Raw genomic sequence first — 57671 nt, 5'->3', positions numbered from 1 at the left:
CGTATTCTATTCCCCTCATCCTGATGATGAAGTCCTTAGCTTGGGACCAGCTATCATTCATGCACTATCTTCAAGTAAAGAAGTCCATATAGTATTATTGTCTGAAGGCAAAGCAAGCAAAGGGATTAATACCGTAAATGAACGGTTGGAAGCAGAAGGCCACCCTTCCATCTCAACGGAAGAGTTTGGGGAAGCAAGAGTGGAAGAGTTTAAAAGGGCAGTTGAAGCTCTAGGAGTTGCAGCATCTAATGTGACGATCCTTGACCTACCAGACGGAAAATTAAACAAAGAAGCGGTAAGGGAAATCATTGTCCAAAAAGATACAATGTATGATAAAGTCATATATCATGTTATGAGTGACAAAGACCCTCACTCAGATCATTCCGTGACAGGCCAGGCACTTCAAAACTTGATTGATGAAAAAATAGTACAAAACGGGAAATACTATTTTCCTGTGCAAGAGCATGAAAACTTTCCATTTGATAATAAAGTACAGTTGTTAAACCAGCATCAACAGGTACGCATGATTGAAGCATTGGAATCCTATGAAAAATGGGACCCTTCTTCTGGCAACTATTCCATCGGTAAAATATCTGTACCCGAATACTTTATTACCGCCAGAAACAACATGGAAAGCCGCTACCATTACAAATGATCAGGTGAATGAAATCAACAGTACTATATACTTTCATATCTATAAAAAAACAGGATGGAAACAAATTGTTTCCATCCTGTTTTTTATTAATGATAACGTTTAGCCCCTAAGTATCTCGGGTAAAAGTAACTATTAGACATTTCATCAATTGTCACACCGATATTAGATCCAGCTGATTTAGCATGAATAAATTTATTATCCCCAATATAAATGCCTGCATGAGAAGCACCATTGTAGCTTGGATCTGTTTTGAAGAACACAATGTCCCCAACCTCTAGTTTACTTACAGATTTCCCACCAGCATATAAGTCACGCGTGGTTCGCGGCGTACTAATACCGTGTTTTTCAAACACAAACTTTATAAAGCCGCTGCAATCAAATCCAGATGGAGTAGTGCCACCATATTGATAAGGCGTGCCTATATATTGTTTTGCAGTATTCACAAGAGCCTCTGTATTAAATCCAAGTGTATTCTCAACATTTGTTGATACAGCACTGGTTCCGCCAATAATAGAGGCAGCTGATGAGCTTACAGAGTTTAAAACTGTTTGAACAGGTGAAGGAACAGCGTCCTTCTGAACCAGTACCAGGGATGAATTTTTCTTTGCAGCTAAGACAGAACCTGTCAGCGCATCCGCATAACTTTGACCTGTTGCCACATATACATTTTCCCCAAACTTAACGTTTAGACCACTGACTACCTTAGACACAGTATCATAACGATCTTTTCCGGAATATCTTTTTGCGTTTGGAACATCCTTCATTATTTTATCAGAGATGACGCCAGTCCCACCAACAACGATTGTGTTTTTATATTTAGAAAGTACCTGTTTGGTTTCAGCAGGCAAAGAATCTGTCTTCGTTAACAAAATAGGATAGCCGTTTCTGGCCGCATGCGCAGCAATCGCCAAACTGTCGGGGAAGTTTTTCCCATAAACTAGTACTGCAGTATCCGTCTGTCCAGCAAGTCTCTCTGCAATTTTAACAGAGGTCGTATATCTGTCAGATCCGCTGATTCTTTCTATTTTTGTAATACCGGCATTTTTTAACTGAGCTTCCACATTAGCAGTCACTACACTTGTTCCGCCAAGAATAATGGCATGCTTCGCTTTTAATCTAGTTATTTCATTTTTCGTTTCACTAGGCAGAGAACTATTTTGCGTTAATAAGATCGGTGCATTAAGCGAAAAGGCAAGCGGTGTACCAGTCAGTGCATCAGGAAATTGATTCCCGGCTGCAATGATAACTGTATTAGAGCTTGTCCACCCTTTCTTTGAAACCGCTACAGCAGTTTCATATCTATTTTCCCCATTAATTCTATCGACATTAAAACTGTTTGCATAATTGACAGAAGGCAAAGTAACAAGAACGACCATACCAAGAACAAGAGCAACTATGTATCGTTTCCACGCTGAAGTCTTCATTTTTTCCCCCTAAATCTACATATTATTACATAATTTACTCATTCATTATAACACTAGTAAAATAGTCCGAATATTAAAATTAAGTAACAAAAAAACGCTATAATGTAATATTATAGACGTTTTTTCATTAAGACTATTTAACTAGATTGATAACTGTATCCGTACGCACAGCGGATGTACCACCTAGTACGGAAATTTGAGAAAAGTCTCTTGCACGAGCCAATTTCAAAGTTTCCTCCGGTAAGTACGTTGGATTTACTAGTAGTAATGGCGCATTGCGTTTTGCAGCCAAAACAGATCCTGTCAGTGCATCAGGGAAATCTGTTCCACTTACAGCCAATCCTTCACTTGATGAAAAGCTAAACTGTGTGCCAATTTTATAGGCTGTTTCGTACCTTGTTGCACCTGAGATTCTGGACGCTTTCGGCATTGCACCTAATAGATTTTGATTTACAACTGCCGTTCCGCCTACAACAATGGTCTTACTAGCTGAGTTAAGAATGGTTTTTGTTGGACCTGGAATATAGTTCTTTTCCGTCAACAAAATAGGAATGCCGTTTCTTGCTGCATATGGGGCAATAGCAAGGGCATCAGGGAAGCCGTACCCATTTACCACCACAGCAGTGGAAAAGCTTGTCCCCATTTCGTTTGCAATCAACTTAGCCGTTTCAAAACGGTTCGCTCCTGCAATACGTTTTACCTCTATCCCCATATTGCGGACACTTGTGGAAACTGTATCTGTAATAGCCCCTGTTCCACCAAGAATGACAACATTTTTTGCACCAAGACGCACCAATTCATCTTTTGTTTCTTCTGTTAGTTCATTTTTCTTTGTAAGTAGGATAGGTGCATTCAGCTTATAGGCAAGCGGAGTTCCCGCTAATGCATCAGGAAAATTATCCCCGCGCGCAAGCACTACTGTGTTCGCCTTATCCCATCCTGTTTTAGAAATACTAACAGCTGTCGCATAACGGTTAGGTCCTGAAATCCGAACGTTATCCAGGTAAGTAGACGCGATATAATACGTTTCCTTTGAACTCATATCTTTCACAGGGTACCAAACAAAATGATTATTGCTGTTGTTTCCAGCTTGATACGGTCCGACAATCTGCAGTGTTTCACCTGCCGTAGTCAATCTTATCTCTGCACCCTCTGGCGACTTTCTTAACCTTACGCCGCTCTCAGTTGCTTTAACAAGGTCGTTGTTTGCAAAAAAGTGCTTAGAAGTGGTGAAAGGTCCACTTACATAATAGTGATCTTTTCTGAAAAGAAGAGATCCTGCTTCGTTGTAGTAAATATCATTTCTTAGTTGTGATTCAGGAAACTTTGTGACAGTCAGTTGTGCCATACGCTCGATATGACGATAAATGACATCCTGATAAGTATTACTTGGATAAAATTGCGGATCATTTCTCCGAGAAATCCCATTATAAGCCATAACCGCAAAATACCAATCCTCTATAACATTCATGTCATTTCCGTTTATTTTAGGAATACGTCCCCAACTGCTGTAGTTCCACTTTTCCTTTAGAATTCTCAAACCTTCTTGAATGTTATAACGAATATCTTCTTTTAACCTAAGTTCACGATCCGCAGTCATGTTGGATTCGGTAATCTGCATGATACCGATACCACCGTCAAAAGAAACCACCGCATCTCCTTTTTTCCAAAGGCCACTTGGATCATCTGATGTACGGAATTGTCTCCAAGAACTTTCTTGCCATGCGATTGCTTTTACAAGCTCAGGAGGAACACCCGCTATAATTGCTTCCTGCGTTAACATGATATTTAATTCCGCATTCGTAGGATTTTCTCCTCCAATACGATTATCTCCCGTAGATTGGAATGAAAAGCTTTCCGTAACCGTTTCATTAGCAACTGTCTGCTTTTCACCCTTCTTCGCTAAGGTTAGTGAACCATTATCAGCCTGCGTATATGTATCTTTTAGTAGAGTAACATTATCTACAAGACTTTCATTCGCATCTACATAAGTTACTATGAATCTGTCAGAATCAACACTAACAGCACCCATCTTATAATCTTCTGATATGTACACTTGTTTCAGAACACCATCGGCCAATTGTAATACAGTGAATTGCATAAAGCCGCCAGTACCCTGCTTTTTATTCTCCAGCAATACATACTCTTTATTGTTAACATTCCAAGTGAATATTGTGGTAAATTCAGCAAGACCTATTTCTAACTCTTTCAGAAGTTCCCCTTCATAATAAACACTTGCAGTAGAAGTCTCTCCATTGGAAACCGATACTTCATAATCCCCTAAAGACACTGTAGCATTCCCACTTGAATGAACAGAATGCTCCTCCGCATTCCATCCTGCATGAGCTTTGTCTACAGCCAGTACCAGCAAAAATAGCAAACACAACTTTACGGCAATAATACTTTTTTGCACGAAAGATTTTCCTCCTTGTTATAAAACTACAATTATTTCACTACATTATTAATTTTATCAAATAGATTACAAAAGAATGAATAGGTAATTTGTCTATTATTTGCCGATATTGTCGTGTTTCCACTAAAAATGTAAATGATTGTGTATATTTGTGAACTAAAAGTTGTGGAATGAATGTTAGGAATCTAGTAAAAGGGGAATAAAGTAAAGTAGGAATATTAATAGAGAATGATACATATGATGAGATTAGAAGATTACAGGGGAGGATTCTAATGGAATTCACGAAACGGTTTCTGCCTGCATTAAAGCTAAAACGACCTAAATTCAATATTGCCTTTGAAAGAGAAAACTTCTCGCTTTTCTTTGAAACATATTGGATACAAATGATCATCGTATCCTGCCTATCCAGTGTTGCACTGGGACTGCCTGCACTTGTTATCAAATTTGCCTACACAGAAGGCATCTTTACCTTCTATTTGCTTGCTCTATTACTCTCCATTCCATGGTTTTTAGTTCCGATACTTTTTGTTCTGTATTATGTAAAAGACATGGCTCAAGCCAAAAAGGCTGCCATTATTACTGGTGGAGTATTGCTTTTAACATTCATTATTTGGGTCGTTGCAATTTTTCAATTTTAAATTGGATTTAAGTACACTTAAAAACACCTCTGTTTGAAGAGGTGTTTTATCTATTTCTCATTTATTTTAAAACCATTTGAAGTTTCTCTTTCATTTCGTTTACCAGCTCGATCATAGAGATGTTTTCACGCTCTATCCCTTGTTTGTAGCCATATTTAAGCACTTCTATGATTTCTTCAGTACTATTGTTAACTTTTAAAGCATCTTTCATTAACCTTTTTCACCACCTAATAAATAACAAAACACTTTATAATTTTACTATACTTTGAAATATTTTCAATAAAAACTTGAAGACTCCCAAACACTCCATAATAGAAAAAACCACCCTAACAGGATGGTTTTTAAAAAAAGAAATATTTTATTTACCTATAAACATTTGGGTCCAATGTTTTAATTCTTTTTCATACCCTACCCCAATGTGTGTCATATTAGGATCTAGAATATTTGCTTTGTGCCCTGCTGAGTTCATCCAAGCTGAAACTACTTGTTCAGGACTTTGGTGGCCTCTTGCAATATTCTCTGAAGCACTCGTGTACTCAATATTAAAGAAATCCATCATCTCAAAAGGAGTGCCATAAACAGGACTTGTATGATTAAAGTAGTCGTTAGCCTTCATATCTAACGATTTCTCTCTTGCTACTAGACTTAATTGAACATGGGTGGAAAGTAAATTAACACCATGTTTTTCCCGTTCCACATTTACTAACTCAATTACCTTTCTCTCATATTCGCTTAGATCAGAAGTATGGTAGATACCTTTGCTAGCTTTGAAGAGTAGGTTTAAAGCCTGATCATTAACTGCACTTCTACCGCCCAGCACTTGGAAATTATGAAGATTCTTACTACTTACAAGTTCAGATACAACAGTTCTTTCTTTATCGTCGACAAGTAGTATAGATGTTCCTTTTTTGGCAGCCAGAACAGAACCTGTTAGAGCATCAGCAAAAGAACGACCTGTTGCTGTGTAAATATTTTCAGTAGGAAGATTGAGCTCTTTAATAATCTCTACAGAAGTCGCATATCTGTCTTTTCCTGATATCCGGTCAGCCCCAGGTAAAGCCTTCAGAACAGCATCCGTCACTGCAGAGGTACCACCAGCAACAATTGTACTTTTAATCTCTTTATCTCTTAATAATTTTGCTGTAGGCTCATTAATAGTATCTGCCTTCTCTTTAATTAACAGAATAGGATAGCCATTTTTAGCAGCATAGGGGGCAATGGCAAGTGCATCTGGGAAATTGGAACCATTGGCAATAACTGCTTTTTCTGGCGAACCACCTAGGTGCTCAGCAATTTTAGCAGCTGTTTCATACCTCGTTGCTCCATTAATACGCTCTACTTTAACACCTTGAATTGCCTCAATGGACTTCTGAACATTCTCACTGACAGCACCTGTACCACCTAACAAAATGACTTTTTTAGCCCCTAGCTTTTTAATCATCTGCATTGTCTGATCTGGAAGGCTATCTTTTTTTGTTAAAAGAATGGGAGCATCAAGTTTGAAGGCAAGCGGTGCACCAGCTAAGGCATCCGGGAAGTTTTGCCCACTAGCAACAACTATCGTTTCCGCTTTATCCCAACCTTCTAAAGCAATTTCGTTTGCTGTGGAATATCTCTCAGCACCGGAAATTCTTTTCCCGAAAGAAGTCAAATAAGAAGACGCGACAAAACCAGTCTTCTTTAAACCAGCTAGTTCACTGGAAACAGGATACCACACAAAATGATTATAGTTTCTTCTATCGCTTATTGATGTGTCATAACCAAAAGTATCTTCAATCATGACTACCTCTTGATCTAGTTTCCCCAGACTTGTCCCATCCTTTCTTGGCACATTTCTAAGATTGACTTCTTCTGTAGCAACAACTAAATCCTTAGGATGGAACTTATGCTTGGTATTATGTAAAACTCCCTCTTGTGAGTAGTCCAGCTTTTCAAAAGATAAAGCCCCATTGTCCCCATAGTTCAAATGGGATAGCTCTATTTCTTCTAATGCTGTATTTAAATTCAAATTGGAACTCTCATTAATACGCTTGAAAACACGGTCTTGATAGGAATTATAATTCCTTTCTCCATCTGCTCGATAAAGCGGACTATTTACTTGCTTAATGCCATTGTAGGCCATTACGGCAAAATACCAATTCTCAATAACATCCCGACTACCATCATTTAACATCGTAATGGTAACACCACTATAACCGAATTTTTCGTTTAGGATACTAACACCAGCTTGAATGTTATATTCAATATCGTACTTCAATCGTTCTTCATCATATCTTGCATCAGTCACCTGCATAATTCCGATACCATTATCAGGTGAAACATTTGGTTGCCCATCCTTACACTGCAGCCATCCGTCTGATTCTACAAAAGCAATTGCTTTTACGACCTCTGGCGGGATGTTTTGTGCTAGAGCTTCGGTTGTTAGTAATATATCAACCTCAATAAATGAAGGCTGTGTGCAGATTTTGCTCTCCTCTGCTTTGATAGATTGAGGTAGTACTAACATAATTGTTAAGAGTGAAATTAACAATTTTGCTTTTTTCATAAAAATTGTCCCCCTTTTAGTTACTAATATCATTCTATCAAGTATCAACCTATATCACACTATATTTTTCCAAAAAAGGAGGAGAGAATGCAAAAAAGCAAACACCTATTAGTGGAGTTTGCTTTAGCTATTAAGTATTAAGTAAGTATTAAATTTACTTATTTAATATATATAGAAAATCTTCAACTGAGTTTTTAAAATCTTCCTTTAACCAATGCCATGTTCTACTTGTTTTAAATATATTCAGGCATATTATTAGGTCTTCTTTAAGACCGGGAGAAAGTTGCATCCTACAATTGTCGGACGATATATTCTTAGTGAAGTATCTAATAGATTCATTTTGAAAGAAACTTAAATCGCTGTATGTTACTTCATGTGCTACCTTTAAGGATTCTTTAAGTGCGTATACATCTCTGACTTTTAATTCAAGCTGTATCATTAAATACTACACCCCTCTATCTATATTTACTCTTATTATATAGATACCCCATTAAGAATATTATCAAAACAAGTCGGGGAAATAAGGATATTTTCTCTAATGAAACAACAAATTTCTACAAATATCTACCATTGAAGTGTAATGATAGTTATTTAGCAATAAAGTAGTTAATAAAATAGTTCGCCCAAATTTCCTGCCCTTTGGCGTTAGGAAAGGATCCTTTAATAACCTCTTTAATATCCTCAGAAGATGTGTCCGGCCAATCCGGCCAATGGTTAAGATACTCTATTTCATTTTTTAATGCATACTCTTCTAATGCTTCTACTTGTTCCAAGTAAGCAACTGGCTCAAATATAGGATTCGGAGGTTGTAACATTACATGTGTCTCAGGATTCACCTGTAGTACAGAGTCGATAATCGTTTTTAGATTCTGTAATGTATGCTCTATTTTAACAAATCCATCATCATTTAAAAGCAATGGCTCAATGATTAATACGTCTGCTTGTTTAGCAGCAATCTGCTCATGACCCTTTATTTCAATTAAATGATTGGTAGTGATATTTTCAAAATTCAAAACATCTATCTCAAAAACATCATTTCCGTAGTTATCTTCCAATGCATTTTTGACAAGTAACGGCCATGGCAAGTTGTTAGCATCACCATTCATAATTGCCCCAGATCCAACAATAAGAACTTTTATTGGAACTTCTGACTCCATCATTGATTTCACTTTAGCTTGTAAATCACCACTCATATTTTCAGTTAATGCTATTAGACTACCATCTGTAGAGTCACTAGTTTGATCTTGTTGCACAGCTTTACCAGCCTGAGCAATTTTATTATCATACTGCATCTTTCCTAAAAAAATCAAAGACATTGCCAGTATACTAAAAAGTATAATTAAAATCTTTTTCATATAGTTACACTCCCAAAAAGAATCTATATCCATTATATACATAAACTTTTTAAACTAATAGATTTACAAGTTAATTTTTACAAATTATGATAAAATTAGAGCTATATAAGACTTTGTTTAAATTAATTAGGAGGAGAAAATGTTGAAACTTCGAGTTCCTTTAATATACTCACTTACCTTTTCCATTACCTTATTAGGTTCGGGCACCATTTCATTTGCCGAATTGGAGAACAAGGACACTATTAAAGAAGTGGAACAGTACTTTCCATATAATACTAGTCCAATAATCAACCCTATACCAGAACCTGAACCAGAGCCAATACCCGAACCTGAGCCAGAACCAGTACCCGAACCTGAACCAGAACCTAAACCAGAGCCTAAGCCAGAACCTAAGCCAGAGCCTAAACCAGAACCTAAGCCAGAACCTAAGCCAGAGCCTAAACCAGAACCTAAACCAGAGCCTAAGCCAGAGCCTAAACCAGAACCTAAACCAGAACCAGTCCCCCAGCCTGTTCCACCTTCAGATCCTGAACCTGAAGAAAATTTAGAAGATGACGAGACAGAAGAGATTGAGGATGAGGTTGCAGCAGTACCTGTATCGAAGGAGGCTTTACTTGCAATCTTTGAAGAAAATCAAACGGCCTACTCAACGCTAGATACATACATTTTCACAAATATTATTACGATCCTTATAGAAAACAAGTATACTTCCGAATCATCAAGTTCCTATTCAAAACAACCTATAAATGATTTGGGAAGTAAGTTATCTTTGAAGCAGATTGAGGAGTTGGAAGAGTTTTTTTTATTGGAAGATGTTGGTGCATTGAATATCCAATTTATTATTGATAGATTAGCAGAGGTACAAAGAGTAAAGAATGAAATAATATAATTTTGCATTAAGCAAAATAAGATTAAATAAAAATAGAAAGCCGAGTTAACTTCGTTGACCCGGCTTTCTACTAGTTTATTATAATTTTTCAGAGTTATTTACACCCCTTTAATATTTAGGAGCACTATAGTATTCTTCTTAGCGTCTAAAATAAGATTGAAGTCAATTATCTCGAAATAAAATAAATTTTTATCTTTTGATTGAAAGGTTGCATATTTGATTAAATTATTTAATGCTTCATCTGTCATATTAACATTGAAAATTTTTACAGAATCTACAAAGTTATTTTGATTAAATTCATAAGAAAAGTTTTCGAATTCATAGTACAGCTCTGTTCTTCCTTGATTATTTATTTCCTCGTTAGCACCTGTAAGCAGTCTATTTACTTCTTGATATTCACTACCTATGAAAGATAAGTAATATTCATACGCCTCTTTAAATTGGGTTGGGAATAATACATGAAAATCATTAACAGATAACTCTCTGTTATTCTGGATTTCCTCAATTAAAGTAACATTATCACTTTCAATATAACCAGATAATTCACCATACTTTATTTTGTAAATATCTCCGAACTTCTCTTCAATAAATATTAAGGTCGCAAAATTCAAATTATCTAGTTTATACTCTAAATTTTCATCATAGTATATTGTCGCTTGTTCTAAAGATATCTTAGCTTGCTTATTTATTGTTTCAAACGAAGGTGAACTTCCTACACTATTCAGGATACTAGTGTTATTAGAATCATCGATTTCCTCTTCTTTAAACATATTTAGATTTTTAAATTGGGTTAATAACAACGCAGAGGGAGATTCAATAAACAATAAAAACCCACTTATTAGTATTGATAGGAGAAGAATACATGTTTGTAAAAACAGTTTCCACTTCTTCAAATTCGGTCCAACTTGAGGTTCATACCCATCACTGTATGATCTCTCATTAATTTGATTGCCTAGATTATCATTTTTATAGTTTCTTTTTTCTTCGTCGTTTAAGCTATTAAACCATTTTATAAACTCTGAATATTTCCCCAGAACTGTATTTGTATCTCCAAATTCCTTTATTTTTCCAAAATGTAACCACATTACTCTGTCTGAGATTGTTCTTATTTGACTTATTGAATGACTAATGAAGAATATAGTCTTTCCTTGAGACTTGAACTCATTAATTTTATTAATACACTTCTGGTAAAATGTTTCATCCCCAACTGATAAAGCTTCATCTATTATCAGAACGTCAGGTTCGGTAAAAACAGAGATTGCAAATCCTAGTCTAGATTTCATCCCACTAGAATAATTTTTAACTGGTTGGTTAATAAAATGCCCTATATCCGCAAATTCAATTATCCGAGGAGTTAATTTCTCAATACTTTCCTTGTTTAACCCATGCATAAGACATTTTAATTCAATATTTTCTAAACCAGAAAGTTGATTATTTAAACCTACAGAGATAGCTATTAATGAAGTATCCCCATTAATATCAATTGAACCAGAAGATTGGGGCACAACTCCTGCTAACAGATTAGAAAGCGTCGATTTTCCTGAACCATTTACGCCTACGACACCTATCGTCTCTCCTTCAAACACTTCAAAAGAAACTTGGTTTAGTGCATAAAAATTCTTTTCTTTAGATTTCTTCATTTTTATAAGTTCTATAAGTTTGTCTGATTGTTTACTGTATAAACTAAAGCTTTTTGATACTCTATTAAAACTGACTTTTCTTTTCAACATAAATATATAGTCTCCATTTTAAAGATAATCGACAAACTTTCTTCTTAATTTCATGTGTAAAAAAGCACCTAAAAACAATATGAATATTGTTATAGACCAAAAATAGATGGTATATGTTAAATCATAAAAAAACCATTGATTCCCTATAAATGTATTTCTAAAACCTAAAATTAGATATGTGAAAGGATTTAGTTTAAAAAGAGCTTGCAACAAATGAGACATATCTGCTAAGTCCCATAATATTGGAGATAAGAAAAATAGCATTCTCATAACTGATTGTAAAGCCACTTGAAAATCTCTTATCACTGTCGAGATTGTAGAAAACAACAAGGTAACTGAAAATAAAAATGCATACATAGAAAATAGGTAATAGGGTAATTGAATTAGAAAAATGCCTGGATTAAGCTTATTCATTAATAAAATCAGTATTAAAACAAATAACATGATAAAAAAACTAAATGAGTTTTTAAAAATAGTTATTGTTGGCAACACACTAACAGGAAATTTCATTTTAGATACCATATTTACTTTGGCATAGACACTATTAGAACCTTGAACAATTGTTGGAGCAATAAAAAACCAAGGTATTAATCCTATAACAAGCCATATAAAGAATGGAACATCACCTATCGGATCTCCCCCCCTAATACCGATACCAAAAACAAGCCAATATACAAAGACTTGGGAAATAGGATTTAAAAACTGCCACAGTAAACCCAAGTAATGCATTTGATAATTGCTTTTAATATCGTAGCTTGCAAGCCTAAGTATTAGGTGTCTATTAGAAAATTGTTCTTTAATAACTTGTAAAGCAAAATTCATACCAAAATTGCATCTTTCTTGTTAATGTATGATGATAAATTACCAAAGTTAACATAATTAAACTCATTAGGCGAGTTAATAACAATATTTTTAGTATCAAATATCTGTTTAGTATTCATAGAATTCAATTTTTCAAAGTCCAGTTCTTTAAACTCAGAATGGTCAGTCAAGATAAGAATTAAATCAGAATTATCAACTGATTTTTCCAAGTTATTTATTACAAATGAATTAGTTACATGTGGATCATATGCACGGACTATATATTTATTTTGCTCAATTAGACTTTCATAAATTTCCATAGCAGGACTTTCACGAATATCATCTACATTACCTTTATAGGTTAATCCAAATACAGTAATGACTTTACCTTTACACTTTTGCATAATGTTATCTACGTTTTCTAAAACATAATTAGGCATAGAAGTATTAATTTCTCTAGCCATATTTATTAATCTAGCAGTTTCAGGCGCTTTTGCAACAATGAAATAAGGATCAACAGCTAAACAATGGCCTCCTACTCCAGGTCCTGGTGTATGCAAATTAACTCTTGGGTGTTTATTGGCCATATTTATTACTTCTAAAGCATTGATATCTAACTCGTTACATACTTTAGTCATTTCGTTGGCTAATGCAATATTTACATCTCTAAAGGTATTTTCCATTAATTTAGACATTTCTGCAGTTTTCGCATCTGTTTTAATGATTTCACCTTTAACGAAAGTACTGTAAATTTCCGCTCCTGCTGCAGTGCATTGAGGAGTAATTCCTCCTACAATCCTGTTATTATATATTAACTCATGGAGTATTTGTCCCGGAAGAACCCTTTCTGGGCAGTGAACTAAATATATATCCTTACCAACAACAAAACCAACTTCCTCAACTAGAGGTTTAACAAAATCATCCATACTTCTCGGTGCAATTGTTGATTCTACAATTATAACATTACCTTTTTCTACATATGGTAATATAGAATTTACTGCACTTAAAACATAACTTAAATCACATGATTTATAATCATCATCATTATTAGGTGTTGGTACTGCTATAATATATGCATTTGCTTTATCAGGTTTCGTAGATGCTTTAAATCTACCTAAACCTGTTACTTCCGTTAATGCATCTTGTAGACCCGGTTCTTCTAAATGAATTTTACCATTATTTAAACTCTCTACTACTTCTTCTCTGATATCAACTCCAACAACATTAACACCATGCTTAGCAAACATTATTGAAGTAGGTAATCCAATGTATCCTAAACCAACTGTACAAATATTCATTTTATACACTCCATTTTCAGTCATTTAAATATTAAATTACTAATTACTTTTATTCATTTCGTGTTCTTTTGCTTTTCCTTTTTATATTTCCAGTATTTAATAGTTAGTTTTCCAAATTTCGAGTTTGATAATGCCTTGTATCGTTTTTCTAAATTCAAATTCTTCTTCATTAAATGGTTTAGATCGATTTTCAAATTTGCATTTTCAGAGCTTAATTTAGCAATTTTCAGGTTAAGTTCTTTTGTTTGTAAGTTAGAATTGTTATCTCTATCTGTAATCATATATGATGCTCTATTTTTTATCGGTTGGCTTTTGTGAGAAACAAAGTACCTATTTACAAATTTAAGGTTTTCTTCTAAATTTTTTTCAAAGTTAGTATTATTTTTATAAAAATATATTAAACGCAAACAACCTAAAGTTTCTATATTATTTATTATTCCAACCTTTGATAACTTTAGAAGTTCTTTTATATCAATAGTTTCATTTTCAATTTTTTCGATTACATAAATATTCTTGCTATACAATTTAGACTTAGAAGTGAGATCCTGGAAATTTTTATTTATAATACGATTTATTAAAGTGCTTTTTGAATTAGCGAAAATTTTAAGTCCATCTTTTCGTTCTTGTTCTATAAGAAGCCTAGTTTTTTCTTTCCATAATAAAGGTTGAAGTCCTTTTATTGCCTGCGAAAATACGAATTGTTTACTTACTTCATACATTCTGTCTGCTGCAAAATTATAAACTTCTTTATCTAGTAATGCTAATTTTATTTTTTCACGAAAGTCTTTTTCAGTCACTGCATATAAAGGGTAATCCTCCCCAAATATTTCTTTATGCATATCAGTAGGATTCATAATAACTGCTTTTTTCAGAATACCGTATTCTAATAACTTGGTCGACAATTCCAAGCTTATATCCATTTCCGTACTTCTCCAGGTAATTCCGATATCACTATCGATAATTAATTCTTGAGCCTTTTCTCTAGGTACTGCGCCGTACCAAGATACACCCTCAGTTTCTTTCATTAAATAAATTGATTCCTCTTGAAAGAATGGATTATTTGGATCTTTATTAAATTTATCTCCAGCTATATCTAAAGTAAGTGAGTTAATCTCTCTTTTCAATTCTTTAAAAGCAGTTATTATTTCTATTGTCTTCCACTTCGGGTCAAACTTACCAGTATATACTAATTTATTTTTATTACTAGTTTTTATTTCATTGATAACATTTTCTTCTACAATATCTGGAATCATAGGTGTTAGCACTTCAACTTTATTGCTTTTATCATCTAAAGAAAGTAAATTTATAACAAATTGTTTCATTTCATTGGTTTGGCATAAAAAATATGCGCTCTGATTATAAATGCTTTTAATAACTTCTAACTCTTTATTTGAAAGACTTTGATTCATATGTGTTAAACCAGTAGCATATACAAGTGTTTTGTTAATGATCTCTTTGTGATTTAATAGTTTTATTACTGTTTCCATACTTCTAACAATTAACCAGTCGTAATCATTTTTTTTCCAATAGTGACTAATGAGCATTTCAACGATCTCATAATTTAAGAATCCTTTATCTTTCCAAGGATTATCACAATTAATAAATTCCTCATCCTGAAAAGGATTAATTACATTTACATTTTCAATTTGCTCTAGAGGTTTAACAAGAAAATCCCTAATAATAGGCCTTGCTAATAATAGATCAACTTGAATATTTTTATCTTTAGCAAGTGTATTTGATAAAGAAGTTAGGAATACGGCTGAACCATCCATTGCATTCATATCAATGAAACCAAATAGGAGGACCTTAACTTTATTGTCAGTGTTATTTGCTTTTAGTGGTAGCATTACTTTCACATCCTGATTTTCTAGTTCACTTTTTAATAGTATTTTTCAACTTAGCTTTAAGTTGAATATATTTAAGTGCTAATTTACCTACGAAGGTAATTTTCACCCTATGTTCAAATAACTTTAGTTTTCTATTTTCATTTAGTAGAGTATCATGTTTTTTTTGAAGTTCGCTATACTTCTCTTCCCATCCATGAGTTTGATATTTTTCTACCATTTCTAAAGACATGTGCATCATTTCCTTCATTTGAACCTCTAATTCTTCGTACATACATTTCCAATATTCACCGTCTCTCATCGTTCTTCCTCCTTTACTTAAGCTTTAATTAATTCCAACTCACTATTAATCACAACATCTTTTGAACATTTTTCACGTATAGAAATAGCAGCAGTCTTTGACACCCTTGTAAATACATCGGGGTTAAAGTACAACCGTTCTATAGCGTCTGCAATATCAACAGGCGATTCTGGTTTAGTAAGTAAACCAGAATAATCATGCTCTACAAATTCAGGAATAGCAGTAATATTTGTAGAAATAGGAACTAAGCCGCTTGACATAGCTTCACACATAGAAACACCTTGTGAGTCTAGCCTAGTAGGACATAAGAAAATACCATTTTTTTTGTGCACATCAGCAATTTGATTTTGAGACAAGAACCCTTTATGTATTTTGACATTCGGAAATTGTTTTATCTTATTAGTAATTTCATCAAAAAGTGGCCCTTCACCATAGAATTCAAAGTTTAATCTTTTGAAAAAAGGTCTTTTCGATAATTCCAAAACTGCTTCTGCAGACAAATCATTAGCATATTTCCGGGAAGCGTAGGGTCTTATTGAAAGAATATTCATTCTTTGTTCTACCGGTTTTTCAACATAATTGAACAATTCTTCATCGATAACATTGGGTATAATTGCAGCTCTTTTAGAAACTGCTCTTGCGTCACATTCCGCAATATGCTCTTTAAACCACTTTGAAATATGAACAAATGTTGTATTCAGTTCATCTGTTTGATAGAACCAATTCATAAAGCTTAATTGTTCTATATAGTAGTTATCAGCCATATCAAGGATTCTTCTTAAACTTGTTGGATTATCTAAAAAATTGAACCATCTTCGGTGCCACGCTTCAGTTTCGTAGCCATGTATCCAAGTAATTACTGGCATTTCTTTGCGAACTTCTAATATCGCATTAACCATCTTCGGTGTAGCAAAATGTATCAGCGCTTTACAATGAGCCTTGAATTCTAAAAAACTTCTTAAATGCTCTTCAGTCCCTCTAAAAACTTGTACACCCTCGAACAAGTACATTTCACTTTTAGTATAAGCAGGATGTAACACAAAAATATCAACTTTGAGATTCCTTTCCATATACGCCTTTACTCTTCTATGGATAAAACCATTTTTATAAAGTTGCCTCGGATGTGGATAAGCAGTAGTTATCACTAAATACCTATCTTTCCCATCAAATTCAAGTTCATTAATATTTATAAATTTTTGCATTTTAACTCAACCCTTTTACTTTTTTTCAACTACCGAGAGAAGCATAAACTTCCAAGAAATTTATTTTTTCGTTTTCCCAATTATATTTACTGCTTGCGTATCTAGTATTATCAGCGAATTTTTGTCTGAGCTTATCGTTTGACAGTAGTACATTTACTCCTTCTGCAATAGATTCATAATTATGCGAATCTACACATATCCCTACTTGGTTTTCTTCTACTACTTTTTTTATTTCAGGAAAACCACATGCAACTACTGGTACTCCTGCCATCAAATATTCAAATAGCTTATTTGATGAGGCTGAGTAATGGTTAAAACAAACATTATTTAGAACTTGAAAACCTAAGTATGCATTTTTTGTATAGGCTGGTAATTCTCCCAAAGGTACCTTCGGAAGAAACTTTACTCTATTATCCAATTGTTTTTCTTTAACAATATATTCCAAATGTTTCTTTATTTTTCCATCACCAATAAATACTAATATACCTTCCCTAAAAAGAGGAACAGCATCTATTAGCTTTTCTAATCCCCTACCTACTTGAATTCCTCCTTGATATAATAAAATTTTTTCATTTGGAGAAAGATTTAAGATTTTATGGAGATTTTTGCTCTCAGTTATGTTATGAACTTGTTTAAAAGGGTAATTATATACGACTGATGGGTAAAATCCATATAACTCCTGATTATATTTAGCCCTTGTATGATTCTCTACAATCATTCTATCTATTTTTTTAATGTAGAATTTTTCCAAAATAGCATATAAACTACTATCATATCCCGTTCTACTAGTTTGTACTTCGTGAGAATCATATACTAATTGTCTACTTCTAAGCCTAATTTTTGAGCATATATATGCTTGCGTTAAAGTATTAAGATCATTGGCATGATATATTTTATAATTTTTTTTCAATCCTTTAAGAACCATCCTCAAAATTATACTCCCTCTAATTACTACTGTTTTAAGTCTAGTTTTTAATAGAAGTAGAAATAAAATTGTTAAAACAACACTCATTAAAGGAAAAAAATACGTAAAAAATAACCATACTAACACGGAGAACATTGTAGCTAGTTTATTTATAAAGCAAACTCGATAAACTTTTTGTAACATTAACAAAGAACTTGGATATCGTTTCACTCTAAATACCTTGAAATTGGAATTTATTTCTTCATATAAAGGCAAGTTTTTATCATTAGGATCCTCAATGCATATTAAATCTACACTGTACTGGTTTTCAGATAATGCCGTGCATTCTCTCATAACCCTTGCATCATTAGTAAAATGATTCCAAACAAACATGCATACTTTTTTTCTCATAGTGATTCAACCTTGTCTTGTTTTATGTTTTTATTATTAAAGTTATGTGTATAATTTAATTCTTCTTCTAAGACTTTTATAAGGGTCTTTATATTTTTCTCCCACATAAAATTTGCTTTCACAGCTTCTATACCATTTAAAGACATTCTTGTACGTAATTCACTATTATTATATAGTATTTCAATTTTCTTTATCATTTTGTCCACGTTTTTCTCGCTGATGACAAAACCTGATTTTGTATCCTCTATTATTTTTTTTGAATACCCTGATACTGAAGCTACTATTGGTAATCCTATAGTCATATAGTCAATAATCTTCCCTGGTAATACTGTTTCAAATACTTGTTTGTCATTTAATGTTACAATTCCCACCTGATATTTCGCTATAATATTTAAACATTCATTTCGAGTACTTGGACTGACAAAGAATACATTACTCAACTTATTTTCAATAACAAATTGATTAAGCTCATAAGCTTTCATTCCATAGCCAATAATATGCAAATCAATATTTCTATTGTTTAATTCTTTAGCTAGCTTCATTATCATATTAGTGTCTTGGGCCAATCCTATGTTACCTGCATAGATAACATTAAATCCTTTTTTAGCTTCACTTGTAATTAACTCTTCTTTTATTGCACCGTTAGGGATATACTCAACTAAACTAGAATCAATGCCTGCAATATTTATAATATGATTAACGAACCCTTTACTATTGACTATTATCCTATTTGCGTTCTTATAAAGTATTTTTTCTATCCTACTAAATAGATTTATGACAGTATTATTATCGAGTACTCCCACACCCTTAAGCGATTCGGGCCATAGGTCCCTAATATCTAACAATAATTTGCTTTTGAACCGATACTTAGCTATTACACCTACAATTCCAATAAATATAGCAGGTGAAGTTACATAGACTACATCATATTTTTTTTTACTTCTAAAAATATAAATTAACATTTTAAGTGATATCTCTAAATAGTAAAATAGCCTATTTAGAATAGTTCTAGAATACTTCCTCGTTTTTACAGACGTTCGCTTTATTCTACTTTTTTCGTCCTCATTAATACTATCGTCATCCCAGAATTTTTCATCTTTATAAATTTTTTTATTAGGATATGCAGGTTCTGTAGTGATAACTTCAACATCAAATCCATTTTCTTTTAGAAGTTTATATATATTTTTCATCCTATTAGCGGCACTACCAATTTCAGGGTAAAAATTTTGTGAAATCATTAAAACTCTTTTATTCATAATATAGCCCCTTGTTAACCTTTGAGGAATTATAAGTATTAGAAAACACTATTAGTTAATTAGTATTGGTACTCGTAATCTTCTCTAGAGCCTTCTTCCTTTTTTTACTGCTAACAAAATTAAGTTCTCTAGTTGCTCCAATTGCTCTAAGGAGGAATCTTGCTTTATCTTAATGCTTGCTTTAGAAATTGACTTTGGATAGTGATCTAGTGTTTTCATTATTACTCCACCTAAAACTAAAAATAATTTCGACTTCCTTTTTAATAGTAATCTATATAAATTTTGATGTAAACGGCTCTATTAACCTTCCGTAATTCCAAATTTTACATAGCATACTTTTTAACAAAATAAATCCTCACCACATCAGTAATGAGGATTTATAATGGATTTATTTAAAGGTTTAGATAAACTCTGAAGGTTTCGTTTTAGTTCTATTAAAATGATATAGTATCGCCTGTACAATTCTTTTAGAAGCTTTCCCATCTCCGTAAGGGTTTGAAGCTTTCGACATCCTATCGAATACAGCTTTATCTGTTAATAATTCCTTAGCAAGAGAATATATACTCTCTTCAGCTGTTCCTGCCAACTTTAGAGTACCGGCTTCAATCCCTTCTGGTCGTTCTGTTGTATCACGTAAAACTAATACTGGAGTTCCCAAAGAAGGAGCCTCTTCCTGAACCCCACCAGAATCGGTCAAGATAATATGAGCACGAGAGGCGAAGTTATGAAAATCTAGGACACCTAATGGTTCTATTAAATGAATTCTGGAATCGTTCCCCAATACTTCGTCTGCTAATTCACGAACTACCGGATTAAGATGAACAGGATATACAACTTGTACATCATTATGTTCTTCTACTAATCGCTTAATAGCCCTGAACATGTTGCGCATGGGTTCACCAAGGTTTTCTCTTCTATGGGCAGTTAATAGAATCATACGGTCCTCACCAATTCTGTCCAATACTTCGTGGTGATAATTTTCTGTAACTGTTGTTTTAAGAGCATCAATAGCAGTATTTCCTGTAATATATACATCATCTGATTTTTTGTTTTCATTGAGTAAACTTGCAGATGCTTGACTAGTTGGTGCAAAGTGTAAATCAGCAAGCACACCAGTTAACTGTCTATTCATTTCTTCAGGGAAAGGAGAGTATTTATTCCATGTTCTCAATCCTGCTTCAACATGCCCTACTGCAATTTGATTGTAGAATGCTGCCAGCCCAGCAACGAAAGTTGTCGTCGTATCTCCGTGTACTAGTACAATATCAGGTTTTACCTCTTTTAAAACTTCGTCTAAACCATGAAGTACATTTGACGTTACATCAATCAACGTCTGTCTTGCCTTCATGATATTCAAATCATAGTCTGGAGTAACATTGAAAATCTCTAAAACTTGATCTAACATTTCTCTATGCTGACCAGTAACGGTTACAATTGATTCAATATGTTCAGAGTTCTTTTGTAACTCCAAAACTAAAGGCGCCATTTTTATAGCTTCTGGTCTAGTCCCGAAGACAGTCATTACTTTAATTTTTTTCATTGTGTGTACCTCCAGAGTTGTTCTTTTAGAAAATTCTATAATAATTGTTTTAGTATACCAATAGATTAATCCCCTATATATCCTATAGGATTGGAATTGTAATGTAAATGTAATAAAGGAAAAATTTTAAAAAAGATTCTCTAGGCCCAAACTAAAAAAGAAAATAGACAGAATATGTAAATTAAATCTATTGAATGTACTAATATTGTTATTTTTCAAAAAATAACACCCCTACACTTCACATTGTTCTTACTAATCTTCAAATTATCATATAGTTGTCTGATTAATTACCTTGTCACGACCGATTTTGTTATTAATTAGTTATTCCTTGTGGATCATCTTCTTTCCAAGATTAGAATTCTCTGCTAAATGAAGATGCTTGGCCATGAAGCTTCTGATTCGGTTGAATTTCACTAAATCTACAAAAAATTACAATTTCAAAAAGTAATTAACTTTTCCTATATTGTATAAATGACCGAATACCCATATAATCAAAACAGAATATGAAAAAGGAAGAGTGCTGAATGTTCAAGAAAAAATGGTTCATTATCTTAGTTAGTTTTTTAGGTATTGCTACGATAGGAGTTGGAGTTTTTGCTTTTAGTGTATATAAATCACTCGAAAGTGCTGCAACTTCCATGCATACACCACTAGACAGACCTAATTCTGAAAAAAGATCTACCGAAGTAGACTTCAGCCAAAAGGACCCATTAGCTTTCCTTATACTAGGTGTAGACGAAAGACCTGGGGATAAAGGGCGTTCAGATTCGATGATTGTCCTGACGGTGAATCCAAATGATAAGTCTATGCAGATGGTTAGCATTCCGCGTGATACAAGAACGGAAATTGTCGGTAAAGGGTTCGACGATAAAATTAATCATGCTTATGCGTTCGGTGGACCGGAGATGTCCATAGCTACAGTGGAGAACTTCTTAGACATACCTATTGATTATTTTGTGCAGGTTAATATGGAAAGTTTTAAGGATATCGTAGATGCTGTTGGCGGAGTTACAGTAAACAATAAACTGGAATTCAGTCAAAGCGGACATCACTTCCCTTTAGGGGAAATTGAGCTGAATGGGGAGGAAGCGTTAAGCTTTTCCCGCATGCGTAAGCTTGACAGCGACTTTGGCCGACAACAAAGACAGCGTGATATTATTCAGGGTGTAATCAATAAAGGAGCATCCATTTCTTCTGTTACTAAGTTTGATGATATCTTAGATGTATTGGGTAACAATGTACGTACTAATCTAACTTTTGATGAAATGATTGACATCCAAGCCAATTACAAAGAGGCCCGCCATAATCTTTCCCAGCATCAAATAACAGGCTCTGGGACTAGAATTGAAAACATCTATTATCTTATTGTGGCAGAGGAAGATCGCATTAATTTATCTAATCAATTGAAAGAACATCTCGAACTTGATTCGGAAGTTGCGAGCAACAACTAATAAAGAAGAGGGCTACCGCTAATGGGTAGCCCTCTCTTCATTTTATAATTATCCTAGTAGACCGAATAACTTCTTCTTTTTGATTCTTTCAGGGATTTCCTTCATCATCATAGAACCTTCCACTAGTAACTCTGCATTTTCCATTAGAAGGTATTTCGCTTCTGTACCACATTCTCTTTCAATAACTTTATAAGCTTCAGCCATTTGAAAGCTTCTAGTCTTAAGGTTATGGGCGTCTGATGCGACAAGATGGGTAAGGTTGGCATCAATCAGGTCTAAGGAAAACTTTTTGATTTTCTTTCCAAACTTCCCAGCTACACTAGATGCCGTTACTTGCGTACATGCACCTTTTTTGACTAGTTGGTAAAGTTTTTCCGGGTTTTCAATCAATTCTGCATTCCGCTCAGGATGTACAATAACAGGAGTCAAACCTTTCAGCTGAATATCATAGATGATCTTCTCCGTATATAGGGGAACTTGGCTAGAAGGGAGTTCGATGAATACATATCTATCTGTATTGTTTATAGTAAGTAGTTCATTTCTCTCGTACTGTTCCAATAGTTCTCCTGAAATACGGCACTCTTGCCCAGGCAGGATGGTTATGTCTATGCCTTCCTTTTCCAAGCGGTCATTAAGTTCCTTGACCTTCTCTAATATTTCATCTTTGGAATTCATGTATTGCCCATTATTATGATGGGGTGTTGCAACTATTTTAGTGATCCCCTCTTTTGCAGCAACCCTGGCCATCTCCAAGCTCTCCGTCATATGTCTTGCTCCATCATCCGCACCCGGAAGTATATGGCAATGAACATCAATCATTATTTCCCCTCCAAATATAGTACTTTGGCACTACCTATCGTTCTTTATATCGATTAGTCCTATATTATCATAGAAGAGAATCATTGAGAACGGGCGTATTTTGTCGAATAAGGTAAAACCAACACTTCTTTCAAAAAAATTAACTAATTATAGAAATAGATAGTTATTCTGATATATTAATAAATTGCTAATTAATTCTATTTAACCCTGATTTTTTACAGAAAAAGTTTTTCTAAAAATAACTACTTTATATCTATAAACTTTTTTAAGTTTTTGTCGATAAAGAGAAAATAAAAAAACACCTCGAAAGGTGTCCTCATCTTGAGTCAACAGGTTTAGCATAAAGTATATACCTCTCAGGAGCCGCTCCTGTCAGTGTAAAAGGATAGCATGTAGTTAAGAGAAGATCCTCTTTTTCCTTTTGCAAGGTAATTACTGATCTATCATCTTCATCCACTATTTTAGAATCATAGATTTCGTACATATAATCCCCGTAAGGCATGCTGACATAGAACCTGTCCCCAACTTCCAGTTCTCCTAATCTTAGAAAAACCGTATCTCTATGGCCAGAAAAAACAATCTGTCCTTCTTCACCAGGGAAAGATGCACCTTTAAAATGCCCCACTCCCTTCTCTAACTCTGCAGGATCGGTTCCTTCGACAATAGGCAATTTAGCATCAAGCCTCGGAATTTCCAATAAACCGACTACTTCTCCTATTTCAGGTGCAAAGTCATCTGGCTTAGGAGGGCGCTCTTTCTTATTTGGTTCCTGCTTATCGGATACTCCAGCTTTTCCTGTTTGTTCGGTAATGGAAACGGCATCTCTTAAGGCAGCCTCCGTTTTTTTATCCATGCTCCATTTTTCAAATAGGCCATAGCCTATAACAGAAACACCGGCAATCATGAACAGGAAGGCTACAATCATTCCCTTTTTCAATTTATGTTGTCACCTCTTATATTAAATATTTAGACGTATCTAGCATTTATTCTACCTCATACAAGAAATTCATCAACCACATAACCTTCGACAAATTACAAAATTCGATCGAACACACTTGACATGTTTTTCATGAACATAGGTAAAAACGCTGCAACGAAATGGAGTCCTATCAAAGTAAAGTGATAGAACTTGTATTTTGCCATACGAAACACAAGCGGGATGATCACAAGAAAAATTCCAGTTACACTCAGCAAGGAATAAATCATTGAACCTTGAGCTTCTCCGAATGTGATAAGCAAATAGAAGAACCCGACTATACTAATATTGTAGATTAATAATAGAAGTGAGAGTGTAAAGCAAATAAAATTAATAAAACGCTTTATCTTTGGCCACCAATCAATCTTTGACATAAAAAATTCCCCCTATAAAACCCCAATCTTTATCTGTATCTTTATTTCGATAAATAAGTACAATTTCCCTGTTTTTTTCTTAATTTTGGAGAAAAAATAGTCGAAACCCGCTTATTGAATAATAAAGGTCGAGTAACCTTGGGAACTTAATGCCCTTGCTAACCGGTCCGCGTTATCTTTTTCAGAAAAAGCTCCTACTTGTACTTTGTATAGATTTTCTTCTTTGAATACATATACGGTAAAGCCTTTTCGGGTTAATTTCTTTGCCAGATGATCTGCATTTTGCTTGCTGCGGAATGCCCCGACCTGTACTTTGTATAAAACAGAGGACAAGGTAGATGTTGTTTTTAGCATTAAGTTGAAATATTCCACCACTCCTTTTGTAATGGCATGTGCACACAATCTGCGATAGCTATCGGATTTCAATAGACGTGCTTCCTCTAAACTAGTCATAAATCCACATTCACATAATATTGATGCCATATTTGTTTCGCGAAGAACATGGAAATCCGCTGATTTTATCCCCCTATCTTTTCTTCCAGTTGCGTGTATTAGTCTGCTGTGTATCGTATTGGCTAGACGATTAGAATTAGGGGAATAAGCAACTGGGCAATATGTTTCAATCCCTTGTGCTGTATTCCATCCTCCATTTCCAAAAGCATTGGCATGAATAGACACAAAAGCCCTGGCCCCCCAGGCATTGGCATTTGCTGTACGTTCTTTTAAAGGAACATCTCTTTCATCCGAATGGGTGAATCGGACCTCCACATCATGATAGCCAGTCAATTCTTGTTTTGCATATTCGGCAACTTCCCTATTAAATTCATATTCTCGCATCCCATCAGGTGTTCTTTTACCTGGTGTCCCGTAACCATGACCAGCATCTAACACAACGATCATACATTCCACCTCTTCCTCCCTATTTATTATCTATGTTCTACTATTAGAGAAGGAACGAATCATCCCTTCGTAACCTTTTATATATTTTTCCGTCTAACTATACAAAGAGGGGTATAGTTCATATATAGTGAAGAAAAGAAAGGGAATGACTTATTCCGCTAGCCCAAATTACAAGAACGGAGGATGAACCATGAATAAAATAATGACATTACTACTAATGTTCTTAATATTGACTGCTTGTGGAACGTCTGGAGACTCGTCCCAGAGGAGTTCTGACATAACAGAAGAGAATACACCAGTAAGTGAAGAGAATGAAGTAGATAATTCTCCTGCAGATGATTCAAAAGAATCAAGTGATCCTATCAAATCAAAAGAAGAGGCAAGAAAGAAGCTAGAAACAAACGAGTTAAACAAAGAAGAACTTGAAGTCCAAGTTGACCGACAAGACGAGAATTTTCTATTTAAAGTTACTAACAACAAGGAGGAGGATGCTGAAATCTACTTCTCTTCCGGCCAGGAATACGATTATGTCGTATACGACGATTCCGGCAGTGCAGTTAAAAAGCTGTCTGAAGGCATGATGTACACCCAAGCTATAAAAGAAATGATTTTAGCACCAGGAGATGCATTAGAATACCCTATTTCCTACAGGGACTTAGCTGCAGACCTTCCACCAGGAGAATACACCATCCAATTCATCTTTACGGATGCAAACCATCACGCCACAGCAAAAGAAACCTTCACTGTCGAATAAGATGTACATTTGTCACGAGGTTGTAACTCCCCTCCAAAAAACCTATAATAGAATAAGAAGTTTTTCCCGGCAAAGGTCTACGCGATGAAGTAGACCTTTTCGTTTTTTGCTATAGATACGCTCCCGAACCGCCCGCGAACGTTTGAAACGCAGGGTTGCAGGGAGTTATTGAAACACACTTCTTCACAACCAATTCCCCCTGCTACCTGCAGTGCAAGGTGTGAGACTCCTGCGGGGGATAACGGTAGCTTGAGACCCCACAGGCGAAGCCGAGGAGGCTCAAGCACCGTCCCGCGGAAAGCGAACACCTGGAACGAAAGGTAACAGGGTGTTATAGAAGTTACACTTTTTCACAACCAGTCCGCCCTGCTACCTGCAGTGCAAGGTGTGAGACTCCTGCGGGGGATAACGGTAGCTTGAGACCCAGCAGGCAAAGCCGAGGAGGCTCAAGCACCGTCCCGCGGAAAGCGAACACCTGGAACGGAAGGTTGCAGGGAGTTATTGAAACACACTTTCTCACACCAGCTCCCCCTGCTGCCTGCAGTGCAAGGTGTGAGACTCCTGTGGGGGATAACGGTAGCTTGAGACCCCACAGGCGAAGCCGAGGAGGCTCAAGCACCGTCCCGCGGAAAGCGAACACCTGGAACGAAAGGTAACAGGGAGTTATAGAAGTTACACTTTTTCACAACCAGTCCGCCCTGCTACCTGCAGTGCAAGGTGTGAGACTCCTGCGGGGGATAACGGTAGCTTGAGACCCCGCAGGCAAAGCCGAGGAGGCTCAAGCACCGTCCCGCGGAAAGCGAACACCTGGAACGGAAGGTTGCAGGGAGTTATTGAAACACACTTTCTCACACCAGCTCCCCCTGCTGCCTGCAGTGCAAGGTGTGAGACTCCTGTGGGGGATAACGGTAGCTTGAGACCCCACAGGCGAAGCCGAGGAGGCTCAAGCACCGTCCCGCGGAAAGCGAACACCTAGAACGAAAGGCAGCAGGGTGTTAATGAGACACACTTTCTCAAACCAGTTCCCCCTGCTGCCTGCAGTGCAAGGTGTGAGACTCCTGAGGGAGATAGTGGTAGCTTGAGACCCCGCAGCGAAGCGAGGAGGCTCAAGCACCGTCCCGCGGAAAGCGAACACCTGGAACGGAAGGTTGCAGGGAGTTATTGAAACTCACTTTCTCACACCAGCTCCCCCTGCTACCTGCAGTGCAAGGTGTGAGACTCCTGAGGGAGATAGTGGTAGCTTGAGACCCCGCAGCGAAGCGAGGAGGCTCAAGCACCGCCCCTAGGAAAGCGAACACCTGGAACGGAAGGCAGCAGGGAGTCATAGAAGACATACTTTTTCAAACAATAATGGATGGTGACAAAAATGGAACAGTTCGCAGCATGGCTGATCAATACATACCCACTCACAAACGACAACAACAGAAACATCCTAAAAGAAGGCCTAAAACTGTTCCGCCAAGGCAACGTCATACACGCCTACCATGAAGGCTCCACCATGACCGGAAAAGTCCAAGACAACGGCCAAAAACACGTCCTGCTAGACGAAGAAATCGGTGACCTCAGCAGATGCTCATGCGGCGCAACCACCCTCTGCCCCCATCAGCTAGCCACCTTTCTTTCCGTATGGTCACAATCCAAAACAATTGCCTCTCTTATCGACGGTTGGAAGGAACAGAGCACGGAAAACATCCTTCCTACCCTCGCATCGGCAACTATTAAAAAGGAAGCAACAAGCTACGAGGACAATTCTCTTTCTAGCTGGCTTGAATTTGTGGACTATCAGCATCAGCAATATAAAAGCTCCATTCCTAGTAAACGAACCTATCTTACCGGCCTGACACACGCGTTCTTTCCTAAGCTGCGAACCCAGGCACCGAAGAAGGCGGAAATACGTCCCTTGTTTTTATTACACGCTTCTCTTTATTGTATGGAACAGGTCATCAACAGCTATGATAGCTCACAGCCATATCAATACATCGCCGATATCCTACATCGTTTTGTAGATATGGTGGAAGAGGAATCAAAAGGCTTGTTTCATAGCGCCATCGCCTTCCAACTCGACTCCTTGCTGAAAGAAAGCAGGCAACTGATACGAGAAACGCTGTTGCAACAAGAGGAGCCTTTTATAAGGGAAATGTTTTATGTGTATCAATTCACCTGGAATGATGTTTTCCAACGTCGCAACTGGATGGCCTCAGAGCTGAAAGAGCTAGAGGGTGACACTTCCCTTCAGGCGGAGTTGGCGAAAACACATTTATTATTTTTACAGAAAAAAGATGAAGAGGCATTGAAGCTGGTCAAAAAAAACAGCAGTCAGTACGCGCCATACCTTTTCCATTGGTTACAATCCTTAGTCTTCAACAAAGCTAAGGACAGATTGGAGAACTGGCTAGCTGTCTCGCTGCCAATTGTGACGTCCTATATTCATTCAGAACCAACCTATGACCGGAAAAGGCAGCTGACTAAGCACCTGCTCAAGTTATTGACGGAGTACGCAATGGAAACAAGGCAAGATAAACTATATAAAGAAGCAATGCGCAAACTGATGCCATATAGTTACGGAGAATATGAATGGTATCTGTTTGAAACGAAGAACTACCGCCAATGGGTGGAGTTACAGCTTTGGATGGGCTTTGAGCTAAGTGGTTTGGAAGCTTATAAGCTGAAAGAAATCAAAAAAACGGATGCCTATGCGCTTTTCCCACTCTATCATGTGGCGATAAACAAGGCATTGGAGCAGCGCAATAAAACCGCTTATAAAGAAGCGACATCGCTGTTGAAAACATTACATAGTCTCTATAAAAAAGAGAAACTCGAAGACATCTGGCTTCAGTATTTACTGCAGCTAAAAGAAGGAACGAAGCGACTCCGCTCCTTCCAAGAAGAATTAAAAAAGGGAAGATTCAGTTATGATTAATGAGGCGTTATTTGCCAAATCAATTTATATGGAGGAACGGAATCAATTTTTTCTATATGTAAAAATCCGCTCCTCCGTTCTGCCACCGTCACGATTTATCCCCCTTCTCTTTACATGGCATGAGGGATCGTATTTCGGCTCCATCCTAGAGGAATCCACCAATGATGGCGTTTCCGGGATTTTTTTAAATCCCAGTGACGCGCTTGAACTATTTGCCAACAATACCGAGAACTCTTTTATTGAGTTGGAGTGGTGTGATCAATCGGAACAATATCGCCTAATCGCTCCAACAGTTGCAGACCTGTTGAACGAAAGAGCCTTTCAACCGAGTTTTGCAGCATGGCAAGAAGGCAGACTTTCCTTTTCTTTAACAAAGGAAGGACAGGAGATGATCGCACAAAATCCTCTCCTCCCTTCTTATGCCGGCAAAATGGAAGAATGGTTGGACGCCATCATGAAGGATTGGATGGAACGCAATGAAGATGGGTATCTCCAGACATACTGGATGGATTACACAAAAGATCCGCGGCAATTAGCAACGGAAGGTTCACTAGTGGAGTATGTGGATGAAGAAGACTGGCTTCGAGACATTGGATGGACGAAAGATACCACTCCATTCAAGCTTGGCCTCCGTCTTTTGGAACCGGAAAAAGGGGAACAAGACTGGAAGCTGGAAACCCTGTTGAAAGACAAGAAAACAGAAGAATTATATGTGTGGGAACAAGATAGCCTCCCTCCTTCCTATAAAAAATACAAAAAAGAAGTGAATCGCGGATTTAAGAAATGGCAGCAGCTGACTCCCTCTCTTTTTTCAAATGGACAGATTCGAAGTTATCTGACGGAAGAAGACGCTTGGCGGTTTCTTGTAGATGGCAGCGAGAGGCTGTTGGCAATTGGGAGCTTCATTTTTCTGCCGCCATGGTGGCAAGCCATCAAGGATTCTCGAATTAAAGTGAAAGCAAGAGTGAACGGCTCGAAGAAAGGCAGCGGCCATTCCCAATCTTTTGTAGGGTTACAGTCCTTAGTTAATTTTGAATGGCGCTTTTCCACGCGAAATACCGAGCTTTCGGAAGAGGAGTTCCTAGCACTTGTAGAAGAAAACCGCCGCCTTGTACAGATTAAAGGCGAATGGGTCGTGTTGGATCCAGGGTTTATTGAAGAGATAAAACGGATGATGAAGCATGCAGAAGAGAACGGTATCCGCATGGAGGATCTCTTGAAAAGCAATGCAGCTGGCATGGCCGGTGAGTTTCCGGATGACGTTGATTCGGGGGGAAGCTATTCCATCCAGGATATTTCCTATGAACTAACCGGATCTGCCGAGCGCTTGATTGAACAACTCTATCAAGGTAAGGACATCCCGCCTTTTGAGGTTCCTGAAACATTCAAAGGCGAGCTAAGACCTTATCAGGAGCAAGGTGCAGCATGGCTGACCTTTTTAAGAGAACACGGCTTCGGGGCTTGTCTTGCAGATGATATGGGACTAGGAAAAACCATTCAGCTCATTGCGTATTTCTTGTCATGCAAGGAAAAGGAACCGGAAGGACCGCCTGTACTCATTATTTGTCCTACTTCTGTCCTTGGAAACTGGCAAAAAGAACTGGAAAAGTTCGCTCCAAGTTTGGAGGTTATGTTGCATTACGGACCTAATCGTGGCAAAGGGTCTATTTTCCGAGAAGCAGTTTTGAATTCCGATGTCGTGTTGACCTCTTATGCTATTTCTCATCTTGATGAAGAGGAATTGGCAAGTGTCGGCTGGCGCACCATCTGCTTGGATGAAGCACAAAACATCAAGAACGCTGACACGAAGCAATCCCAAGCTGTTCGAAATTTAAGCGGTGGCCATCATATCGCCTTGACTGGTACACCTATGGAAAACCGTCTGTCAGAACTCTGGGCAATTTTTGATTTTATCAATCCAGGATACTTGGGGTCGCTAGGCTCCTTCCATAAGCAATTTGTTCTTTCAATCGAGAAAGATCAGGACAAAAAGAAGATTCAGCAATTGCAGATGCTTATTCAACCATTCTTACTTCGCCGCACGAAGCAGGATGAACAGGTGGCCCTGAACCTCCCTGCCAAGCAGGAGCAAAAGGAATACTGTCCACTGACCATCGAGCAGGCTTCTATTTATGAACAGCTTGTGAAAGAGACCTTAGACAAGGTGGAGGAGTTAGGCGGTATCCAACGCCGCGGCCTCGTGTTAAAAATGCTCGGGCAGTTGAAGCAAGTCTGCGATCACCCTGCCCTTTATCTAAAAGAGGAAACTCCAGAGAATCTCTTAATGCGCTCCAGTAAGATGGAAAAGCTAGTGGAACTGGTCGAGCAGATTCGTTTGCGGGGAGAAAGCTGCCTTATTTTCACCCAGTACATTTCTATGGGGAATATGATTATTGAAGCATTGGAAACTACACTCGGGGAAAAAGGAAGATTTCTAAATGGAAGTGTCGTCAAAAAAGAACGTGACCAACTGATTCAAGATTTCCAGGACGGGGAATTTAATGTTCTGGTCCTTTCATTGAAGGCTGGCGGAACCGGACTGAACCTGACAGCTGCCAATCATGTTATCCACTATGACCGCTGGTGGAATCCAGCCGTGGAGAATCAAGCAACCGACAGAGCATATCGAATCGGCCAGAGCCGTTTTGTTCACGTTCATAAGTTTATTGCAACCGGTACGCTGGAGGAGAAAATTGATGCAATGATCGAATCCAAGCAAGCGCTGAACAATCAGATCATCACGAGTGAAGGCTGGATAACCGAGCTGGATAATGAGGAATTGAGGGATTTGTTGACGTTGAAGTAAGGTAATCTAGAATGTAACGATGCATGATGAGGATGAAGACAATCTCACTGGATTTTTGGGCCTAGAATTGTCTTCATAGGCGGGATGAAGACAATTTTAACGAGATTTTAGGAGTGGAATTGTCTTCATGTGCCTTGTGAAGACAATTTCAACCGAATTCTGACGCTGGAATTGTCTTCATTTACATTTTCTTACTTACCCATCAAGGCTCAGGCGACACATTTCACTAATAAGTTCAACTCCTTACCACTCATATAAAAAAGCGCAGCCCCCATCTACATAGAGGAGTCTGCGCTTTTTTGCTTTCCTTCTTTCTTACCCTTCTTAATATAAGTGGACAAAAATCCGGTAATAATCCCCTTCAATCCGCCCATCGCATCCAACCCCACATCCGCCCAATGCCCGCTGCGGTCTGGGTGGTGGAATTGCAAGAACTCGTCCAGCATCGCAATAACAAGCAGAATAGAAAAACTGAACAGAAACACTCTCCAATACTTTCTCCCTAAGGCACTGGCAAAGTACCGGACGAGCAAATAACCAAGAACACTATAAAAAAACAGGTGAGCTCCTTTTCGAAAAAGGAATTCCACAAACTGATAGGCTCCCATACTGTCCACACTCATTTGGTTATTCACATAAGGAATCTCCACTCCCGAAAACACAGCAGCAATATGTTCCTCTGCCACAAGCATTCGCAAATATGGCCTGATATCCTGTTCTGCATAGGACATGGAAGACAAATAGAACAATATGACAGTCCAGCCAAAGGCCAGAAACAGATAATATAGAATCCTCTTATTTCTCATATGAGCCACCACCGTAATTGAGTTAGAAGCTAAAAAAATTCCACTTAATTACGGTGTGTCCTATCTAGGCACGCCTTATACCCTTCAACTAAAATTCTTACTGGTCACTCCACGTTTTGATTGCTTTAAACTTAGATAGGCGGTTTTCCCTTTGTATTTGACAAAAATCCTTTGTAATAATCCTTCTACTAAATCCTGACAGACTTGTTCCGGGCATTCTAACTTAAGGAAGGCTTTACGCTGTCTGTACCAGGCGTAAGAAGAGATATCAAGTTGGTAGCTTGGAAGGTTGATGGTTACGGAAATAATTCTTTTATCCGCATAAGAACGAAAATGCAGTTCAACAGACTGATTGGAACTCGTTGAAATGCAGCGCCAATTACCGTTCTTAATCGATTCCTCCTTAGAGATTTCCAATGCATCAAAGAAAGAGGATCTGGGTGCTGATGAATAGTCATCCTTTGGTTCTTTTATATAAATAAAATAATCTTGTCCATCTTGATTCCGACCTTCCGTACTTGGAAGGAAACTTACCGTAGTTAACTTAAAATCAGCCACATCCATCACTCCCTCTTTCATCATTCACTCCTCCTAATTATAGATAATTTTACTTTTTATAGAAAATATAGGAAATAAGGTGATTCTTTGCATTTATCTGGGTATTCTTTCCTATTCTCATTCATCCTCTTTATTTTGCAATATTCGACATTGTTCCGTTTAAGAACATTTAGTAACTATGTTCCACACGAGAACAACTACTCCCTCTCGTTTCCATTACGTTAAAGGAAATGCGGAAAAGAGGCAGGAGATATGATGAACACGTCCTTTTTAGCGAGAAACATTAAATACCTTCGTAATCAGAAGAACTGGTCGCAACAAGATCTTGCCGATCGCCTGAACAGGGTGCATGGTACCATCAGCAAATGGGAGACTGAAAAGGAAGTCCCACCCATCGAAACTCTCATTGAACTAAGTAAGCTTTTCGAGGTTTCGATTGATTACCTGGTAGGAAACCACTACGAACAAGAACATTATGTAAAAGAATTCAACCAACTCTATCAAATTAACCAAGCTGATGAAAAACTGATGCAAATTGTGGACTATTTGAAGCAACACCCCAATTTCAAGGACATCCTACATAAGTACACCAACATGAGCATCACTGATAGGAAAGTGATGGAAGACATGATGGGTATCATCTATGTCAATAAGTAAGTTTGGTTGAAAAAAGCCAACCCTAAAGAGGCTGGCACCAAGAAATGGAGAACAAAGAGGCAATTCTTCTCTCTAGAGGAACCATGAGGGCTTATCCTCTACTACATGCTGATAAGCAAAAAAAGAAAGGCAGCTTGTTTCCGCAAGTTGCCTTTTTTAGAAAGGCTAAAGCAAATATGGGAGGGGAGCCCTTTGCTTTATAGGTAAAAATAAGATTACTTAATACAATTGATTATTGGGATGACCTTGCATTACTTTTAGCTACACTCCTACCTTTTCAGGGGTCGTCGGTTGTGTCGGGAAGTCTGGGAATTCTGATGTTCTTTGTGTCGAGTGATGAGTAGGCGGACGGCTTTGAACATTTTCCATTTGCCGGTTTTCCTGTGAAGGCGGAGATTGCTCCCAACTTTGAACATCACTCCTATTGTGCTCCCTTGTCGTATCCTGCTTTTCTGGATACGGTGGAATTGGCGGTGAAGAAGGTTTTTCCTCCTTCTTTTTTTCAAGAAACCGCACATTGTCCACCACCACATCAGTAACAAAGACTGTCGTCCCATCCTTCGATTCATATCGACTGGTCTGTATCCTACCTGTGACTGCCACAAGTGCACCTTTTCGACAATAATTTGCCGTCGTTTCCGCAGTACCTCTCCACGCCGTGCAAGAGACAAAATCCGCCTCATAGACACCTTCCTGGTTTTTGAAGTTGCGATTAACAGCAAGTCTGAAGCTTGCAACAGGAGTTCCATCACCTGTATAACGCAAATCCGGATCCTTCACCATTCGACCAATCAACACCACTTCATTAATCAAGATTCTCCCTCCTTATTTCTACAAATTTCGTGTTGCTCCGTTATCATAACTGCTTGCTTACTGTAGGTAAAATGGAGGTTTTCAGGTTTTGTCTCGGTTATTCGGTGTAAAATTGGAATTTGCACTAAGGGGAAAATCCTGTTTTATTATGCCGGGGAGTTGTCGAAAGATAATATTAGGTGTATTCAAGATTTTTTTCGTGCCTGCTATTTGGTAATGGGTATCTTTCATTGCGCTTATGTTATAATAAGACAAAATATTGGTACATGTTATCACGGTCTTAGCATCGAAAATATACCCGTTGGAGGAAAATCATGAAAACGTTCAAACTTGTTGCAATATCCCTTGTACATGGCGAAGAAGTTGAACAGCTGGATTTACAAGACGGATTGATTATCAATAGAGAGTACGGAAAAGAAAATTGGCTGATTGAAGCATTACTGCCAAAAAGCGAGCCGGAAAAATATGAAGGATTCCGCGATAATGAAGAAATGCTTCATGTTCAAGCGACAATCTCTAAACCGACAAATGATCCAGCTTCCTTTGAGGCTGTCGTCCGCCAAGTGGCAGTGATGGAAGACAAAATGAGCATTCTGTTCGAAGGCGAGCTCTTCCGAAAAAACACCAACTACCACGAAAAGCTACTCGAACGCCTTGTGGGAGAAGGATACACCGGCGACGACCTTGTAAATGCCTTCAAAAACAAAGTAAAAGAAAAACCAGTGCTTGAGAAGAGCAAATAATGATGGCTGCGTGATTGGTTTAGTTTGATAAAGCGATAAAGAGGGGTCTGACCCGCTGTGCGTTAATGCACTAAAGAGGGGTCTGACCCTTTTCGCGTTTAGTCTGTGATTTAGGTGTCGTTTTAGGCGTTTTGAGCCAATTGTCCGAAGTTTTACTGATTTTGACCGAAGTTTTTCGAAAGTTGGCCGAAGTTTTTGCAAAGTTGTCCAAAGTTTTCTAATAGTTGTCCGAACGAATTTTTCAAATGGCCGAACCCCACCTAGAATTTGACCGAACAAGCTAAATAATTGTCCGAACCAGGTGGAAAAAGAGTATTAAATTGTCCAAAGTCCTCCTAGAATTGTCCGAACACTTTTGGAAGTACGGAAAGTCATCCAAAAGTCACTCATTTTAGCTTAATTTCACACAAAAAAACTTTGCCTCTGCCTCTCATCTCATATACTTGGCGCTTTCTCTTCCACTTCCGCCTCATTCTACCCTCCCAATAAACTCCGCCTCCACCACATACCGCTGAGGGGCTCTCCCAATAAACGTAAAAGGATAACACGTTGTTATCGTCAATACCTCCCGAGGCCGCGGGACCACTACCGAAGTATCTTCTTTATCTACCACCCTAATCCTGCCAATCTTATATGTGTACCAACCACCATCAAACCCAAACATAACCTTATCTCCAACCTCAAGCTCCTTGAGCCGACGAAATACGGTATCCCTGTGCCCAGAAAGCACAATATTTCCCCCGTCCCCTGGTAAAAGGGTACCTGGAACATGCCCCACACCCTTTACGAGCTCCTCCTCGGACACACCATGAAATACTGGAATACTTACGTCTAGAACAGGAAAAGATATTTCTCCTATTTCTTCCCCTGCCTTTATAGTTACAGCCACATGCTCAGCTACATCAAACTCCCCAACTGATTCCAAAACCTCTTCCTTCTTCATCAACCCCCTTGCCTCCACCCTTTCCTCCACTGCCGAAACTCCCTGCCAATACAAAAGGCCGCTTCCAACAAACAAAGCAGCCCCCGTCACCATAACAATCCAAAGAACAACTATCCAAAAACGCTCCCGCATGCCCTACGCCCTGCGGACCCTTCTCACACCAAGCATTAAACCAGCTAACCCTACTAAGCACAAACCTACCAGCATCCCAAGTCCATAAACAGAAGCAGTATCAGGCATTCTATTGGTATAAAGCTCATCGCTCATTTTCACGCCAACCTGACCTAAATGAATGAGCTCCTTTCCTGTAACCTGCACATAAGACGGTGATACAATTTGCTCATCCATCACTGCTGAAGCGAGAAGCGAACCCTCTCCATCAAAAATGTCTAAATGGACTTCCTTCCCTTCCAACCATCCAGGCTGCATAAGCGCCTCCTGGGACACCTTAACCCGGCTACCGTCCTCTACATGAAGGTCAGCCTCCACTTGAAATACTTCCATAAACTCCGTCCAAAGGGAAAACACTTTTTCAACGGAATTGGGTTCTTCATTCAACATTCCTTGCAATCTTTCAAGCTCCTTCGCCAACACATCCTTAGGAAGACTCAAAATATGCTGGAAAATTTGCCGTGCTTCTTCTGCTTCGAATCCCATGGACACTAGAAAGTCCTCCGCGCGAGCCACTTCTTCTTCGTGGGTCATATAGAAATCAACTGCAATTTCCAAGTCCTCAATGAACGTATAATCCTGCACCTTTTCCCCAAAACGAGATAAAAGGACCTCTAACTCTTCTTTCGTCAAATCATAGGTTTCAAGCATAACAAGAAGGTTCTCCTCATTGATCGGAGTCCCAAGCTCATCACGCAGTTGTTCCATGTCCTTGAAGTCATCCAGACTGACCTCATAAAACGCCAAATACTTATCCAGGTCCTTCCTTGTCCAACCTATTTCCTTTAAGTACGAATCCACCTCTTCCTCTTTTGGTGCCGCCGTTGCATCAAGTGGGGAAAAGAATAGTGTCGAGCCTATTAAAATCTTACAAACAACCAACATAAACCGCTGCATCTTTCATGCCTCCTATTTATCGTTACACTTTTTTAGTAGCATGCGCATACGCGGAAAATTTATGCAAGAAAACGGTCATTTTATCAAATGAAAAAAGCACCCAATCTCCCCGGAATAAGTCGAGAAAATCAGATGCTTTTTCCATTAAGAAGCGCCCTGCAATGCCGCCTCGATATCATCTTCAAAAGTTTGGATAACAGGCTGTAATACCTCATCCAGTTTACGGAACGTCGACGAAACACTTCCCGCTGATATACCAAACTCTTCCGCTAACGCTTTCTGTGTTTCCTGCTGTTCTTTCATAAAATGTGTATCTAAAAAGTAAATCAATGCCGCAGCGTAATTCTGCTCATTGCGGATCATTGGACTCTCTTTCATGCAATAGATCGACCAGAGCATGGAAGCAAACTCCAAAAATCTTTGCGGATATCCGCGCTTTTCAGCTCCATCTGCAAACAATCCCAACACACGCTCCTGTGCCTCATCTTGGACAGGTAACTGCTGCACATCCTCTTCACTTAATTCAAACTCTACCATTTTACCGGCAAGATCCGGGAATTCCGATCTTATATAGATTGAATCAATGTCTACCTCTGAAAATTCCTCCATAAACTTCTCTTCTAGACGGATTGCCTCTAGTACCCCGCGTTCAAAAGTGGACATGAACACAACTTTTGCCTGCTTGAAAGGAACAAACATGCCAATAACCAACTCATTTTTACTTAAGCTGTCCTCTCTGCCAATGTAAGTGACTTTTTCTTTCTCCTTTGTGAAAAAGTCCTCCATGGTATAAGTCTCCCCTCGCACATTTGCCACCTTGTAGACAGACGGATATGCCTTTTGCCAGCTTTCTGCCCATTCTTTTACTTGTGGGCGGGAGAACTTGCCTTCTTGTGCGGATGCAAACTCTTCCACAATCGTCAAACCATTATCTCGCTTTACTGTGAACATATACCAGAGGTGAAGCAGTTCGTTAAATGCTTCACTCTTCATCTCATCCATTGAAAATTTATGTAGATACTTGGAGCTAACCTCTTCAAGTTCAATTGAGAACTTCTCATATGCAAAGCGCATCATATCAATTTGTAAAGCCATCACTTCCGTTTCTAACACTTTATCCAAGCCATTTTGCTTTTTTTCACAACACTTTTTATATTTCTTTCCACTGCCACAAGGACACGGTTCGTTTCTTCCAATCATTCTATCACCTTAAACCTTTTGTTTTTTCTTAGCTGATCTCATTTGAGTTTTACAGACAACGAGTTTAATTCTAACATATTTCTCCCTCACGTGTAGGCGACCAAAGTCTGGATAACTTATCCAATTATCCCCTTTCAAAACAAAAACACCTCCAAAAGAAGGTGTTAACTAGTAATCTATCTATTTATTTTATAAGCAACTGCAGCTTTTCTTTCATTTCATCAATAAGTTCCATCATGGATATATTCTCTCTCTCTGTGCCTTGTTGATAGGCATATTGAAGCACTTTGATAATCTCGTCTTTGCTTTCAATACTTTTATAGTCGTTCATCAACCGATTTTCACCGCCTAATTAATTACAAAATATACTACAATTCTACTATTTTTCTGTAAAATTACAAGAATAATTTGAAATTTTTACTAATAATTAATATTTATCGTCGTAATATGTCTTTATTGTTTAGCCGTTTTCTTTTGTACTTAAACTTTTTTTCAAATTTGCTTTCTACTCTTTCCCTTTATATAGTTATAAGAAAGGTAGGTGTGTCCTTAATGAAATTTTTCAAAGGAATATTAACTACAGCCCTTATCCTAGGAATCCTAGGATATGCAGGCTATTATTTTATCAATAAATACTTGGAAGATCAGGCAGTTGAATATGTGGAAAAAGACCTGGTGGAAAATAACGATGTGGCTATGGCTCGGGAGTATGTAGACAGGTCTCCTGCTTTGAAGAGCTATCTTGCAGAGGGAGCTGAAGCCAATCTTGATGAGCTGCCAGTCCAAACACGTGAAGAAGCAACAAGAATGGTCATGCAAAAGCTCAGTCTTCAAGAAATGCAGCAGATACAGTCAAAGGCATCCAACGGCATGACAGAACAGGAAGTGCTGGAGTTGGTGGAAACATTCGAGAAGAAATTGACAGAGGAAGAGCTGCTGGCATTGAAGGCGATTGTGTATAGGGAGTTGTATGAATAATTTACAAACGAAAAAATCCGTGAGATATAATATAACCATAACTCACGGATTCTTTTTATGGATGAGAAATAATTATTTCAACCTTACCTATGACAGTGAACTCTTCCACGCCTGAAGGAATGATAAAGTGGTCTCCTTTTTTCAGCGGGTAAACACATTCATTTATCTTAAGCTCTCCGGAACCAACAATGACGCTACCAATTAGGAAATGTTTTTCGTATTTTGCAGAATATGTTCCATCCACTTCCCATTTGTAGACAGTGAAATACTCAGCTTCCACAAATCTTGTAACGGTAGCACCATCTGTTTTAGAAACTTTATGCACCACATCCATAGATTTATGAGGAATAGTGGAGACATCAATGGACTTCTCAAGATGCAATTCCCGAGTATTCCCTTTCTTGTCTTTTCGGTCATAATCATATACACGATAAGTAGTATCAGAATTTTGTTGCGTCTCAAGAATTAAGACACCTGAACAAAGAGCATGGATGGTTCCACTTGGTACGTAAAAAAAATCACCCGGTTTTACCTTCACCCGTGTTAAAAGTCCTTCCCACTCTCCATTCTTAACCTTTTCGACAAATTCCTTTTTTGTTTCAGCTGTATGACCGAAAATAATTTCGGCATCCTTCTCACAATCTATCACATACCAGCACTCTGTTTTTCCATACTCTCCGTTTTCGTTCTCACTAGCATATTTGTCATTCGGATGGACTTGCACGGATAGGTTTTGGTTTGCATCCAGAATTTTTGTCAGCAACGGAAATCTGTCACTCTCATGGTTACCGAATATCTCTTTTTCTTCCGTGTATAGTTCACCTAACAGTTTACCTGCAAAAGAACCGTTTTTTATCATACTTTGTCCGTTCGGATGTCCGGATACCGCCCAGCATTCTCCCGTCAATTCAGACGCAATCTCATATCCAAATTGATCAGCAAGCTTGGTCCCACCCCATATGCGTTCTTGGAAGACTGGCTCTAGAAACAGAACGTCTTTCTTGTTTCCCATTATGTTCACCTCATCATTTTATGAAAGTTCACCATAATTAACATTAGTAGACACTCTTTTCGCTTATATTGCACCTATCTCCGGCCAGCTTATTTCGATTCCCTCTTTTACCAACATCTCTTGGAACTCACGTAACATTTCTTCGTTCTCCCTCACTTCACGGGGAAGAATCCCTTTTTCTAATGAAAATGCTGCAAGATAGCCTGCGGATTCACCAATGTTCCATTCCACTGGATGAACACGGAAACATCCATTGGTAATATGAGTGGCTCCAATATTCTTACAAGCTGGCAGCAGGTTTTTCACCCTGATTGGCAATAAAGCACCCAGTGGGATTTCAAATGGGTAGCTTTCCGTATAAAAGAAGGTGTTGGTTTCTGTTGTCGGGTGTAGGTCAATTCGATAACAACCAATACCCACTGAATCTTCAAATCTTTCAATTCCTTTATTTCCTCTGGTTTCTGCATTGATATGTTCTTCGACGACGGTGAATATTGCCTTTATCCTCCGTGATTCACGGATATAAGGATACTTGGCTAAACCATCCTCCGTTCCTAAAACATCGGGGCGGAGTCGGACTCCCGGGTATCCTTTGCTGCCGTCAGGACGAGGGGCTTCTGTTTGCAACCAATATAAGAGAGACAAACTTAATTGTTTAGCCTCCTCTAGGTATCGCAGACGGTCATCAGGGTTGACATCAATGATGGACCCGAGCCAGTAATCATTTTGCGGCCAATTGATTAAAGTGATATCTCCTTGAAATGTTCCCTCTTTAAAAAGGGCGGGGTCGATGATCCTTCGGTAGTCCCAAAGCCCCCAGAGATCGCCATGATGAAACATGGTAAATTCCTTCGATTCTCCTGTATGTGCATCAGGGGCAAACCAGCTCAGTTGCTTGTGCTGTAAAAACGGTGCCTGATAGTCTTTCCATTTTTCATATTGAGAAGGCTTTTCGATAGTGAAGTCTTCTCCTTCTAAGTAATCTACTGCAAAGACATGTGTGATGGGCTGCATATCTTGAGGACGTGCTTCTTCAGGTGCATGCAGTTCACCCGTTTCCGCTTTTGATTCAGCTCCTGTTACATATTCCACTCCAGCAAGTGGCAGCAAATCTCCGCATTCCGTCGCATCTAAGAAGATATCACCTGTTAGGGTAAGTGTATTCCCAGTCCTAGTATGCTTCACCAAGACCGATTGGACCGTGTCCTGATCAACATCAGCACATTCAACCTGATAGTTTAGTAAAATCGTAATTCTGCCGCTCCCTACAAATGGAGCAAGCATTTCCTCTAAAACTGCCAATGCGACTTTCGGTTCATGGCATAGTCTACTGACCCAACCGTTACCAGGGTTCAATTTTTCATTTGCTATGGCTTCTTCTTTTAGAGGATAGTTCCTCTTGTAATAGTCTCTTACTCGGTCACGAAAATTACGATAACTGGCCGTGCAACCGAACTGTTCGATCCATTTATGCTCATCCGGTGGCACAGCCTGGCTTGTAAGTTGACCTCCAATCCAATCCGTTTCCTCTGTCAAAATTACACGTTGCCCTCGTTTTGCTGCAGCTAGTGCTGCGGTACATCCACCAAGACCACCGCCAACCACAATAATATCCGCTTTCATCCGATCTCACTCCTCTATGTACGAAACTGGTGACAGGTCTACCCGTCACCAGTTATCCTTATTGCTGCTTGAATTCTGCAAAGTCCATAAGCTGTTCCATCTGATCAAGATCTTTTAGTAGGTGTTCAGAAACTGCTGGTCGGATATGTTTTTCACGATCCTTTATAAAGTCCTGGGCCTCTAAGATTTTTCCATTTACCTCAGAGATTTCCCCTTTACCTACAGCTCTCTCCAAGTTTCTAAACTTCTGCTCCAACGCTCTAATTGCAGGGTGGTCTACCCCATCCCTAGGTATATAAATATCAGCAATTTTACGTTTTATGTCTTTCACTAACAATTTAGCTGCATGCATTGGGTCAGCATGAGGTAAGAACGCTTTTTTACGCTGCGGACCTGCCTTTAAGGCTTCAAAATGCTCTGCTCTTAAGGAATGCAAGGCAAATTGAACCTGTCCAGCTGCATCCGTTTCCGTCATTGCTTTTACCTGATCTACCAAAAGTTCATCGGAAAAGCCTACAAATGGAGCCAAACCAATATAAGATAAAACAGGTTGTTGGAAGCGATCTAAAAATGAATTGGTTGTACGTTGCACATAGTTTGTATCCACTGCGTAAATCATCGGAGTAATGAAATCCATGTAGCCTGCACTAACCCATTCCACCCAGTTTTGAAATTTTTGATCGATGGCGTCCGACACTTCCGGGAACACAGCAGTTGAAAGTTCTAACGATTCGTCAACTTCCTTCACTTCGCCGTGAATTCTTTCTACAAAGCTGGATATTTGATTTTGTCTCCACACATTCCAAGCTTCCCAAAGCTCAGTGTCTGCAGGTGTGATGTCCAACGGATCGACACCCGAAACCTTCTTGAATTCATTACGGCTATACTCATCATAGCTGTAGCCATTTTCAATCGGCAGACTGACAGGGTAACGGATATAATCCAGGTGAAGTCCATCCACATCATGTGTTGATATCATCTCGTTAAAAATACTGGATAGATGATCGCGAACTGCTGGCAATGCAGGGTTAAGATAGTAATAGCCTACTTCTTTCACAGAAGGAATTCGACCTTCACGATCGACCGCGGCCCACTCAGGATGTTCTGTCAAAATAGGACCAGGAGGATTTAGGGACTCATGGCCAACAAAGAAGGTGTGAACCCAAGCATGAACTTCGATCCCACGTTTCTTTCCTTCCTCAATAAAGACTTCCAGAGGATTCCAGCCTACAAAGTTTGGATTTTGTTCGGCAATTTCACTTGGATAGATGGTGTAACCATGGAAAAATGTCTCTAAGAATAGAATGTTAAAGTTAGAGTCCGCAAGCTTATCCAACGTTTCAATGATGTCCTCTCGGTTACTTTCAGTCGGACGATGCCAAACTCCTCGTGCATCCACAACTTTTGATTCCACCGTTTGGAATCCTGCTTTGTTAGCCTGTTGTGCGGCAAGTTCCGAATAATCAATAGTACGTTGCCAATCCTCTTTACCGAATGCCTCTTCTGCCATTCTCAATGATTCTGCTGCCTCATTAAGTGAGGATTTCGCTTCCTCGATTGGTACGTCTAGAAAATTAGTTTCCGCTGCTTCAATTTGAGCTGACGCTTTTTCAATGACAAGTTCTGCCGCGCGTATGTATGCGCTTGCATCAATACGAGAAGTAATCTTCATAGTATTTGGGTCAAATGTTACTTCCGCTCCAACCTGTGTGTTTTCAAGGATCCATCTTTGTGCCGCTCCATGACCCGACACCACGAATCCGTCTTCAGGGATAAGACTGTTGCTACCGGACATTTCCACCACAATTCCATTGCGAACAATAAATTCTGCACCGTATTGGTTAGTACCAGTTCGTTCTTTTCCATATGAAGATGTATAGACAACTAGTTCATCCGCTCCGCGCCCGCCCGGAAACTCGTAGGGTGCTTGCGGATCTATTTTATTAATAGAAAAAGTGGATGTTCTCACTGGATCTGTGATGACATCTTCTAAAATTTCGACCGTATCGCCTTCCTTCAGATTCGCCATCACCCATGTTCTTGCTGTACCATGAGCAGAGACAACGAACCCATTTTCAGGGATTGGCGCGTTGGAAAGATCTACGACAGTTCCATCACGAACCTCTGTTATCATTCCATCCTCTACGACTACCTCTACTCCCCAGCGATTATTCTTTGTACTTGCACCAAACTCTGGTGTATAAACGATTATCTGATCGGCCCCTCTTAATCTGTTGTAATCAAAAATGACATGCGTTTCCCCATTTGCTGCTTTTACAAGATCTTGCGCCAATGCTGCACTAGTTTGTTGTTGAATAGGAAAGCCAGTTATGATCAGCGCCAAAACCAATGCACTGATTATGAACAGATTTACCTTCTTACTACTTTTTTTCATCCTCAATCTTCTCCCCTTTGCATTCTAAGTCTGACCGTGACCAATGATAAATGCTGTTTCGAAAAAACTTCTCCCACTTGAATGTATTGAGAATGAATCACCTCCTTAAATGAAGTGTGATCGTATCGTTCATCAATGGATTAAAAACGCCGAACCAATTACTCCGGCTTTTGGACCAAGAGATGCCGGAACGATATTAATTGTTTCCTTCAGTCTCGGATATACGTAGTTTTTTACTTTTTCTTTTATAGGTTCAAGCAACTGGCGTTCGGATTTCATTACACCTCCACCAAGGACAAAGATGGATGGGTTTACAGAATGCACAAGGTTAGCTATCCCAATAGCCAAGTAGTTTATTGCATTATCCAAGATGGTTTGTGCCGTTGGATTTCCTAATGACGCCAAGTGAATCACTTCTTCCGCTCCCCCGGACATTCCACCTTTTTGTCCGCTCAGACCAATTGCCGTCCCGCTTGCCAAGCTTTCCAGTGCTCCAGCATTTAAACTATTATGTGTTGGCCCTCCAGGAAGAATAATCATATTTCCGATTTCACCTGCGTAACCTGCTGCACCCTGAAACACCTTTCCATCCAATACAAAGCCGCCGCCAACTCCTGTACTAACCGTTATATAATAGACACTTTCGGCACCAACACCTGCTCCGAATTTGGCTTCTGCAAGAGCTGCTGCGTTGGCATCATTATCGATTTTCACATGTTCATATAATGACTTTTCCAAAATGTTTGCTAGAGGGATGTTGTTCCAACCGGGAAGATTGGGCGGGTTATAGATGACTCCTGTTTTTGGATCAAGTGGTCCTGGGCAACCTACACCAACGCCTTTTATCACTTCATCCCCCTTCATTTCACGTATCATATCAATCATCTTATCTATGATGTATTGTGGACCTTTTGCCACTTCTGTTTTCCGCTCCATGTCCCTGACTATTTTACCGTCCTCTTTAACTAAAGCCACACGTAGATTGGTCCCTCCTAAATCGACCCCTATTCTTAACCCCATACTAGTTGGCTCCTTTTTCTTCTAAACAGATACCTATTTCAAAGGTTCGATTCCAAGGCAAATAAATATCATTTATTTCATAAGTTAAGGAGTACTTTTCTAAAAAGACTTTTGCCTCTTCATGGAATCTGGCTGTAACTTCTTGAAGAAGGGTTTCATCTGAGATGGTGTCAGTTTTGACTGCTTTACGCACTTGTTGCCTCACAATTGTTTGGTAGAGATAGTCATCCAGGAGCCTTAATACCATTTGTTGCTCCATTCTTGCTTGAACATCCTCAAACGGAACGGAAGGCTTCGCTTTTTGCAAATAGACCATGGCGGATTGAGCAACCACCGTCCCTAAGGTATTCCCCGCGGTATTCCAAGCACCAAACCCGCATAAAGTAGAGAGATTCACCTTATCTAAAAGACTAGGGAGCATGGAGGGATCTGCTCCATTGGCATAAGCTACATCTGCAATACCAACCAACTTCTTTCTTTTAACGTAGTGAAGAATCCTGGAAATCCATTCACCTATGTTTCGATGGGATGTATCTACTTCACCCAAGAATTTCTGTAGAGCGAGGTCGCCTTGTCGCTTACCTGGTACGTTAACAGCAAAGACGATATCAGCATCACTGGCATTGTCTACTGTATAGCTTCCAAATGCGTAAATTTGTCCTTTTACCGATTCACATATGGGTCTGTCCTCATACATTGCATGTACATGGGAACCTGTTTCGCCACTATAAAAAGGGAAGAAAGAAGGTGGCTCCACATTTTCTAGTGTGTAAATAAGCCTTGAGATGAGGGTATTAGCCACTTCATCTGCGCCTGGGTAAATAAAAACCTTGGAGGATAACTGCCGTTTACGTACATAATCAGTGAGCCTCTCCTGCTCTTCAATATTTAAACCATATTCGGATGTATCGTCCTGTGGAAATACAAGCACATCCAACGTTCCATTTTCCACTTGATCTAATAGAGAAAGGTTCACTTGAAAGTTTCTCTCTCGTGTTTGTAGATAATCTTGTAAAATATTAGTTGGAATAACAGCAGATAACCGCTCAACTGTAGTTTTGGAGTCTTCACATTCTGTACGTACAAAGCGGTGAGTATGATAAGAGTACTGCCAAATTTCCTCCCCGTAATCTTTCCAATACTCTTTCTCTTCTTCATTAACATAATTATTAGATATTCGCATGGTTGCGCTAAAAGCCATGATTGGTTTTTCAGGATATGTCTTTTTCAAATGTAGGATAAGTTCCAATCTCTTTAGGATTACTTGTAACTCCTCTGTGTTAATCCTCGATGGAACAAGACCTCCATATGCGAGCATATCGGTAGAAAGGACGAACCCGTCTACTTGCGGTGCTACCTTTAAAAGCCATTCGCTTAAACTTTTGATGTTGCCAGGTCTTTTCAAAAAACCAAGCATTTCTTTTTCTGGTAATAGAACCTCCCACCCGCCAATTTTGGCAATCTGTTTTGGAAGTTCTCTTGTAACAGGTCTTGCATCAATGGGAATCAATGCTATTTTTCTATTCATCATCACAAGCTCCCTTTATGAAAACTGTAGTCTGTAGTTGGCAATACCTTTTGGTGACAGCCTATCACTTTGGTCGTTTAACAGAATAAGTTCACTTTTATCCATATTTACTTTCGTAATAGTGTTTATTTCTTGTCCAGTCGAAAATTGGAAAGCTTGTTCCTTCTTGGTTGGATTCCATAGTCGGAGATACATCTCTCCATCCGAACAGTAAAGGGCACTCCATTGCACTTCCTTGTTATCGATTTCTACTAATCTAACTAAGTTCTTTCCACGTGCGTCCCCTGGATATATTCTTGGAGGGATTCTATAAAAGTGGGCAGATTTAGCAATGTTTCCATTTGTGCATCCAGAAGCAGGTTCAAAAGCAATATCAAAAGTGTAGGTGCCTAGGCATTGCCCTTCAGGAGTCTCCATCCCAGGCCCAGCCCCACCTCCGCGAGTACGTAAGTCATCACGGGAAAGCCAACCAACTGAACGTAATACTGTCACCTCAAGAATATCTTCCTTCCCACTAGGAACTACTTGGTATTCCTGTAGCCCTCTATGGAAAAAGTGAATCCCTACTCCATTTTGTTCTGCACGTATGAAAGATAGGGAAGGCTCCACAACTACAGGCACTTCTTTTTGCTTTGGAGCATCAAACTCCTCTATTTTTTTTGCAGGCCGCTTTACCACATCAAAAGCGGTGTCACTGTATGTCTGTTCAATGGTAGCTCCTAGAGGAAATTGCACACGAAGCCGTTGGTCCTGTGCTCGGTTTAATACTTTCACTTTACTTTCTATTCTTGGAGAGTGACTTGTGAGCATAACAGTCACTTGTATCTCTGTTGTCACTTTTTCCTCTACAGGTCCCGTGCGATCCTCTCTACAACCTGCCGGGACTTCCAATTCAACTGTGTAGTGTAGGAGAGAAACATCCCCCGAGTAATCTACTTTTGGATTTCCTTTTAATCTTCCAAACGTTCTTATATCGTCCTTCGGTGGAGAGTATGTGTATTCATCTCCCACATCCAATGAACTGTAAAAAGATTGTAACCCTTTGTAGGTACGACCGGTTGTCTTTTCCTCCAAAGTCAATGAGCCGTCTGTTTCGACATTTATGCGGTAAAAGGCTGTATCTACTACACCAGCTTCCATTTCAACTAATGTCTTATATTCACCTTCCACTACTCGAAAAGTAGTAAGAGAAGTTGCTGGCAGCTCTTCAACAGAAAATATCACCTCATAAAATGTCCCTTCCGTAAATTCAGGAAAAGCATCAAGCGGGGAGGCGAAGTGACGGTCTTTTCTCTTTGAAAGAATAGTAGGTTGATAGTATTGACCGTGTTCATCCACCAAGGAGAAATCTATGTCCTCTTTTAACCAAATCGTCCCTCTGATAGGACCAGAATAGCTGTGAACATGAGGATTAAATACTGTAAAAACCGTATTATCCTCAAATGGTTTTCTTGTAGCATGACCGCTCTCTGCAGCATCCTGTATACCTGCTGCTGCCAAGGCTCCCATTTGAAGAGACTCTAAGCGCTGTCCCAGCTTCATGGTTCGTGTTTCCATCTCACGGTGCACCTCATCAAGGCTGCAACCACAAATACTATCATGTGGATGATTTTTCATAAGTAGTTTCCAAGATTCCTCTAGATACCTGGCAGGATAATTGTTTGATGCAGTTAATGTTAATAGTGGCTCTGTATAACCTGTTAATTCGTCCTCCATCATCTGATTCTGCTGCTTCAAGTAGGTTCTTGTTGATAAGACATTGGGAAGGACATAAGCATGTTTATTGCTTCTCAGTTCTCCATAATATACAGGCAGATCTTCAGGAAGTTCGGCTTTTAAAGAAGTTAAGTAATGTTCATATGTACTAGATACAAATGTAACTTCCTCTGAAGAGATTTCGTTTATCTTCCCAAGCATATCCCCATGCTTTGGCATCAAGTGATCTCCCCCATTTGTTAAAAGAAGGGCTGATGTTTGAGCGAATCCCTTCACCTTTTCCACATAGTTTGCCATAGAGGTTTGATATGATTCCTCATTTAGGACAGGTTGGTAATACCCTTCTGGTAGAAAGACGGTCAACACCTGTGAGCCGTCTGGTGCCTTCCAGATAAGTTCGGATTTGTCTGAATCAATGCCTCGCCAAGCTATGGCATTGTCTATCCCGAAGCCTTTAAGAAGTTGAGGCATTTGGCTGACATGACCAAACGTATCAGGTAAATAGCCCACCATTTGTGATTCACCATATTTATTGGCAAGCTTCATTCCAATTTCCAAGTTTCGAATGAGTGATTCACCGGAAACGAGAAACTCATCTGCAAGTACATACCAAGGGCCAATGATAATTTTCTTTTCTTTTATAAGAGAGAGGATGCGCTCCTCCATATATGGTTCGCATACCTCTAAGTAATCCTCTAGTGCAGCCATCTGGCCATCCAGAACAAACTGTTCCAGCTCATTATTCTCGAGACCTTCTACTATTCGATCAATTACTTGAGTCAAGCGGTGACGGTAAACCTCGAAAGGCAAGTACCATTCTCGGTCCCAGTGCGTTTGAAAAACGACGTAGCAAGTGTATGTTTTCACTGTCATCCTTTTACCGCTCCTTTCATCGCTCCGGCAATGAAGTGGCGCTGCAGAATGGCGAAAATAATGATGATCGGCAGAATGGAGATGATAGAACCAGCTGCTATATAACGCCAGTTAGCTGAAAAGGAGCCAGCTAACGTGTTTACTCCAAGCGGTAGGGTGTACATGCTTGTATCATTCAGAATAATTAGTGGCCAGAGGAAGTCTCCCCATGCCATCATAAACGTAAAAATGGATAACGTGACAATAGATGGTTTTACAAGTGGCATGAGGATTCTCCACCAAATCTGGAAGGAATTCGCCCCGTCCATCCTTGCTGATTCATCCAATTCGTAAGGAATGGTTAAGAATGCTTGTCGCATCAGGAATATTCCAAATGCAGTCGTTGCGTGAGGTAAAATTAATCCTGCATATGTGTTTTGCAATCCCATTTCTAATGCAAGCAAATAAATCGGTATCATTAGAAGCTGAAAGGGGATCATCATCGTACTGATAATTAAGACAAATACCAGTGTTTTTCCACGGAATTGCATGCGTGCCAACGGGTAGGCAGCTAGAGAACAGAAAATGATATTTAGGAGCACCGTAATAACAGAAACAACAATACTGTTCCATAAATAACGCCAGAAGGGGAAGAAGTTCATAACTTCCACGTAGTTCTGGAAGGTGATTTTTTCCGGTATGAATTGTGGCGGATAGGAGAAAATGTTTTCCCCACCGGATTTCAAAGAGGTTGCCAACAACCATAGAAATGGACCTACCATGATAAGCGTGACAAATAAGAGTGTCGCATAAGTTAGAGAAGTCTTTAACACTTTTTTGAATGTCAGTGGCTTTTTAGGTTTGGGATTTATTACATTCACTTGTTTTGTATTTATTGAAGGAGAATTCATGTTCATCACCCCTTTATGACCGTTTCTTTTTTGTTCATGAATTTGATGTTGATAATGGAGAAAATTAAGGTAATTAAGAATAAGACAACCCCTGCGGCACTCGCATACCCCATCTGCAGTTTCTCAAAAGCTTCTTGGTAAATATAGAATACAAGTGTTTTGGAGCTGTTAAGTGGTCCGCCACCTGTCATGACATAGATTTCTTCAAAAACTTTCATTGCTGAAATAGAAGACATAATTGTTACAATCATAATGGAAGGCATCAAGAGTGGAACTGTAATGTGCCAAATTTGTTTCCACTTGGTTGCCCCGTCAATATCAGCAGCTTCATAAAGGTCATCGGGGATAGACTGTAAACCTGCAAGATAAATGACCATATAGTAACCAAGTCCCTTCCAAATGGTCACAATCATTACAGCAAAAATGGAAGTAGATGTGGAAGTCAGCCAGTTTACAGGAGCTGAAATCACACCAAGAGAATCAAGAATGTAATTAAGTACACCCTGGTCGGCATAAACCCATTTCCAAGCAATTCCGACGACCACCATGGACGTAACTACTGGTATGTAGTAAGCAGAACGGAAAAATCCAATTCCTTTTATTTGTTTATTTACTAGGATGGCAAGGAAGATAGGTAACACTACAAGTGCAGGAACGACAAGGATGAGGTAAAGTAGCGTTTGCCCTAAAACTTTCCAAAACAATGGATCTTCAAAAAGAGCCTGATAGTTTTCTAGGCCTATAAATTCGGCATCATTGACAATATTGTAGTTAGTGAAGCTGAGCCAAATGGCATGGAGCATAGGGTAAAAGATGAATGCACCCAAGATAATTAATCCTGGAACTAAAAATAAAAATGGTGTTAAAGGATTTCTTTTCAAACGGACTCCCCTCTTTTCTCTATATGTTGTAATGCCATTGCTGCCGCCCCGAACATTCCGGCTTTGTTTCCAAGTAAAGCAGGTATGACTGCAGTGTTTACATCCATATTTTTTAGTTTCTTTTCAAGTTCATTCCACCAGTGTGCTTGGGATTCGATAAGACCACCGCCAATAAGAATGGCCTGTGGATCAATTGCAACCGTGATGTTGTAGATGACAATCGTCAAATAATCTATATATCGGTCAACCACCTTTTTGACCTGTTTATTTCCATTTGAATATGCTTCGAAAATCTCAGCACCATGTGTAAAAGCGAGTTCCGTTTCGGTGCGAACGGCTTGTGTCAAAGCTGTACCTGATAGATATTGTTCAATACAGCCATCTTTTCCACAATTACACGGTTTTCCATGAGGGACGAGAATGACATGTCCCCATTCTCCACTCTGAAATTTGCTTCCGTTAAGTATTTTTCCGTTTATTGCAGTGGCTCCGCCAACTCCTGTGCCGAGTGTCAGCATGACTGCAGTTTCTAATTGCTTGTTATAGGTAGCGCCTGCCCACATTTCTCCGAGTAAGGCGGTATTTGCATCATTCTCAATATAAGATTCTACTTCGTACTTCTTTTCCAAAAAGGCTTTCAGTTTCGTACCTTCCCAGTTTGGCAGGTTGGCAGTGGCGAAGACTACCTCTCCTTTTTCAGGATTTATTCTACCTGCTGACCCCACTCCTATTCCAGAAACAGGAATATTATTCCGGAATAAGGAATCGATTACAGTCACAACAGAGCGCAAGATGCCTTCTCTACCCTCTGCTATATTGGTAGAGACCTTCACCTCTTGCAAAATTTCTGCTTTTCTATTAATGATTGCGCCCTTTACTCCAGTACCGCCAATGTCTACACCTATTACATTCATCTTGTCACCAACTAACTGCTTAATAAATTTTTTCTATAACCGCTCTTGCCGTTTTTTCTTTCATTGATAAAGAATACTCTTTCTGTTTTACAGCAAGCCCTGTGCATAAAAGGTCAATCACAAATAATTGCGCAATCTTTGCTGCGAGTGAACCTCCTTCAAGCGGGGATTCCTTGCCTCCACTTAACATTACCAAGTCAGCAAGCTTTGTGATTGGAGACCTAGCATAATACGTGATAGCAATGATTTTCGCCCCATTTTCCTTCGCAATTTTCAACGAGTCGATCGTATCCTTCGTACTCCCAGAGACACTTAAACCAATTACAACATCTTCTTGCCCTAGTGTGGCAGCTGTCATAGATTGTAAATGCGGATCAATCACAGCATCTGATCGGAATCCGAAACGTAAAAATCGATTTTTCGCATCCAAAGCGGTCAATCCTGATGTACCAACCCCAAAGAATTGGATAGATTTAGCTTTTAAGAGAAGCTCAATAATCCCATCTAGTGTTTCCTGATTTAACTTATTCATCGTTTCATCAATAGCATTCTTTGTATTGTTCGCAATAGAGGCCACCAGGCTTGCTGGTTTGTTTTCTTCCGATTTATTATGTTCTTTTTCATGGTTGATGGAGGATAGGTCCTTGGCAATGGCAAGTTTAAATTCTTGATAACCCTTCAAACCAATTTTTCGACAAAATCTTAATACTGTCGTTTCCCCTACTTCTGCTACATCTGCGAGATCCGTTACAGAGTAGTAAAGTACTTTTTCCATCTGTTCCAAAACAACAGATGCAACTTTCTGCTCTGATTTTGTCAATGAAGGGTAATAACTATTAATTAATCCGCCTAACCTGCTCTTTGACGCCGTTTGTACTTCCATCATATCCAGCCACTTCCTTTTCAAAAACTTTCGCAAAACTTTTTGTGATTTCCTGAGGTCGAGTAATGGCAGAGCCAACTACCACTGCAAACGCTCCTAAATCCAAGGCCTTTTTTGCCTCTTCAGGTGTAGATATTCTACCTTCCGCAAACACAGGAATGGATAATTCTTTCACTAACTTTTTCAACAAATAAAAGTCAGGTTCCTGCTTTTGTGGAGAATATGCTGTATACCCAGACATTGTGGTGGAAACACAATCAACCCCGATATCCGCAGCCCTCTTTCCCTCCTCAAAAGTGGAGATGTCAGCCATCACCAGAATATCATTGGCTTTTATGTATGCTACCAAGGACTCTAGAGTTTCGGAATTTGGTCGAATTCTGCTTGTCGCATCAAGTGCGATGATATCAACGCCTGCTACTATCAGCTCATCCACTTCTTTTTTTGTTGCTGTAATATATACTTCGCTGTCCGGATAATCTCTTTTAACAAGACCAATGATAGGTAGAGCTACCGCTTGTTTTATTGCCTTTATATCTTTTACACCGTTCGCTCTAATGCCAGAAGCGCCGCCAATCCATGCCGCCTTGGCCATTTTAGCCATAACATCTGAGCCATGTAGAGGTTCATTTTCCAATGCCTGACAGGAGACAATCAATTTCCCTTTGATTTGTTGAAATATTTGTTTTTTGGTCATGTCTTCACCACCGTACTCTTTATCTAGTAAACAAAGAAAGGGAGTTTGCCTATAAAAACTCCCTTTCTTTTGTGTTCGTTATTGTGCCAGGATTTCATTCCATTTCGCTTCAGCTTGTGCTAATGCTTCATCAACAGTCATTTGACCTAGCATCGCTGCATGCAATGCTTCATTCATCGCAGTACGAAGGTCCTCAAAATTGCTCATTGGAGGAATTAATACTTCACTGTCCTTTAACTGGCTAGCAGATACGATTCGCGCTTCATCTATTGGAGTTGGTTCAGCAGGAAGTTCATTAAAGAATGGATCATCCAAAGCTGTTTCAATAGATGGAAGTATTGCAGTTAGTTTATCAAATTCAACCTGATTTTCTGCATTTGTCATAAAGATAGAGAAATCTACAGCTGCTTGTTGGTGCTCAGATTGCTTTGGAACCACAAGGTTCATCGCTGCTACATTCTTTTTATTTGTTTTGCCTGTTATAATTGGAGCCGTTTTGGTTGCTGCTAAAATATCCGGGGCATTCTCTTCAACGATAGTCAGGAATTGAGGGCCAGAAGCTAAAATGGCAATTTCACCAGCTTGATATAAATCAACGGCCTTGGAGTGTCCTTCTGTCAATACTTCACGTGGAATATAACCACCTTCATAAAGATCCACGAAAAATTGGAAAGCTTCTTTTCCTTCTGCCGTATTAAACGTTGCTTTCGTCATATCTTCATTCGTTAAGTCCACACCCATCATAACCATGGACTCCAAAAGATGGCTTCCATCTAACGCAGGGAAGAATGCGTATTTTCCTGTCTTATCTTTAATTTGCTTTGCCACCATTTTTAACTCTTCAAATGTGGTTGGAGCCTTCTCTGTATCCAGTCCAGCTTCTTCAAAAATATCTGTGTTATACATAGTTACCTGTGAGGATAAGTACCAAGGAATACCGAACGTCTTTCCATCAAATGTGTTAGAAGCCCATACCCCTTCAAAATACTGGCTACGTACATCATCTGGAACCATTTCGTCCATGTTTACTAGGGCATCTAGCTCTGCAAGCTTTGCCGCAAATTGAGGGTTTAAGTTGGCTACATCTGGAGCAGTCTTAGAAGCGACAGATGTTAAAATCTTCGTTTCCATGTCTCCCCAAGGAACGTCTACCCACTTAACCTTTACATTCGGGTTCTCTTCTTCAAAGTCAGCAATAACCCCATTAATATAGTCATCAAATGTTGGAGAAAGCTGCATGGTCCAGAATTCGATCTCCACTTGCTCATTTGAATCAGATTCTCTTGAGCCTTCACTATTATTGTTTGCCGTAGAATTGTTGCTACTGCACGCAGCCGCAAATACCAATGTAAACATCATCATAAAAGCTAACCAAAATTTTGACCTCTTCATTCTCTAATTCTCCCCTTTGTTTTCTTATTTATGGATGAAAAAATCCAACGCACGCGACAAATCCCTCTGCCAAAATGTCCATAGATGTCCTTCGTTTTCTTCGTAGTATGTAAGATTCATAGATAGCGAAGAGAACAATTCCATCAACTTCCGGTTGTGCGTTAAGATGTGAAACACTTCATCAGATAATGCATAATAAAAATTGTCTTCTTGAAGCCCCACCACTTGGTAGACATTCCAGTGGAAATCCTGCGCCCTTTTATGAAGCGCTTTCATGTTGTCGTATAATATTTCTGGGTACACTCCGGATTGAAGGAGCAGATCAGTCCATAGACTTGGCTCTTGTGTAGCAATAGTCAAACTTACTGTTGCTCCTAGGGAGTCGCCAAGTAGGCCCATTTTTCTTACTTTCTTTCCTTGTAGCTTTATGTCTTCAAGTACGTCAGGTACTAACTCTTGGGTGAAAAAGTCCAAATACTCCTGATTCTGTTTTCCATTAGGATGGTAATAGTGATATCTTTCCTCAGATGTACCTGGTGGAACAAGCACAAGAAGAATTCCTAACTTACCATTCCCTCTGGTCCGAAGAACTTCATGGATCTTCCCATTTATGAGATAATCCCAACCATCCTGAACAAACAAAACCCCAACATCCTTACATTCAGACCCATGCGACAACAATCCATACTCCAAGCCTCTTTGCAGAAAATCGCTTTGTATGTACTTTTTTACAGGCTTGATCAAATGCATCACCTCTAAGGGGTCTGACCCTCATCACTTTAAAGCGTTCCATTGTACAAGTAACCGCTTTCTATTTTCATCCTAGCATATGAAAACCATTTTGTGAATATGTTCTCCAAAATTTATTTTTTTGGTGGAGAAATGCTCCTTTTTCTATTTTATCTCGTTTTCAAGGCTACTACCCTCGCCAAACACCGATGACAAGCATATGTTATGGAATGGATAGTATGTCTAAAGGAGGCATTATTCAATGTCCTTATATTTTGAATGGAGAAAGAGTTGCGGATGCAGGGTGCCGTGTAATTGTGACGTGCAACCTAGAGGAATGGAGCCGCGGTATTATTTTAATCAGAGCGATGAGATGTTGGGGATAGAAGCGGATACGCCAACGCAAGCGATTGAATTGAAAGTGAAGACGCATTTTCCAAATGAAGTAGTAAAGTTGGATGCGATGATCGAAGCCTTTATCCTGACAGAAAACAATCCTGCCTATAGCTTTATTGTGGAGTTTTCGTTATTGCGGGAGACGACTCCGTTAACAAGTGAGAGTTTTGCGCTGATCAATCAATTTGGACAAAATGATTGTGAAAAAACAATAATCAACACGACAAAGATTATTTGGACCGATATCATTCCACTTCCCGGCACTTATACGTATTATTTAGAAGTGAACCACATCACCCTTCCGAACCAAAATATTGCAAGCGTGGAAGTTCAGGATCGTTCACTTACAGCAATTTCGTTCCCTTCTACTAAACAAACAGCAGAAAAAAAAGAATAGTAATTTTTAAACAAACGTTGGTTTAAGCGGAAATGAAAATGTAGAATTCCCAATGGGTACAGCGGTTGAGTTTGAGATTAACTTTTGAAAAAGTTATTTCACAGAAACTTTACAAGGGATGTCGAAATGGTAAGGTTTTTGTTGTTTTGCTGTGCAAACACTTATCTCGAATAGTAAATTTTAAACAAACGTTGGTTCAAAAGGAAATGAAAATGTAGAATTCCCAATGGGTACAGCCGTTGTTTTTAGAATTAACTTTTGGAAAAGCTATTTCCGAATAACGCAAAAGACCTAGGATATAGTCCCAGGTCTTTTTATGGTTATTGTCCTGCTCGAACTTGGTATTTCTTTTT

51 protein-coding genes (2 of these 51 only partly in view) are annotated in these 57671 nt (G+C 38.8%); 11 read left to right on the top strand and 40 right to left on the bottom strand.

From position 1 onward, the window contains the following. Positions 1-655 carry the 3' portion of a PIG-L deacetylase family protein gene (locus FZC76_RS06400; protein ID WP_187441971.1) on the top strand. Its footprint begins 71 nt before the window's first position, so 655 of the gene's 726 nt are visible here — the last part of the coding sequence; its start codon lies beyond the left edge, outside the window; the stop codon is at positions 653-655. 86 nt (positions 656-741) lie between these two features. Here the strand turns inward: FZC76_RS06400 and FZC76_RS06395 are convergent, their stop codons facing one another. Then, on the bottom strand, positions 742-2079 hold the full coding sequence (locus FZC76_RS06395) for a cell wall-binding repeat-containing protein (protein WP_148987414.1): 1338 nt from the start codon (positions 2077-2079) through the stop codon (positions 742-744). A 133-nt stretch (positions 2080-2212) separates the two neighbouring features. Next, positions 2213-4492: a cell wall-binding repeat-containing protein gene (locus FZC76_RS06390; RefSeq protein WP_148987413.1), complete on the bottom strand. Its 2280-nt coding sequence runs from the start codon at positions 4490-4492 to the stop codon at positions 2213-2215. 272 nt (positions 4493-4764) lie between these two features. Here FZC76_RS06390 and FZC76_RS06385 point away from each other — a divergent pair, with 272 nt between their 5' ends. Next, positions 4765-5130 carry a hypothetical protein gene (locus FZC76_RS06385; protein ID WP_148987412.1) on the top strand — a complete coding sequence of 122 codons (366 nt, stop codon included), beginning with the start codon at positions 4765-4767 and terminating at the stop codon, positions 5128-5130. Positions 5131-5191: 61 nt separating this feature from the next. Here the strand turns inward: FZC76_RS06385 and FZC76_RS22910 are convergent, their stop codons facing one another. The 3 genes from FZC76_RS22910 to FZC76_RS06375 all read right to left on the bottom strand — a co-directional run bounded on the left by FZC76_RS22910 (position 5192) and on the right by FZC76_RS06375 (position 9030). Further along, positions 5192-5341, bottom strand: coding sequence for a hypothetical protein (locus tag FZC76_RS22910; protein ID WP_187441970.1), 150 nt, complete (start codon positions 5339-5341; stop codon positions 5192-5194). Positions 5342-5488: 147 nt separating this feature from the next. Next, positions 5489-7675, bottom strand: a complete 2187-nt coding sequence (locus tag FZC76_RS06380) for a cell wall-binding repeat-containing protein (RefSeq protein ID WP_187441969.1) — start codon at positions 7673-7675, stop codon at positions 5489-5491. A 587-nt stretch (positions 7676-8262) separates the two neighbouring features. Next, positions 8263-9030, bottom strand: a complete 768-nt coding sequence (locus FZC76_RS06375; RefSeq protein WP_148987410.1) for an SGNH/GDSL hydrolase family protein — start codon at positions 9028-9030, stop codon at positions 8263-8265. A 139-nt stretch (positions 9031-9169) separates the two neighbouring features. Between FZC76_RS06375 and FZC76_RS22905 the strand changes: the two genes are divergently transcribed. Further along, complete coding sequence (locus tag FZC76_RS22905) at positions 9170-9919, top strand: hypothetical protein (RefSeq protein ID WP_187441968.1); 750 nt, start codon at positions 9170-9172, stop codon at positions 9917-9919. A gap of 98 nt (positions 9920-10017) precedes the next feature. Here the strand turns inward: FZC76_RS22905 and FZC76_RS06365 are convergent, their stop codons facing one another. From FZC76_RS06365 to wecB, 10 genes are all read right to left on the bottom strand, one after another. Next, positions 10018-11649 carry an ABC transporter ATP-binding protein gene (locus FZC76_RS06365; RefSeq protein ID WP_148987409.1) on the bottom strand — a complete coding sequence of 544 codons (1632 nt, stop codon included), beginning with the start codon at positions 11647-11649 and terminating at the stop codon, positions 10018-10020. 18 nt (positions 11650-11667) lie between these two features. Beyond that, a complete protein-coding gene (locus FZC76_RS06360; RefSeq protein ID WP_148987408.1) occupies positions 11668-12471 on the bottom strand; it encodes an ABC transporter permease in 804 nt (267 codons plus the stop codon). Continuing rightward, positions 12468-13748 (bottom strand): nucleotide sugar dehydrogenase, encoded by a 1281-nt coding sequence (locus FZC76_RS06355; RefSeq protein ID WP_148987407.1) that lies wholly within the window; start codon positions 13746-13748, stop codon positions 12468-12470. Before FZC76_RS06355 ends, FZC76_RS06360 begins: the two co-directional genes overlap by 4 nt. A gap of 53 nt (positions 13749-13801) precedes the next feature. Further along, on the bottom strand, positions 13802-15595 hold the full coding sequence (locus FZC76_RS06350; protein ID WP_148987406.1) for a glycosyltransferase family protein: 1794 nt from the start codon (positions 15593-15595) through the stop codon (positions 13802-13804). 25 nt (positions 15596-15620) lie between these two features. Next, the gene (locus FZC76_RS06345) at positions 15621-15893 is read right to left on the bottom strand and encodes a hypothetical protein (RefSeq protein WP_148987405.1); all 273 of its coding nucleotides are present in this window, start codon (positions 15891-15893) and stop codon (positions 15621-15623) included. A 17-nt stretch (positions 15894-15910) separates the two neighbouring features. Next, positions 15911-17095, bottom strand: coding sequence for a glycosyltransferase family 4 protein (locus FZC76_RS06340; RefSeq protein ID WP_148987404.1), 1185 nt, complete (start codon positions 17093-17095; stop codon positions 15911-15913). A gap of 25 nt (positions 17096-17120) precedes the next feature. Then, a complete protein-coding gene (locus FZC76_RS06335; protein ID WP_148987403.1) occupies positions 17121-18410 on the bottom strand; it encodes a glycosyltransferase in 1290 nt (429 codons plus the stop codon). Next, positions 18407-19666 carry a glycosyltransferase family 4 protein gene (locus FZC76_RS06330; protein ID WP_148987402.1) on the bottom strand — a complete coding sequence of 420 codons (1260 nt, stop codon included), beginning with the start codon at positions 19664-19666 and terminating at the stop codon, positions 18407-18409. The genes FZC76_RS06335 and FZC76_RS06330 overlap by 4 nt, the downstream gene beginning before the upstream one ends. Positions 19667-19750: 84 nt before the next feature. Continuing rightward, on the bottom strand, positions 19751-19885 hold the full coding sequence (locus FZC76_RS23415; RefSeq protein ID WP_262372453.1) for a hypothetical protein: 135 nt from the start codon (positions 19883-19885) through the stop codon (positions 19751-19753). 181 nt (positions 19886-20066) lie between these two features. Continuing rightward, positions 20067-21206 (bottom strand): non-hydrolyzing UDP-N-acetylglucosamine 2-epimerase, encoded by a 1140-nt coding sequence (gene wecB, locus FZC76_RS06325; RefSeq protein ID WP_148987401.1) that lies wholly within the window; start codon positions 21204-21206, stop codon positions 20067-20069. 524 nt (positions 21207-21730) lie between these two features. On the opposite strand from wecB, the gene tagU reads away from it, so the two are divergent. Continuing rightward, positions 21731-22657 carry a polyisoprenyl-teichoic acid--peptidoglycan teichoic acid transferase TagU gene (gene tagU, locus FZC76_RS06320; protein ID WP_148987400.1) on the top strand — a complete coding sequence of 309 codons (927 nt, stop codon included), beginning with the start codon at positions 21731-21733 and terminating at the stop codon, positions 22655-22657. A gap of 48 nt (positions 22658-22705) precedes the next feature. Here tagU and FZC76_RS06315 read toward each other — a convergent pair whose 3' ends face one another. The 4 genes from FZC76_RS06315 to FZC76_RS06300 all read right to left on the bottom strand — a co-directional run bounded on the left by FZC76_RS06315 (position 22706) and on the right by FZC76_RS06300 (position 25726). Continuing rightward, a complete protein-coding gene (locus tag FZC76_RS06315; RefSeq protein WP_148987399.1) occupies positions 22706-23476 on the bottom strand; it encodes a tyrosine-protein phosphatase in 771 nt (256 codons plus the stop codon). Between the two features lie 316 nt (positions 23477-23792). Beyond that, positions 23793-24413: a class D sortase gene (locus FZC76_RS06310; RefSeq protein WP_187441967.1), complete on the bottom strand. Its 621-nt coding sequence runs from the start codon at positions 24411-24413 to the stop codon at positions 23793-23795. Between the two features lie 95 nt (positions 24414-24508). Beyond that, a complete protein-coding gene (locus tag FZC76_RS06305; protein WP_148987398.1) occupies positions 24509-24826 on the bottom strand; it encodes a hypothetical protein in 318 nt (105 codons plus the stop codon). Positions 24827-24937: 111 nt separating this feature from the next. Next, the gene (locus tag FZC76_RS06300) at positions 24938-25726 is read right to left on the bottom strand and encodes an N-acetylmuramoyl-L-alanine amidase (RefSeq protein WP_148987397.1); all 789 of its coding nucleotides are present in this window, start codon (positions 25724-25726) and stop codon (positions 24938-24940) included. 190 nt (positions 25727-25916) lie between these two features. Here FZC76_RS06300 and FZC76_RS06295 point away from each other — a divergent pair, with 190 nt between their 5' ends. The 3 genes from FZC76_RS06295 to FZC76_RS06285 all read left to right on the top strand — a co-directional run bounded on the left by FZC76_RS06295 (position 25917) and on the right by FZC76_RS06285 (position 32206). Next, complete coding sequence (locus tag FZC76_RS06295) at positions 25917-26480, top strand: BsuPI-related putative proteinase inhibitor (RefSeq protein WP_148987396.1); 564 nt, start codon at positions 25917-25919, stop codon at positions 26478-26480. A 1366-nt stretch (positions 26481-27846) separates the two neighbouring features. Continuing rightward, positions 27847-29400, top strand: coding sequence for a hypothetical protein (locus tag FZC76_RS06290; protein WP_148987395.1), 1554 nt, complete (start codon positions 27847-27849; stop codon positions 29398-29400). After that, positions 29393-32206, top strand: coding sequence for a DEAD/DEAH box helicase (locus FZC76_RS06285; protein WP_148987394.1), 2814 nt, complete (start codon positions 29393-29395; stop codon positions 32204-32206). Before FZC76_RS06290 ends, FZC76_RS06285 begins: the two co-directional genes overlap by 8 nt. Positions 32207-32481: 275 nt before the next feature. Here the strand turns inward: FZC76_RS06285 and FZC76_RS06280 are convergent, their stop codons facing one another. Both FZC76_RS06280 and FZC76_RS06275 read right to left on the bottom strand, forming a co-directional pair. Continuing rightward, positions 32482-33012, bottom strand: a complete 531-nt coding sequence (locus FZC76_RS06280; RefSeq protein WP_148987393.1) for a VanZ family protein — start codon at positions 33010-33012, stop codon at positions 32482-32484. Between the two features lie 84 nt (positions 33013-33096). Beyond that, positions 33097-33594, bottom strand: a complete 498-nt coding sequence (locus FZC76_RS06275; protein WP_148987392.1) for a hypothetical protein — start codon at positions 33592-33594, stop codon at positions 33097-33099. Positions 33595-33822: 228 nt separating this feature from the next. Here FZC76_RS06275 and FZC76_RS06270 point away from each other — a divergent pair, with 228 nt between their 5' ends. Continuing rightward, complete coding sequence (locus FZC76_RS06270; protein ID WP_148987391.1) at positions 33823-34227, top strand: helix-turn-helix domain-containing protein; 405 nt, start codon at positions 33823-33825, stop codon at positions 34225-34227. Positions 34228-34488: 261 nt separating this feature from the next. Here FZC76_RS06270 and FZC76_RS06265 read toward each other — a convergent pair whose 3' ends face one another. Beyond that, entirely contained in the window at positions 34489-35040 is a 552-nt protein-coding gene (locus tag FZC76_RS06265; protein WP_148987390.1) for a single-stranded DNA-binding protein, read from the bottom strand. 314 nt (positions 35041-35354) lie between these two features. Between FZC76_RS06265 and FZC76_RS06260 the strand changes: the two genes are divergently transcribed. Then, a complete protein-coding gene (locus FZC76_RS06260) occupies positions 35355-35783 on the top strand; it encodes a YwpF family protein (protein WP_148987389.1) in 429 nt (142 codons plus the stop codon). Between the two features lie 469 nt (positions 35784-36252). Here FZC76_RS06260 and FZC76_RS06255 read toward each other — a convergent pair whose 3' ends face one another. The 4 genes from FZC76_RS06255 to FZC76_RS22900 form a co-directional block, all read right to left on the bottom strand. Then, complete coding sequence (locus tag FZC76_RS06255; RefSeq protein ID WP_262372468.1) at positions 36253-36726, bottom strand: class D sortase; 474 nt, start codon at positions 36724-36726, stop codon at positions 36253-36255. A 135-nt stretch (positions 36727-36861) separates the two neighbouring features. Then, positions 36862-37794, bottom strand: coding sequence for a processed acidic surface protein (locus FZC76_RS06250; protein WP_148987387.1), 933 nt, complete (start codon positions 37792-37794; stop codon positions 36862-36864). Between the two features lie 144 nt (positions 37795-37938). Continuing rightward, a complete protein-coding gene (locus FZC76_RS06245) occupies positions 37939-38994 on the bottom strand; it encodes a YecA family protein (RefSeq protein ID WP_148987386.1) in 1056 nt (351 codons plus the stop codon). Between the two features lie 184 nt (positions 38995-39178). Next, positions 39179-39328: a hypothetical protein gene (locus tag FZC76_RS22900; protein WP_169289326.1), complete on the bottom strand. Its 150-nt coding sequence runs from the start codon at positions 39326-39328 to the stop codon at positions 39179-39181. Between the two features lie 218 nt (positions 39329-39546). Between FZC76_RS22900 and FZC76_RS06240 the strand changes: the two genes are divergently transcribed. Continuing rightward, entirely contained in the window at positions 39547-39972 is a 426-nt protein-coding gene (locus tag FZC76_RS06240) for a hypothetical protein (RefSeq protein ID WP_148987385.1), read from the top strand. Positions 39973-40027: 55 nt separating this feature from the next. Here the strand turns inward: FZC76_RS06240 and manA are convergent, their stop codons facing one another. From manA to FZC76_RS06175, 13 genes are all read right to left on the bottom strand, one after another. Continuing rightward, the gene (gene manA, locus FZC76_RS06235) at positions 40028-40984 is read right to left on the bottom strand and encodes a mannose-6-phosphate isomerase, class I (RefSeq protein ID WP_148987384.1); all 957 of its coding nucleotides are present in this window, start codon (positions 40982-40984) and stop codon (positions 40028-40030) included. A 63-nt stretch (positions 40985-41047) separates the two neighbouring features. Beyond that, positions 41048-42607 (bottom strand): FAD-dependent oxidoreductase, encoded by a 1560-nt coding sequence (locus tag FZC76_RS06230; RefSeq protein WP_148987383.1) that lies wholly within the window; start codon positions 42605-42607, stop codon positions 41048-41050. A gap of 58 nt (positions 42608-42665) precedes the next feature. Next, complete coding sequence (locus FZC76_RS06225) at positions 42666-45002, bottom strand: glycoside hydrolase family 10 protein (RefSeq protein WP_148987382.1); 2337 nt, start codon at positions 45000-45002, stop codon at positions 42666-42668. 132 nt (positions 45003-45134) lie between these two features. Beyond that, positions 45135-46022: an ROK family protein gene (locus FZC76_RS06220; RefSeq protein ID WP_148987381.1), complete on the bottom strand. Its 888-nt coding sequence runs from the start codon at positions 46020-46022 to the stop codon at positions 45135-45137. A 1-nt stretch (position 46023) separates the two neighbouring features. Continuing rightward, positions 46024-47553 (bottom strand): DUF4127 family protein, encoded by a 1530-nt coding sequence (locus FZC76_RS06215; protein WP_148987380.1) that lies wholly within the window; start codon positions 47551-47553, stop codon positions 46024-46026. Positions 47554-47565: 12 nt separating this feature from the next. After that, positions 47566-50139, bottom strand: coding sequence for a glycoside hydrolase family 38 N-terminal domain-containing protein (locus FZC76_RS06210; protein ID WP_148987379.1), 2574 nt, complete (start codon positions 50137-50139; stop codon positions 47566-47568). Further along, positions 50136-51029: a carbohydrate ABC transporter permease gene (locus FZC76_RS06205; RefSeq protein WP_148987378.1), complete on the bottom strand. Its 894-nt coding sequence runs from the start codon at positions 51027-51029 to the stop codon at positions 50136-50138. The genes FZC76_RS06210 and FZC76_RS06205 overlap by 4 nt, the downstream gene beginning before the upstream one ends. A gap of 5 nt (positions 51030-51034) precedes the next feature. Beyond that, entirely contained in the window at positions 51035-51910 is an 876-nt protein-coding gene (locus FZC76_RS06200) for a carbohydrate ABC transporter permease (RefSeq protein WP_222928500.1), read from the bottom strand. Continuing rightward, on the bottom strand, positions 51907-52824 hold the full coding sequence (locus tag FZC76_RS06195) for an ROK family protein (RefSeq protein ID WP_148987377.1): 918 nt from the start codon (positions 52822-52824) through the stop codon (positions 51907-51909). The genes FZC76_RS06200 and FZC76_RS06195 overlap by 4 nt, the downstream gene beginning before the upstream one ends. 19 nt (positions 52825-52843) lie before the next feature. Then, positions 52844-53710, bottom strand: coding sequence for a MurR/RpiR family transcriptional regulator (locus tag FZC76_RS06190; RefSeq protein ID WP_148987376.1), 867 nt, complete (start codon positions 53708-53710; stop codon positions 52844-52846). Continuing rightward, the gene (locus FZC76_RS06185) at positions 53661-54404 is read right to left on the bottom strand and encodes an N-acetylmannosamine-6-phosphate 2-epimerase (RefSeq protein ID WP_262372451.1); all 744 of its coding nucleotides are present in this window, start codon (positions 54402-54404) and stop codon (positions 53661-53663) included. The genes FZC76_RS06190 and FZC76_RS06185 overlap by 50 nt, the downstream gene beginning before the upstream one ends. Before the next feature lie 78 nt (positions 54405-54482). Next, positions 54483-55796 (bottom strand): ABC transporter substrate-binding protein, encoded by a 1314-nt coding sequence (locus tag FZC76_RS06180; RefSeq protein WP_148987375.1) that lies wholly within the window; start codon positions 55794-55796, stop codon positions 54483-54485. A gap of 24 nt (positions 55797-55820) precedes the next feature. After that, on the bottom strand, positions 55821-56540 hold the full coding sequence (locus tag FZC76_RS06175; protein WP_187441965.1) for an alpha/beta hydrolase-fold protein: 720 nt from the start codon (positions 56538-56540) through the stop codon (positions 55821-55823). A 247-nt stretch (positions 56541-56787) separates the two neighbouring features. On the opposite strand from FZC76_RS06175, the gene FZC76_RS06170 reads away from it, so the two are divergent. Then, positions 56788-57318 (top strand): hypothetical protein, encoded by a 531-nt coding sequence (locus FZC76_RS06170; protein ID WP_148987373.1) that lies wholly within the window; start codon positions 56788-56790, stop codon positions 57316-57318. Positions 57319-57638: 320 nt separating this feature from the next. On the opposite strand, the gene FZC76_RS06165 is transcribed toward FZC76_RS06170, so the two are convergent. Beyond that, a protein-coding gene (locus tag FZC76_RS06165; protein ID WP_148987372.1) for a bifunctional glycosyltransferase family 2/GtrA family protein crosses the window boundary here: on the bottom strand, positions 57639-57671 show its 3' portion. Its footprint extends 1041 nt past the window's final position; 33 of the gene's 1074 nt are visible here — the last part of the coding sequence; the start codon falls outside the window, past its right edge; its stop codon occupies positions 57639-57641.

The organism is Sutcliffiella horikoshii (genome assembly GCF_008180725.1).
In the GTDB taxonomy this organism is placed as follows: domain Bacteria; phylum Bacillota; class Bacilli; order Bacillales; family Bacillaceae_I; genus Sutcliffiella_A; species Sutcliffiella_A horikoshii_B.
The sequence above is the reverse complement of the archived record's forward strand: the minus strand, read 5'-3'. Positions and strand labels throughout refer to the sequence as shown.

Coding starts and splice junctions, on each gene's coding strand:
- FZC76_RS06300 (WP_148987397.1), bottom strand. CDS start 25,726: ATGATCGTTGTGTTAGATGCTGGTCATGGTTACGGGACACCAGGTAAA.
- FZC76_RS23415 (WP_262372453.1), bottom strand. CDS start 19,885: ATGAAAACACTAGATCACTATCCAAAGTCAATTTCTAAAGCAAGCATT.
- FZC76_RS06330 (WP_148987402.1), bottom strand. CDS start 19,666: ATGAATAAAAGAGTTTTAATGATTTCACAAAATTTTTACCCTGAAATT.
- FZC76_RS06245 (WP_148987386.1), bottom strand. CDS start 38,994: ATGATTGGAAGAAACGAACCGTGTCCTTGTGGCAGTGGAAAGAAATAT.
- manA (WP_148987384.1), bottom strand. CDS start 40,984: ATGGGAAACAAGAAAGACGTTCTGTTTCTAGAGCCAGTCTTCCAAGAA.
- wecB (WP_148987401.1), bottom strand. CDS start 21,206: ATGAAAAAAATTAAAGTAATGACTGTCTTCGGGACTAGACCAGAAGCT.
- FZC76_RS06290 (WP_148987395.1), top strand. CDS start 27,847: ATGGAACAGTTCGCAGCATGGCTGATCAATACATACCCACTCACAAAC.
- FZC76_RS06215 (WP_148987380.1), bottom strand. CDS start 47,553: ATGATGAATAGAAAAATAGCATTGATTCCCATTGATGCAAGACCTGTT.
- tagU (WP_148987400.1), top strand. CDS start 21,731: ATGTTCAAGAAAAAATGGTTCATTATCTTAGTTAGTTTTTTAGGTATT.
- FZC76_RS06210 (WP_148987379.1), bottom strand. CDS start 50,139: ATGACAGTGAAAACATACACTTGCTACGTCGTTTTTCAAACGCACTGG.
- FZC76_RS06255 (WP_262372468.1), bottom strand. CDS start 36,726: ATGAAGAAGGAAGAGGTTTTGGAATCAGTTGGGGAGTTTGATGTAGCT.
- FZC76_RS06360 (WP_148987408.1), bottom strand. CDS start 12,471: ATGAATTTTGCTTTACAAGTTATTAAAGAACAATTTTCTAATAGACAC.
- FZC76_RS22910 (WP_187441970.1), bottom strand. CDS start 5,341: ATGAAAGATGCTTTAAAAGTTAACAATAGTACTGAAGAAATCATAGAA.
- FZC76_RS06295 (WP_148987396.1), top strand. CDS start 25,917: ATGAATAAAATAATGACATTACTACTAATGTTCTTAATATTGACTGCT.
- FZC76_RS06285 (WP_148987394.1), top strand. CDS start 29,393: ATGATTAATGAGGCGTTATTTGCCAAATCAATTTATATGGAGGAACGG.
- FZC76_RS06260 (WP_148987389.1), top strand. CDS start 35,355: ATGAAAACGTTCAAACTTGTTGCAATATCCCTTGTACATGGCGAAGAA.
- FZC76_RS06250 (WP_148987387.1), bottom strand. CDS start 37,794: ATGCAGCGGTTTATGTTGGTTGTTTGTAAGATTTTAATAGGCTCGACA.
- FZC76_RS06380 (WP_187441969.1), bottom strand. CDS start 7,675: ATGAAAAAAGCAAAATTGTTAATTTCACTCTTAACAATTATGTTAGTA.
- FZC76_RS06170 (WP_148987373.1), top strand. CDS start 56,788: ATGTCCTTATATTTTGAATGGAGAAAGAGTTGCGGATGCAGGGTGCCG.
- FZC76_RS06185 (WP_262372451.1), bottom strand. CDS start 54,404: ATGACCAAAAAACAAATATTTCAACAAATCAAAGGGAAATTGATTGTC.
- FZC76_RS06385 (WP_148987412.1), top strand. CDS start 4,765: ATGGAATTCACGAAACGGTTTCTGCCTGCATTAAAGCTAAAACGACCT.
- FZC76_RS06240 (WP_148987385.1), top strand. CDS start 39,547: ATGAAATTTTTCAAAGGAATATTAACTACAGCCCTTATCCTAGGAATC.
- FZC76_RS06230 (WP_148987383.1), bottom strand. CDS start 42,607: ATGAAAGCGGATATTATTGTGGTTGGCGGTGGTCTTGGTGGATGTACC.
- FZC76_RS06375 (WP_148987410.1), bottom strand. CDS start 9,030: ATGAAAAAGATTTTAATTATACTTTTTAGTATACTGGCAATGTCTTTG.
- FZC76_RS06315 (WP_148987399.1), bottom strand. CDS start 23,476: ATGATTGATGTTCATTGCCATATACTTCCGGGTGCGGATGATGGAGCA.
- FZC76_RS06340 (WP_148987404.1), bottom strand. CDS start 17,095: ATGCAAAAATTTATAAATATTAATGAACTTGAATTTGATGGGAAAGAT.
- FZC76_RS06335 (WP_148987403.1), bottom strand. CDS start 18,410: ATGAGAAAAAAAGTATGCATGTTTGTTTGGAATCATTTTACTAATGAT.
- FZC76_RS06220 (WP_148987381.1), bottom strand. CDS start 46,022: ATGGGGTTAAGAATAGGGGTCGATTTAGGAGGGACCAATCTACGTGTG.
- FZC76_RS06270 (WP_148987391.1), top strand. CDS start 33,823: ATGATGAACACGTCCTTTTTAGCGAGAAACATTAAATACCTTCGTAAT.
- FZC76_RS06355 (WP_148987407.1), bottom strand. CDS start 13,748: ATGAATATTTGTACAGTTGGTTTAGGATACATTGGATTACCTACTTCA.
- FZC76_RS06225 (WP_148987382.1), bottom strand. CDS start 45,002: ATGAAAAAAAGTAGTAAGAAGGTAAATCTGTTCATAATCAGTGCATTG.
- FZC76_RS06305 (WP_148987398.1), bottom strand. CDS start 24,826: ATGTCAAAGATTGATTGGTGGCCAAAGATAAAGCGTTTTATTAATTTT.
- FZC76_RS06190 (WP_148987376.1), bottom strand. CDS start 53,710: ATGATGGAAGTACAAACGGCGTCAAAGAGCAGGTTAGGCGGATTAATT.
- FZC76_RS06180 (WP_148987375.1), bottom strand. CDS start 55,796: ATGAAGAGGTCAAAATTTTGGTTAGCTTTTATGATGATGTTTACATTG.
- FZC76_RS06280 (WP_148987393.1), bottom strand. CDS start 33,012: ATGAGAAATAAGAGGATTCTATATTATCTGTTTCTGGCCTTTGGCTGG.
- FZC76_RS06350 (WP_148987406.1), bottom strand. CDS start 15,595: ATGCTACCACTAAAAGCAAATAACACTGACAATAAAGTTAAGGTCCTC.
- FZC76_RS06395 (WP_148987414.1), bottom strand. CDS start 2,079: ATGAAGACTTCAGCGTGGAAACGATACATAGTTGCTCTTGTTCTTGGT.
- FZC76_RS06345 (WP_148987405.1), bottom strand. CDS start 15,893: ATGAGAGACGGTGAATATTGGAAATGTATGTACGAAGAATTAGAGGTT.
- FZC76_RS06365 (WP_148987409.1), bottom strand. CDS start 11,649: ATGTTGAAAAGAAAAGTCAGTTTTAATAGAGTATCAAAAAGCTTTAGT.
- FZC76_RS06275 (WP_148987392.1), bottom strand. CDS start 33,594: ATGATGAAAGAGGGAGTGATGGATGTGGCTGATTTTAAGTTAACTACG.
- FZC76_RS06205 (WP_148987378.1), bottom strand. CDS start 51,029: ATGAATTCTCCTTCAATAAATACAAAACAAGTGAATGTAATAAATCCC.
- FZC76_RS22905 (WP_187441968.1), top strand. CDS start 9,170: ATGTTGAAACTTCGAGTTCCTTTAATATACTCACTTACCTTTTCCATT.
- FZC76_RS06195 (WP_148987377.1), bottom strand. CDS start 52,824: ATGAATGTAATAGGTGTAGACATTGGCGGTACTGGAGTAAAGGGCGCA.